This is a genomic window from Jidongwangia harbinensis (assembly GCF_020216025.1).
GTDB classification, from domain to species: Bacteria; Actinomycetota; Actinomycetes; order Mycobacteriales; family Micromonosporaceae; genus Actinoplanes; species Actinoplanes harbinensis.
The window spans coordinates 115,344-171,862 of sequence record NZ_JAIWNC010000002.1; the positions used below are offsets into that span (position 1 = coordinate 115,344).

Here is a 56,519-nt window from a genome sequence, read left to right on the forward strand (position 1 = left end):
TCGTACTCGTACCGGCAGGAACAGATCCTGCCCGCCGACAAGATCCGCGCCCTGCCGAAGGGTACGGCCCTGTTGCTGGCCACCGGTGTCCGCCCGGCGCTGATCCGCCTGCGGCCCTGGTACAAGGAGCCGAACGCCGGGCCCATCTCGGCGGCGGCGAAGGCCGAGGTGGAGGCCATCACCAAGCGGGCCGCCGCCCGGCTCACCCGCAAGCCGTCGTACCGGAGCCGGACCGGCGGCCCGTCCGGATACGCCGACGTCGCCGACATCGGACAACGCTGACCGGGTCGCACCATCGACCCCGGTGGGCAGGCACCGCCGGACCGGCGGTCGACAAATGAAGGAGGGTGTCCGCGGTGCGGCGACGTGCAGAGCAGACCGAGCCGACGCCGGCGCAACGCTGGGTGCAACAGAGCTACCAGACCGACGCCGACCGCGCGCCGAAGCCGCGCCGGGCGCACCGGTTCGCGATCGCCGCGCTGGGCGGCGCGGTGCTGCTCGCCGGCACCGGCGTCACGGTGGTCCGCGGCTGGCCCGGCCGGACCCTCACGGCGGCGTCCGGACCGTCCGGCGAGGTGGTGTCCGGCCCCCGGATCACGTCCGACGACCCGACCCTGTGCCTGGCCGCCGTCGCCGACCGCGACGGCGCCACGCTGACGCTGCTCGGCTGCGACGGATCCCCGGCCCAGCAGTGGCGGCCCGGGCCCGGCTCCTCCCTCCGGATCGGCGACCGGTGCATGGAGGTGACCGGCGCCGGCCAGCCGGCACGGCTGGCCCGCTGCAGCGGAGCCCGGTCCCAGCGGTTCCTGGCCGACGGTGGCAGGCTGGTCGGCGAACCCGCCACGTGCCTCGACGTGACGGGACCGCGGGTCGCTGCGGGCGCGGGCATCGTCGGCCGGGCCTGTGACCGGACCACCGCCCGCAACTGGTGGCGGGCGGACGGCTGACCGGCACACCGAGCGGAAGGGGGAAGGCGTGACCGAGGCCCTCACCAGACCGGACCAGGGCGGCCCCGGCAACACGATCTCCGAGCGGCGGATCGGCAGCGCGCTGGTCCTGCACCTGAACGAGCCGGTGACGGAGGAGGCGCAGCAGCTCGCGCTGTCGGTGCCGCAGGACGACGACAACGACATCGTGGTGCTCGACCTGCCGGCCCGGGTGCCGTTCGCGCGGTGGCAGGCGCTGACCGAGACCTGGCCGCGGCGGCGCCGGCGCGGCCTGCGGCTCCTGCCGGCCGGCGAGTCCGACGGCACCGCGCCGCTGGTCGCGCACTGGCTGGCACAGCGGTTGCGGTGCACCGTGTACGCACCGGACGGCCGGCTCGTCCGGACCGGGGCTGGCCACCTGTTCGTCGGGTCCGACCCGGACGGCGGCTGGCTCCGGTTCGTGCCCGGCAAGGCGCCGGTGCCGGCCGGCCGGCGGTACCCCACGCCGCCGTGGGACGCGGCCGTCGCCGCGAGCCGCACCCTGCGGGACACGGTGGCCGCCGAACCGCTGCCCGGCGGGGTGTGGATCCGGGACGGCCGGGACGCCGCGCTGCTCGACCGGCACCGCGACCTGCTCCACCGGGCGTCACCGTGCGACCCCGGCACCATCGGCGTGATCCTCGGCTGCCCCGGTGGTGCGGCGGTGCGTCCCGAGGACGTGGTCCGGTTCTGCGCGACCCTGCCGGACACCGACCGGATGCGGTTGCGGTTCGCCGGATACGGGCCGGTCGAGCTGCCCGACGGCGACCGGCTCGGACAGGCCCTCGCCGACGCGCTGGACGTCAACGTCGTCTGTTACGCCGGCCTGCCGCTGACGTCGCCCTATCTGGACGCCACCTACACCGTCCGGGCGGACGGTTCGACCGGCTGGCCGACGTTCGCCCGGGAACTGGGCTTCGCGCCGCGGGTCCTGCCGTTCTCCCTGCCCAAGCCGCCCGTGATACTCAGCCACCGTCCGCCACCCGGCACGTCCGAGGAGATCGAACCCCGGATCTTCCGGTACGAGTCCGACGTGATCGTGGAGGTGGTCGAGGCCGGGCTCTGGGTCCGCCCCGCGCAACAGCCGGCGCACGCCGACACGATCCGCGCCGTGGCCGCCGAGCCGGACCGGTGCGCGGTCATCGTCGACGACACCGCGCCCGCGGCCGGGCCGGCGCTGCGGGAGGCCGCGCTGCGGGAGGCCGCGCTGCGGCTGGCGGAGCGGCTGACCGCGGTGGACGTGCGGAGCGAGCTGCGCGCGGCGTCGGAACTCGTCCAGGAGCCGCCGGACGCCCTGTTCGACCAGCCGGTGCCGCCCGCGCCGCCGGAGGTCCGGTGGAACGAGCCGACGCCGCTGCCGACGACGCCTAGGACACCGGTGCGGCCGTCTCCGGAACCCGCCACCCAACCCGCGCCGCCTCAACCCGCGCCGCCTCAACCCGCGCCGGTCGAGTCGGTCGTGGTCGAGCCTGCGCCGGACCAGCCTGCGCCGGCCGAGTCGGTCGTAGTCGAGCCCGTCCCGGACCAGCCTGCGCCGGCCGAGTCGGTCGTAGTTGAGCCCGTCCCGGTCGAGCCCGTCCCGGTCGAGCCCGTCCCGGTCGAGCCCGTCCCGGTCGAGCCCGTCCCGGTCGAGCCCGTCCCGGCCGCGCCCGTCCCGGCCGAATCCGTCCCGGTTGAGCCGGTCGTGGTCGAGCCCGTCCCGGTTCAGCCGGTCGTGGTTGAGCCGGTCGTGGTCGAGCCCGTCCCGGCCGGCCCGGATCTGGTTGCGCCGTCGCCTCCGCAGCCGGTCCCGCCTCCGGAACCCCCGGTCGCCGGGCCGCCGCTCCCCGCCGGCCCGCCGCCGCTTCCCGTCGACCCGCCGCCGCTCCCCGTCGACCCGCCGCAACCGGACGTCGCCGGTGGGTCCGCGGGCCGGCTGCGTGCGCTGGTCGCCGACTTCGATCCGGCGGCGGACCTCGCCGCCGTGGCGGACCGCATCACTCCGGGGCTCAACGGGTGGGTCGCCAGCGAAGAGGAGTTCGTGGAGGCGACCGCGCTGGCCTGGTACCTGTCGCCGAACGGCGCACACGTCGACGTGGGCCTGCGCCGCGGCGCCGACGGCTCACCGGGGGAACTCGCCACGTACGTCGAGGCCGCGTTGGAGCGGCTGCCGGTGCACCGCGGCGTCACCACGTTCGCGCTGTCGCCGTCACCGCGGCACTGGGAGATGTACGGCACCCGGGAGGTGATCGCGGACTGGGGATTCCTGCACGCTCTCGCCGCGCCGTGCACCGCGCTGCCGGGCGACACCGACGTGCTGCTCTGGTCGTTGACCGCCCGCCGTACCGACCTGTGCGAGCCGGACGACGACGTGGCGGTGGACAGCCGGGTGCTGTTCCTGCCGGGTACCCACTTCAAGCTTCTCGATCTGCGCCCGCCGGGGGAGGGCCGCCGCCGGGGCCGGGTCGTGCTGCGGGAACTGGCGGCGGACGAGGTGAGCGCGGACGGCACGGTGGACTCGCGGCACGTGGCGCGGGACGGGGAGACGCTCGACGCGATCCGCCGGACCTGGCTGGAATGGCGCCGTACCCCGCAGCGCCGCCGGGTCGGTCCGTCCGCGACCGGCCGGTTCGACCACCTGCCGGGCCTGGTCTGAAGGTCCGGGTGTGGGTGAACCGGCCCGGTCGCGGTTCTCCGGGTCAGGGAGCGAGCGGCGTGATGGGTGGCGGCTGCTTGTCGCGGTGCGCCGTGGCCTTGCACCCGGCGAACGGCCCGGCGGGGTCGCGCAGCGACGCCATCACCGGGCCCAGGTAGTCCCGGTGCCAGGTCGCCGGGCCGGTGAGCGGGCTCTTCGGCCCGGTCAGCTCCTGCCAGGCCATGGAGAGCCCGTGCAGCTGGGCGAGCGCCTCCGGATGCTTCCACCACTGCGCGCACCACGGCGCGTTCGAGGTGACCTCCCGGCCGTACACCGGGATCAGGAGGTTGTGCACCCAGAATGCCAGCCGCTCCAAGGTCTCGCCATAGACCGGACCGTCGAGATACAGGATGAACGACGGCTGCGCCTCCGCCTCGGACTCCGGGCCGTTCGGCGACGGTGGTCCGGGCGGGGGCGGTGGTCCGGGCTGGGTCGGTGAGCCGGGCGGGGGCGGTGGGCCGGCAGCCGGGTCCGTGGTCGGGTGCAGCACGTCGGTCATGGCGGGTCCTCCTCGATGAAACGGTCACCCGCACGACGGAGCACGACCCGCACCGGTTCAGTGGATCGGACATCGCGGCCGCCCGTCGTGAACCGGCCGGGTCCGCCGCCCGTTGGGTGATCGACCAATGCCGTGAACGATCGGAGGTGCCACTGTGGCTCCAGATTCGCCACCGGAATCCATGGCGTCCGCCTATGGCGTCACCGCACGCGATCTCCTCCGAGCGAATCGGACGCTGCTCAAGGACCTGGACTACCGCATCCGCGCCAACCGGCAGCAGCGGAGCAACGGCAAGGGTGCCGGGGGCACTCGCCACGCGAACGAGTTCAACCTGCTTCGCCGGGCGAAGCGGGAGGTCACGCAGACGGCGCTCCGGACGGTGCTGGAGAAGCGGGGAGAGCCCGGAGCCAAGTGGCGGCGCGCCGCCGTCGCCCTCGGCTTCCGTCTCGCCGCGCAGTACCTCAGTCGCATCGTGCCCGGCCGGATGGCACGCCCGTTCACCGGGAACCGGAGCCGGAAGTCCGGGTACGACGAGGGCGGCGTCCAGGAACGCGAACAGCAGTGGCAGAACGGGCCGGCGAACGGTGGCGGGTATGCGGCCGGTCGACAAGGTCCGGCCGGATCCGGTGGTTGGGCGGAGGCTCAGGCGGCACCCGGTACGAATGCCACGTTCGCCGCGGGCCGGCCGGCACCCGGTCCGGGAACCGGCTGGCGGCCGGGCGACCTGCCGCCGGCGGCCTGGATCCCGGCCGGCGCCCTACCTCAGCCGGAGCGGGAGGGCCGGGTAGCGGTCGCCGTGGCTCTGCTGATGAAGGACAACGATTACGTCCAGAAGCTGTACGGGCAGGAACCGGGCCACATGAACCGGACCCGGGAACTCCTGACGGTGGCCGAGCAACGGGCGACCGAATCACCGACGTGGGCGTCCGGGTACGGCGAGGTGCAGGGCCACGGGCAGTTCGCCGGGACCTTCGCCGGCTACACCCCGGGCCAGGAGAACTATCCGACGGTGACGCCGGAGTCCCATTCCTACGTCCAGGCGCAGGGCAACGGGCAGTTCGCTGCGACCTTCGCCGGCTACACCCCCGGCCAGGAGTACGGCCCGATGGCGACGCTGGATTACGATCCCGCCATCCACTCCGCTGCCTCCGGCTATTACTGGGCTCAGCAGCAGCCGACCGTGACTCAGCAACAGCCGAACGTGCAGCCGGCGGCGGTGCCGGACCTGTCCAACCCCTTCCGTTCGACTGTGCAGCCTCACCAGTTCGTGCCCGGCCAGCAGGCGGGTTACGGGCAGGACCAGCAGTTCGTGCCGAGTCAGCAGCAGGTCTACGAGTTCGTGCCGGTCCAGCAGCAGGGTTACGCGCCGCCCGGGCCGGCCGGGGGTGGGCAATGGCAGCCCTACGGCCCGTCCGTGGCCTCCGCGCAGTTCGGCAATCAGCAGCCGAGCAGCCAGCAGCCGAGCAGCCAGCAGCCGAGCAGCCAGCAGCCGAGCAGCCAGCAGCCGAGCAGCCAGCAGCCGAGCAGCCAGCAGGCCTACCACCAGAACCGGTTCGCCCATTCGGCGGGAACCCCGGTCTCGCCGTACCGACCGCCGTCGGTGTCTCCGCCCTCCACCCCGGCGCCGGGGGCGGCCGCGCAGGTGGGGCAGCGTAAGGCTACCCCGCGAGGGGTACGGTGAGCCCGTGCCGGCCGGCCGGGGCACCGGGTCGCGAAATCCTTTCCCCAAAGTCGCGGAAACCGTGAACCGAAGGGCCGGTCCATCCGTCGTTGGGGTGACGACGGGCCGAAGATCGAGGGTTGGTACAGGTGGCTGAGGACCTTTCAGACGGGCCGCACGTCGCCGACCTGCTCGGGTTGTACTACCTCGACTCGTTGGACTACGCGCAGGGTGACCGCATCGAACGTCATCTCGAGGCGTGCGCGCAGTGCCGCGCACAGGCCGAGGAGACGGTGGAGACGGTGGCCGCGCTGGCGCTGCTGATGGACGACGACCGGACCGGCCAGCCGGGCCGGTCGTCGGCACCGGTGAAGCGGGACCGCGCGCCCGGCGGGACGAGCCGTACCGGCTCGGACCGCCCGGGCGGCGGGCGAGGGGTACGTCCGGGACGGGCGGAGACGTCACGACCGGGACCGTCGGCACCGGACCGGCGGCCTCCGGTCCGGCGCCGACGCGTCAAGGGGGTCGCCCGGCTCGGAGTTCTGCTGGCCCTGGCCCTGGTGGTCGGCGGCCTCGCCGTCGGGGCACTGGTGCGCGGAGCCGGCAGCGGCGGCGGACCGGTCATGACCGCGGCGGCCACCGCCGAGGACAGCGCGACCGGAGTGTCGATGTCCGTCGTCGCCACGCAGCAGACCGGCGGAGTGCAGGTCCGCGCCTCCGTCGACGGCCTCCGGGGCGGCACGCCGTACCGGTTGTACGCGGTGAGTGCCGACGGCCAGGTGTGGCCGGTGGCCGACTGGACCGCCGACGGGCGGGTGCAGGAGGTGACCGGGAACGTGCCGGTGGACCTCTCGTCGCTCGTCTTCCTCTCGGTCAGCCTGTCCGGCGACTCACCCGTCGTCTCGGTCTACCTCTCCCGCTCGGACGGGCCGACGCCGCCACCGCGCTGACCGGCCGCGTGCCCGGCCGTACCCATCCTGACCACCACCTCATTCTGGGAGCCCGCATGCCCACTCGACGGACGTTTCTCAGTCTGGCGGCCGCCGGAACGGCGGCCGGTGTCCCGCTGATCGCCTCCGCCTTCTACGCCAGGGCCGACGCGGGCGACGGTCTCCCGCTGGTCGTCGAGAACAACACCGGCCGGTTCGAGAACCAGGCCATCACGATGTACGTGCTGGGCACCGCCGGGGGACAGCAGGGCTTCGTGAAGGAGAGCGGCGTCTTCACCCCGGTGTCGTCCGCGGCCGGCGGCGCGGACGGGTCGGTGGACATCGGCGTACCGCTGGCCGGGTCCGGCAGCACGTCGTTCGTGCTGCCGACGATGGAGTCCGGCCGGATCTACTTCGCCATCGACGGCAAGCTGACGTTCCGGGTGGTGACCGACGGCGCCGGCAAGGCGGCACTGCAGTATCCGGTGGCCTGGGTGGAGAGCGACCCGAACTTCGCGGTGCTGCACGACTGCTGCGAGTTCACCTACGACGGCACGACGGTGAACCTCAACACCACCATGGTCGACATGTTCAGCATCCCGATGTCCATCCGGGTCGAGGGCGGCGACGGCCAGGCCGTCGCCGGGGTGCCGACGGCCGGCGGCCGGGACGCCATCTTCGCGGAGATGGAGCGCCAGCCCGACTTCAAGGGACTGGTGGTCGGCGACCGGCTGCGCATCCTGGCACCGAGTTACGGCATCGAGACGAAGCGTTTCCGGGCCGACTACTTCGACGGCTACATCGGCGAGATCTGGGAACGCTACGCCACCACCGACCTGCGGGTGAAGACCGTGGCCGGGTCGTTCACCGGGCGCGTGGTGGACGGGAAGCTGACGTTCGACGGCGGGGTCCGGGCGTTCGACCGCCCCTCGACCATCGACGTGCTGAAATGCAACGGCGCGCTGGACGCCCCGAACGACGGGCGCAGCGGTCCGGTGGCGGCGGTGCTGGCCGCCGGGTTCAACCGGTCGGTGCTGGGCCAGGCCGACCAGCCGGTGGCCGACCGGGCGGCGCACTACCAGCATCCCGTCACCAACCACTACTCGCGCATCCTGCACGCGCACAGCGGCGACGGCCTGGCCTACGGGTTCCCGTTCGACGACGTGGCGGACCAGGCGCCGTTCGTCCGGAACACGGCTCCGACGCAGATGCGGATCACCCTGGCGCCGTTCGGTGACGGCCCGGTGCCGGCGCCCGCCGGTGGGCCGTCCCAGGCGCCGCCGGCTCCTCCCGAGGCGCTGGCGGCCGGCGCGGTCGTCGCGGCCGGCGGTGCGCGGGGCGGCAAGGGCCGCATCGCGGCGGACAGCTTCACCGCGCAGAGCGGCATCAAGACCGAGGACTGCGCCGAGGGCGGCAAGAACATCGGGTACATCGCGCACGGCGACCGGGCGTCGTACGGAAAAGTGGACTTCGGCGGGGAGGCGGCGACGCAGTTCCGGATGCGCGTGGCGTCCGGCGCCGCCGGGGGCGTGTCCGGCCTGATCGAGGTCCGGATCGGCGATCCGGGGTCGACGCCGGTGGGCGCGATCGCGGTGGCGAGCACCGGCGGCTGGCAGTCCTGGCAGACCGTGCCGGGCAGCATGGCGCCGGTGACCGGGGTGCACGACGTGCACCTGACGTTCACCAGCGGCCAGCCGCAGGAGTTCGTGAACGTGAGCTGGTTCGAGTTCTCCTAGGCGGGGTCCGGGCCGGTGTCCCGGGGGCGGCGCGGTCAGTCGTCCTCGGCGAACACCAGCTTCCGCGGCTCCTCCTCCGGCCGCCGGCCGCGCAGCCGGGCCACCACCCGCGGCAGGTACGGCACCGCCAGCGCCAGCACCGCGAGCGCCAGCAGGCCCGCGGTCAGCGGCCGGCTCACGAACGTGGTCAGGTCGCCGTTGGACACCAGCAGGGCCCGCCGGAACTGCAACTCCAGCATCGGCCCGAGGATCAGGCCCAGGATGACCGGCGCGATCGGGAAGTCGAAGTGCCGCATGCCGAACCCGACCACCCCGATGGCGTACGCCAGGAAGACCTGGTTGACGCTGCCGGTGGCGGCGTACACGCCGAGCGTGGCGAACACCAGGATGCCCGCGTACAGCACGGGTCGGGGGATCTGCAGGACCTTGACCCACACCCGGATCAGCGGGAGGTTCAGCACCAGCAGCAGCACGTTGCCGACGTACAGCGAGGCGATCAGCGCCCAGACCAGCTCCGGCGAGTTGTCGAACAGCTGCGGGCCGGGCTGCAGGTTGAAGATCTGGAACGCGGCCAGCATCACCGCGGCGGTCGCGGAGGTGGGGATGCCGAGGGTCAGCAGGGGTACGAGCACGCCGGAGAACGCCGCGTTGTTCGCCGCCTCCGGACCGGCCACGCCCTCGATGGCGCCCTTGCCGAACTCGTCGCGGTTCTTCGCCCGGTGCTTCTCGTAGGTGTAGGACAGGAACGTCGGTACGTCCGCACCGCCGGACGGCAGCGCGCCGAACGGGAACCCGACCGCGGTCCCGCGCAGCCACGGCCGCCACGACCGGCGCCAGTCGTCGCGGGTCATCCAGCCGTCCCGGGCCGAGCCGGGTTCCAGCGGCCGGACGTGTTCGGGCAGGTGCCCCAGCCGGGCGGCCACGTACAGCGTCTCGCCGATGGCGAACAGCCCGACGATCACCACGACCACGTCGACGCCCTCGAGCAGCTCCATGGTGCCGAACGTGAAGCGCGCCTGCCCGGTCAGCCCGTCGATGCCCACCAACGCCAGGAACAGGCCGAAGACCAGGGACATCAGCCCGCGTACCAGCGACCGCCCGACCAGTGCGGTGACCGCCACCATGGCGAGCAGCGCCAGCGCGAAGTAGTCGGCCGCGCGGAACGTGGTGGCCAGCCGCGCCACCGGCTGGGCGAACAGGCTCAGCAGCAGCGTGGAGATGGTGCCGGCGACGAACGAGCCGACCGCGGCCGTGGCCAGGGCGGCTTTCGCGCGGCCCCGGCGGGCCATCTGATGACCCTCGATCGCGGTGGCCACGGACGCCGACTCGCCCGGCGTGTTCAGCAGGATGGACGTGGTGGAGCCGCCGTACATGGCGCCGTAGTAGATGCCGGCGAACATGATGAACGTGCCGATCGGGTCGTCCAGGCTGAACGTGACCGGCAGCAGCAGCGCGATGGTCAGCGCCGGTCCGATGCCCGGGAGCACGCCGACGAACGTGCCGAGCGTGACGCCGATGGCGGCGTACAGCAGGTACTCCGGGCTGAGCACGGTGCCGAAGCCGCCGAGCAGGTCACCGAACACGTTCACAGCGGCAGCACCCCGGCCGGCAGGAAGATGTCGAGCAGGCGGGTGAAGCACAGGTAGACGGCGAGCGGCAGCACCACCGCGACCACCAGGTCGCGGACCAGGTGGCGGCTGCCGAGCACGCGGGCCACGGCGACCACGAACACGGCCGCGGAGACGACGAACCCGGCGTACTCCAGCGCGACGGCGAAGCCGGCCAGGCAGGCCGCCACCCCGGCCGGGGTGGACACCCGGATCGGCTCCGGTTGCTCGGTGGCCGGCCGCAGCTGGATCACCAGGTACGCGGCGGCGACGACCACCCACGCGGCCGTGACCAGCACCGGCGCCAGCCTCGGCCCGGCCAGGCCCAGGTCGCCGCCGGAGGCCCGGATCGCGGTCCACAGCAGCGCGATCCCGGCGGTGAGCAGGACGGCGCCCAGGATCACCGGTCCCGGGCGCCGTACCGGTTCGGTCGCGGTGGACATCTAGCCGAGCCCGATGTCGGTGAGCACCGCGGTGATCCGCTGGTTCTCCGCGGCGAAGTACGCGGCGGCGTCGTCCCCGCTTCGGTAGAAGTCCTCCCAGCCCTGCTGCTGCAGCACCGCCCGCCAGGCGTCCGAGGAGTGCAACCGGTCGACCAGGCCGGTCACCGCCTGCCGGGTCGGCTCGTCCAGCCCGGGCGGCGCCACCACGCCGCGCCAGTTCATCAGCTCGACGTCGTACCCCTGCTGTTTGATGGTGGGTGCCGGGGAGCCGCCGCCGACGTCGATGCCGGTGGCGCCGGAGACTGCGAGCGCGCGCACCTTGCCGGACGCGACCAGGTCGGCGAACTCGCTCTGCCCGGACACGGCCGCGGTGAGGTCGCCGGAGAGCAGCGCGGCCTTCGACTCGCCGCCGCCGGAGTACGCCACGTACTTCATCGCCTTCGGGTCCGCGCCGGCCGCCTTGGCGAGCAGTCCGACCAGGATCTGGTCGGTGCCGCCGGCCGAACCGCCGCCCCAGTTGACCGACGCCGGGTCGGCCTTGGCGTCGTCCATCAGCTGTTTCAGCGTGCGGTACTTCGAGGCGGCCGGCACCACGATCACCTCCTGCTCCGCGGTCAGCGTGGCGATCGGGGTGACCTGGTCGAGCTTCACCGGCGACTTGTTGGCCACCACGCCACCGACCATGACCAGCCCCATCACCATCAGGTGGTGCGGGTCGCCGGAGTTCTTCGAGACCAGTTGGGCCAGGCCCACCGTGCCGGCCGCGCCGGTCACGTTGTAGACCTCGACCGGCTGCTCGACCAGCTTGCCGTCGGTCATCGCCTTCTGCATCGTGCGCGCGGTCAGGTCCCAGCCACCGCCGGGCGCCGCCGGCACCATGAGCTGCACGGTCTTCGTCGGATACCGCACCTCGCCGCCCGCGTTCCGGCCGGCGGCGGTGTCCTTCTCACATCCGGCCACGGCGGCCGCCAGCAGCGCCGCCGACACCACGGCGGCCGGCACCCGGCCCGGGCGCCGTGCAACAGTTCCGGTCACGACCGCTCCTCAGTGTTGCGAGTTCGTTTCGGGAATGCTGCATCGCGGGGCCGGCGGCGGTCATCGTTACGGTCGCGGTGGTCGTTGTGGTCTTTTCGGTCCCGCCCGGCGGCCCGTGAACCGGCCCGGTGCGGCATCCGTTGTAGACGCAGACCCGGCGCCCGCGCCGCCGGGCCGACGAAACGGGAACCGTTCATGACGTGGCAGGACATTCGCCGGAGCAAGCGCGCTCGCGGTATCGCGATCGTGGCCTCCCTGGTCGCCGTGGGCGCCGCCGGCCTGGCCGCGATGCCCACGGCCCGGGCCGGCACCGGTGCGCCCATCCGCGGAGTCGGCGGCATGTGTGTCGACGTGACCTGGGCCCAGACCGCGAACGGCACCCCGGTGCAGATCGCCGACTGCAACGGCAACGACGCGCAGAACTGGGCGGTGGACGGGGACCAGGGGCAGATCCGGGCCCTGGGCAAGTGCCTGGACGTGGCCGGCGCGTCGCACGCGGACGGCACCCCGGTGCAGCTGTTCGACTGCAACGGCACGGACGCCCAGCGGTGGTGGTCCACCAACGGCTGGCTGATCAACGCCGGTTCCGGCAAGTGTCTGGACGCGCACGGCGGCTCCGCCGCCGGCACCCGCCTGCAGATCCGGGGCTGTGCCGGGACGCCCCACCAGGCGTGGACGCTGCCGGAAGGCCCGCCCCCCGGCCCGGTCGATCCGCCCGCGGTGCCGGCCCCGGCCGGCAAGAAGGGCGTCAGCGCGTGGGCGTTCCCGCGGCTGGACGACAGTATGCGTGACGTCGGCGCCGGCTGGTACTACGACTGGTCCACGTCGAACCACGACGTCCCGGCCGCGGCCGATTTCGTGCCGATGGTGTGGGGCGCCGACTTCGTCACCGACGCCGAGCTGGCCGCGGCCCGGCGCTCGGGCACCACGCTGCTCGGCTTCAACGAGCCCGACATGCTCAAGCAGGCCAACATGTCCGTGGACCAGGCGCTGGACCTGTGGCCGAGGCTGCAGGAGACCGGGATGCGCCTGGGCAGTCCGGCCGTGGCGGGCAACGCGCACCATCCGGACAAGTGGCTGAACCAGTTCATGACCGGCGCCCGGGAACGCGGGCTGCGGGTCGACTTCATCACGCTGCACTGGTACGGCCAGGACTTCAGCGAGGCCGCGGTGACCCACTTCATGGATTACGTCAGGGCCGTGCACGAGCACTACGGCCTGCCCATCTGGGTCACCGAGTTCGGCCTGATCGACTTCCGGGTCGAGCCGCCGCGGTACCCGACCGCGGAGGAGGTCACCAGGTTCATCCGCGACGCGACGGACGCCCTGGAGCAGACCTCGTACGTCGAGCGGTACGCCTGGTTCGCGCTGCCGGCCGCCGGGGACACCGAGCCGTACGGGCTGTACCGCGAGGACTCCACGCCCACCGCCGCCGGGGCGGCGTACCGGGACGCGGGGCGTAGGTGAGCAGAGGGTCCTGGTGCTCAGATGATGCCGGCGCGGATCGCGTACGCCACCGCGTGTGAGCGGTTGCGCAGCTGGAGCCGCTGCGTCATGCCGTAGACCACGTTCTTCACGGTGCGCTGGGAGTAGCAGAGCTTGGTGGCGATCTCATGGGTGTCCAGTCCTTCGGCCATCAACCGCAGCACGTCGATCTCCCGCGCGGTCAGCCCGGAGCGGTTCGCGCTGTACGGGCCGGACATCGTGCGCTGCAGCCGTTCGATGTGCTTGAGCAGCTCCCCGACCAGGTGGGGCGGCATGATGGCGCCGCCGCCGGCCGCGGCCGTCACGCTGTGGGCGAGGCGTTCGCCGGTCACCGCCGCCCGGGGCAGGATCGCGACGACCCGGCAGTCCACCGCGGTCAGCAGTTCCGCCTCGGTGATCTCCTCGGTGATCAGCACGATCGGCGCGCCGGTCTCGGTCGCCGCGCGGCGCAGTGCCGCCACCGCCCCCGCGCTGAGCCGCTGCACCGAGACGACCAGGACGTCGACCGTGCGCTGGTCGGCGCCGAGCAGGGTCAGCTCGGGACGGCTCTGCAACAGGCCGGCCAGCCCGGCCCGGCTGAGCGGGTCCGTCGCCTGCAGCGCCACTCGAACCTTGTCCACGGAACCTCCGGTTGCTTGTCGCGACCGGGCCAGTGTCCGAGGGGCATCTTCAGAAAACCTTCGGGTTCTCTTCAGGGCGTTCGCCGGGCAGCGCCGGGCGCCTGGCCCGGCGCAGCGCCTCGATGTATTTCGGTATCTCGATCGCCGCGGCCTCCAGCCGGCCGGGGGCGAGCTGCTCGCCGAAGAGCGCCTGGACCACGTCCGGCGCCATCTCCTCCGGCACGTCGTCCAGCCGGCGGTCCGGCGCGGCCTCCCAGACCGCCATGATGCGCAGGCGGCGGCGGATCACGGCCAGGGTGCTCTCCAGCTCCGCGATGGTCTCGTCCGCCCGGACCGCCTCGATGACCAACCGGCCCTCGGCGGCCAGAGTCAGGAAGAGTTCACCGGCGAAATAGGGAGGGGATGCTTCCGTGTTCATCGACCCGCTCCTCCTCGGCGGCGGGCCGGTGCCGGACCGGGCTGCCGCCTCACGCCGAGTTCACCTCACCGGCCACGCCCCCGGAAGGATTCCGGAGCCACGGTGCCCGCGCGGGCACCGGGTTTGCCCCGCCATGGCACAAGAGGGAACGGATCCCGAGGACACACGGGTGCGTACTGCGCGAACTGTTTGCACCCCTTGCGCGTCTGTCCTAGAACTGGTTACGGAACGGGGCAACACACGACGAGGACGTTGGTCTGCCATGGAGACGAAACCGTACGTTCCGGCCATTCGTGCTCGGGAGCGCTTCCACGACCATGGGGTGGACCACTGATGACGGCGCAGCCTGAGGACATCGACCTCCGCCTGCTCGGCCCGGTGCGGGCCTGGCGGGCCGGCGACGAGCTGGATCTGGGCTCGGCCCGCCGCACCGCGGTGCTGACCGTGCTCGCGCTGAACGCGGGCCGCCCGGTCTCCCGGGAGCACGTGCTCGCGGCGGTCTGGGGCGACGACCCACCGGCCAGTGCCACCGGCAACGTCTACACGTACGTCTCCGGCCTGCGTCACCTCCTGGAGCCGGGGCGCGGCCGGTGGCGCAGCGGGCAGGTGCTCAGCTCCGGTGGCGGCGGCTACTGCCTGCACGTGGCGGAGACCCAGGTGGACGTGTTCCGCTTCGAGGCGCTCCGTGAGGAGAGCCGGCGGCACCGCTCGGCCGGTGACCACCCGGCCGAGCTGGCGGCGCTGACCGCGGCGCTCCGGCTGTGGCACGGCGACGCGCTCGCCGGCGTGCCCGGGCCGTACGCGGCGGCCCAGCGGGTCCGGCTGGCGGAGCTGGCGCTGGCCACCGCGGAGCGCCAGGCCACTCTCCTGATCGACCTGGACCGGCACAACGAGGCGATCCGGACCCTGCGTCCCCTGGTGCAGGCGCACCCGCACCGGGCAGACCTGCAGGAGATGCTGATGACAGCGCTGGAGGGCAAGGGCCTGCGTCGCGATGCGGTGACCCTGCGCGACCGGCTGGGACCGCCGGTGCCCGTCCCGGCGCCGAGCGGAACCGGCCCGCGGTTCGTCGGCCGGGTCGCCGAACTGCGCCGGCTGCGCGAGGCGATCGCCGGCGCGGCGGCCGGCCGGGGCGGTGCCCTCCGGATCGTCGGCACCGCCGGGATGGGCAAGACCGCGCTGCTGGACGCGGCGCTGCGGGACGTACCCCCGGACGGGTGCCGGATCGGCCGCGCGGTCGGTGACGAACTCGCCCGCCGTACCCCCTTCGGGGTCCTGCTGGAATGCGTGGAGTCCGCGCTGTCCGGCGATCCGACCCGGCACCTGGCCCAGCGGATGTTCGCCGCGGCCGGCGACGCGCTCTCCGGCGACCTGCCGGGCGCGGTGGCGCGGGCGATCGAGGTGATCCGGGACGCGGCCACCGCCACCCCGCTGGTCCTCGTCGTGGACGACCTGGAGTGCGCGGACGACGCCACCCTGCGCGCCTGGGCCGGCCTGCACCGGCTGACCGCCGACCTGCCGCTGCTGCTGATCGGGGCCGGCGCCCCGCCGTCCGGCGACCGCCTCGGCGACCCCGGCTCGCTGCCGGCCGAGACGATCGTCCTGCCCCGGCTGGATCCGGCCGAGTCGACCGCCCTGGTCCGGGCCCTGTCGGCCGGCCTCGCCGAGCCGCCCGAGCTGCACGACGTGCTGCGTGACGCCGGCGGCAACCCGTACTACCTGCGGCACCTCACGCTCGCCGCCCGGCCCGCCGGGGACGGCACGACGCCGCCGCCGGCCGTGGTCGCCGCGGTGACCGCGCACCTGGATCCGTTCCCGGACGACACCCGGCAGGCGCTGCGGGCGGTCGCGTTCCTCTGCGCCGAACACGCCGGGTCCGGCGACGAGCCCGAGTGCACCGTCAGCGACGTCACGGCCGTCACCGAACAACCGGAGGCGGAGGTACGCCGGGCGCTGGCCGTGGCCCGCGCGGCCGGTGTGCTCGGCGGCTCCGGCACCGGGCTGCGGTTCCGGCACCGGATCGTGGGCCGGGTCCTGCGCGACGGCACCCCGACGGCACTGCGGATCATGGTGCACCGCTCGTTCGCGGAACGCCTCGCGGTCACCGGCGCGCCACCGGAGCGGGTGGCCGGGCAGTTGCTGGCCGGGCCCGTGCCGCTGGACAACTGGGCCAGCCGCTGGTTGACCACGCACGTCGAGGACCTGGCCGCCCGCGCGCCCGAGCCGGCGATCGCGGTGCTGCATCTCGCCCGCGGTCAGCACACGGTCGACGACGAGTGCCGGCTCGTGGTCACCGCGTGGCTGGCCCGGCTGCTGTTCCGCCAGGAGCGCAACGCCACCGCGGAGGGGTGCTGGGTGGCGGCCCGGACCACCGACCCCGAACTCGAGGCGGAGATGCGCTGGATCGTGGCGGCCGCCCAGGGCCGGCAGCGGGACTACGCGGCGGCCGCCGAGACGGTACGCACCGTCCTCAGCGAACGCCGCCTGCCCGAACACTGGCTGGACCGGTTCCGCATCCTGCTCGCCTGGCTGCGCCCGCACCTGCCCGGCGACCCGACCTCGCCCCGCATGTCCCGTTCGCTGCTCGCCGAGGAATCGGTGTCTGTTGGCCGCTGACCGGGGCCGGACCGGCACGGTCGAGCCCGTACGCCCGCGGACCGCGGCCGGCCGGCCGGCCGCCGCCGACCGGCTCCGGGTGGCCCTGCTGGGCCCGGTGCGCGCCTGGGTCGGCGACCGTCAGGTGCACCTCGGCGCGGCCCGGCAGCGCGCGGTCTTCGCGGTCCTCGCGGTGAACGCGAACCGGCTGGTCACCCGCGACGCCATCATCGACGCGGTGTGGGGCCCGTCGCCGCCGGCCACCGCGGCCGGCAACATCTACACCTACGTGTCCGGCCTGCGCCGGAGCCTGGCGCCCGGGCGGGCCCGCCGGGCGGCGGACGACGTGCTCAGCTCCGGCCCGTCCGGCTACACCCTGCGACTGGCGCCGGACGCTCTGGACAGTGAGCTGTTCCAGGACCTCTGCGCCGAGGCGGCCGCGCGGCAGGACGACGGGGACCTGGCCGGCGCCGCGGCCCGGCTGGACCGGGCGCTGGGTCTCTGGCAGGGCGACGCGCTGGACGGCATCGCGGGACACATGCTGGCGGCGGAACGCACCCATCTGGCCGCCCGGCGACTGGCCGCGGTGGAACGGCGCGCCCGGATCGCCATGGAACTCGGTGACGACGGCCTGGTCGCCGAACTGACCGCGCTGGTCGAGGCGCATCCGCTGCACGAACCGCTGCACGAGCTGCTGATGCTGGCCCTGCACCGGACCGGCCGGAGCACCGAGGCACTCGAGGTGTTCCGGGCGGCCCGGCGCACCCTGGACGCCGAGCTGGGGGTGGAGCCGGGGCCGGCGCTGATCGCCGCGCACCGGGAGATCCTGGCCGCCCCGGCACCGGCGTCGCCGCGGCGGCCGGCCCGGGCGGTGGTACCCACCCACGTGGCCCGCGCGATCCGGGACGGCTCGGCACCCCACCTGTACGGCCGCGCCGCCGAACTGGAGCGGTTGCGCGCGCTGGTCGCGTCGGCCACCGGCGGGCAGGGCTCCACGGTGTGGATCGAGGGCGAACCGGGCATCGGCAAGACGGCGCTGCTCACCGCGGCGTTCCGCGAGGTGACCGGGCTCGGCTGCCAGCTCGCCTGGGCCGTCGCGGACGAGTTCGACCGGCACGTACCGCTGCAGGTCGTGATGCGCGCGCTGGGCGTGGAGCAGGCGTTCAAGCCGGCCACCGGGCCGCACCTGGACGACACCGGCCCGACGCCCCCGGCCGACCGCGTCTTCTCCCACGTCCGCGCGCTCTGTGCGGACGCGCCGCTGATCCTCGTCCTGGACGACCTGCAGTGGGCCGACAACGCGAGCCTGCTGCTCTGGGAGCGGCTGGTCGAGGCGTCCCGGCAGATGCCGCTGCTGCTCGTCTCCGCCGCCCGCCCGGAGCCGAACGGCCGCGAACTGGCCCAGATGCGCCGCGGCGTGCAGGCCGCGGAGGGACACGTCCTGCAACTGGCGCCGCTGCCGCCGGACGACGTCGCGGAGCTGGTCCGTACGCTCGTCGGCGCGCCGATCGGCCCGCACCTGCAGCGCATCGTGCCGCGGGCCGGCGGCAACCCGATGTGCGCCATCGAGATGACCGCGACCCTGCTGCGCCGCGGCGTGGTGCAGGTGGTCGACGGTCAGGCCGACGTCGACGCCTCGGTCCCGGTGGAGACACCGGGATCGGTGCTGTCGGTGGTCCGCGCCACGGTGGACTTCCTCAGCCCGGAGACCCAGGACATGCTGCGCCTGGCCGCGATGCTGGGCACCGAGTTCGCGGTGGACGACGTCGTCGCGGTCACCGGGCGTTCGCCGCTGGAGCTGATGTCCAACCTGGAGGAGGCGCTCAGCGTCAACGTGCTCGTCGACGCGGGCAGCGACCTGGCGTTCCGGCACCCGATCCTGCGGCAGGCACTCTACGAGAGCATTCCCCGAGCGGTCCGCGGCACCCTGCACCGGCACACCGCCGAGGTGCTGGCCCGGGGCGGCAGCCCGGCGACCCGGGTCGCGAAGCAGCTGGTCGCGGAGACGCCGGTGGTGGACGGTTGGGTGGTGGAGTGGCTGGTGACCCACCACGCCACGGTGGCCCGGCGTACCCCGGAGATCGCCGGGGAGCTGCTCCGGCACGTCCTGGGTGCGCACGTCGCGACCGCCGCGCAGCGCGAGACGCTGCTCGTCGCGCTGGTGAAACTGGAGTTCCGGTACGGGCGCCGCCCGCACGCCGAGGCGACCGAGGCGATCGCGGTCGCCGCCCAGCCGGCCCACCGCGCCGAGATGCGTCAGCTGCTCGCCATGATGCACCTGCGGGACGGTGACGTGGCGTGTGCCGTGGAGGTGCTGGGCGCGGCGGCGCTGGACCCGGACGTACCGGAGCTGTGGGGCATCCGGCACCGGGTCATGCTGGCCGACATCCGCCGCGGCGACCTCACCGACCTGGACGCCGCCGACCGCAACGCCCGCCGGGTGCACGCCGAGGCGATGGCCGCCGGCCTGCGGTACGAGGCCGCGTTCGCGCTGCAGACCATCTGGCGTACCAACTCCGTGCGCCGCGACCACGAGCGGGCCCTGAGCTTCGCCGACCAGGCCCTCGATCTGGTGCGGAACCATCCCGGCTTCCCCGGCATGTACCTCTCCCTGCTGGACAACCGCGTCTTCACGCTGCAGAACCTGGACCGTCTGGACCAGGCCGGACGGACGCTGCACGAGGCGGCCCGGTTCGCGATCCGGCACCGGCTGCCGTCCAGCCTGCAGGTCACGGCCGCGGTGCACCACTACTGGGAGGGCCGCTGGGACGACGCCGCCGCGGAGCTGAGCGCGGTCACCGAGGACGCACCCAGCATCACGTTCCTGGGCATGCGGGAGGCCGGAGCGGGCGCCATGCTGCGGCACGGCGTGGCCGCCCTGATCGCCGGCCGCCGGGACGACGCCACCCTGGCCGGCGCCCACCTGGACGCGGCCGACATGCTGCCGGCCACCGAGGCGGAACGGGAGAACGTCGACTTCCTGCTCGTCGCCCGCGCGCTCGACGCGGAACGCAAGGGCCGTCCGGACCGGGCGCTGGAACTGCTGGCGCCGTTGCTGGACCCCGGGTACGCCGCGATGATGCTGCGTCACCAGTGGCTGCCGGACGTGGTGCGGCTGGCCCTCGCCACCGACTCCGCGGACGTGGCCCGCGAGGCCGCGGCCATCTGCCGCGCCGAGGCGGAGAAGGAGGTCACGCCGGCCCGGGCGTGGGCCGCCGACGCCCGCTGCTACGCGCTGCTCTCCGGCGACCCGGCGCCCGCCCTGCAGGCGGCGGCGCACTACCGCCGGGTGGGACGGACACCGGAACTGGCCGCCGCCTGCGAGGAGGCCGCCGTGCTGCTGGCCGCGCGGCGGCGGCCGCACGAGGCGGCCGAGGCCGGCGACGAGGCGGCCCGGCTCTATCGGCGGCTGGGCGCGCGGTGGGACCTGCGCCGGGTCCGGCAACGCCTCGCCGAATACGGCGTCGATCTGGCGTGAATCGGCCCACCGGGCAATCCGTGAACCGCTGCAGAAAGCTGTCCGTCCTATGGGTAACCTCGAAGGGAGTGCCATGGCACGGAACAAAGGGCATCTGTACCTGCCCTACGACGAGCAGCGCAGCATCCAGGTCGAATACGTACACAGCAGCAGGGACAGCGCCAAGACCACGGTGCTGATGCCGTTCGCCGTCAACGACAACTGGCGCCGGGAAATCGTGGCGGCCATGCAGGCGAAGGATCCAGGACGGACCACGATCCAGATCAGCAACGCTACCTCCAACGCGATCAAGCTCTCGAGCAGGCGGCCGACCGCGTCGACTCCGTCCCCGGAGCCGGAGATGGTGGTGGAGCCGACGGCGGCGGACAACAACCGGCGCGCCCAGAACATCGTCGGCAACTACCTCACCCAGTCCGGGATGTACACCGACCAGCATCGGTCCGTGCTGTCCGATGACAGCCATGTCCACCGCCCGGATTACAGCGGCTTCGTCTCCCAGGTGGCGGCCAACGGCGCCGGGGCTCCCGCGCAGGCGTTCGCGCAGGCTCAGCACGTCGAGGCGATCACCACCCCCGGCCCGGTCGGTGATCGTGACGTCTACCTGAACCCGAACAACCACAACGTGTTCACGCTGGCGCACGAGGACCTCCATCGGATCGAACACCCGAGTCTCCAGGCGCCCGGCAGCCGTCTCACGCCGGGCACCGTCGAGGGGATGACGGAGTACATGACGCAGGACGCGTCGGGCCTCGACTTCCGTACCGGAGGTGTGCCGGGGCAGCGCGGCTTCACCTACCGCAACGAGACCGAAGCCGTGCGCAACTCCATCAGCAGTGGTCAGTACACGTCCCAGGATGTTCAGCGCACGTACCTCCGCGGCAGCCAGAGCCCGACGGACCGGATCGTCGGGGCGCAGAACTCGCAGGCGACCGGGAACCAGGGGAACGTGACGTCGGGACAGAGTTACGTCAGCCACGGCAACTCCGTCCAGGGTTACGGCCAGCCGTGGAACCCGTCGGCGGCCACCTCGGCCTTCACCGTCTCGATTTCGCCCGGTCGCCAGGCGTATCAGGACATGGGCAGCGGTCCTGCCTACCAGCCCGCCCGCCCCGCTCGGCCGCCGTCGCGATGAGTCGCCTTCCCGAGCTGCTACGGGCGGCGGGCGTAGCCGAACGCTGATCCGCGTGCCACCGGCGCGGTCACACCCACCACGTTCGTCCGGGGTGTCGCCGCTCCGGTGCGCCGGATCAGCGGCCGGCCGGGGCCGCCGTCAGGACTTCCAGCGGTACCGGCGCTGCGGGCGGCCCGCCGAGCCGTACCGCAGGCGCACCTCCGCCTTGCCCGCGGCGACGAAGTGCTCGAGGTAACGCCGCGTGCTGACCCGGGACAGCCCGATCCGCTCGGCGCACTCCTCGGCCGACAGGTCGCCGTCGGTGTCCCGCATCGCGTTCGCGATCAACCGGGAGGTGTCCGCGGTCAGCCCCTTCGGCAGCGCCGCGGCGCCGGTCCGCAGCGCCACGAACACGGCGTCCACATCGGACTGCGCGACGTCGTCCGCGGTGGCGGCCAGGCGCCGGTACGCGGCGGCGTACCGTTCCAGCCGGTCGCGCAGCACGTCGAAGCCGAACGGCTTGAGCACGTAGTGCACCACCCCGCCGCGCAGCGCCGACCGGACCGTCTCCACGTCCCGGGCCGCGGTCACCGCCAGTACGTCCGGGCCACCTCCGCCGGCGGCCCGTAACCGGCGCAGCACCTCCAGGCCGGACAGGTCGGGCAGGTAGATGTCCAGCAACACCAGGTCCGGCCGCAGTTCCGCCACCCGGGCCAGGGCGTCCGTACCGGTGTGCGCGACACCGACCGTGGTGAAGCCCGCGACCCGGTCCACGAAGCCGCGGTGCACCTTCGCCACCATGAAGTCGTCGTCCACCACCAGCACCCGGATCACGCGACCGCCTCCATCGCGTACGGCAGGCGGGCGGTGAACGTGGAGCCGTCCACGCTGACCCCGCCGCCGCGGTGCACGCAGATCAGCCGGATCATCGCCAGGCCCAGGCCGTGGTGCCCGGCCGCCTCCGTCTTGGTGCTGTACCCCTGCTGGAACACCCGCTCGGCGAGGGCCGGCTCGACACCGGGCCCGGAGTCGGTCACGGTCACCCGTACCTCGCCGGGGTAGGCGCGGACCGTGACCTCGATCCGCCCGCCCGGACCGGCCGCGTCGAACGCGTTGTCCACCAGGTTGCCCACGACGGTGACCAGGTCGGCGGCCAGCCGGTCGTCCACCGGCGGCAGGTCGGTGCCCTCGGCGAGGGTGAGCGACACCCCCTGCTCGGCGGCCAGGCTGGCCTTCGCGATCAGCAGGGCCGCCAGCGACGGGTCCCGGACCACCCGGGTGACCTCCCGGTTCAGGCTTTCATGCAGTTCGCTGGTGCGGGTGATGTAGCGGACCACCTCGTCGTGCTCGCCCAGCTCGACCAGGCCGGCGATGGTGTGCAGCCGGTTCACGAACTCGTGCGCCTGCGCCCGCAGCGTGTCGGTGGTGTGCCGGCTGACGGTCAGTTCCCGCCGCAGCGAGGTCAGCTCGGTCCGGTCCCGCAGGGTGGTCACCGATCCGACGGCCCGGCCGCGCATCACCACCGGCTGCCGGTTCAGCACCACCACCCGGTCGTCGCTGAGCACCACCTGGTCCGCGCCCGCCGACCGGCCGGTGAGCACGTCCAGCAGCGGCGGTTCCAGACCCTGGTCCAGCAGCGACCGGCCGACCGCGTCCGGGCGCAGCCCGAGCAGCCGGATCGCCTCGTCGTTGACGAGCGTCACCCGGTGTGCCGAATCGGTGCCGATGACGCCCTCCCGGATGCCGTGCAGCATCGCCTCGCGGTGCTCCACCAGGCCGCTGATCTCCCGCGGTTCCATGCCCAGCGTCTGCCGCTTCACCCGCCGGGCCAGCAGCAGCGAACCGCCGACGCCGAGCGCCGCGCCCAGCACCAGATAGGTGAGCAGGTTGGCCAGCGCGCTGCCGAGCTGGTCGGCCAGCGTCGGGTACGCCCGCCCCACGATGATCAGCCCGAGGAAGCGGCCGTCCTGCTCGTCCAGCACCGGCACGTGCGCCACCAGCGCCTTGCCGTCCGTCTCCACCACGCCGACCCAGGACCGCCCGGACAGCGCCGAGCTGCCGCCCATCGGCGCGGCCCGGCCCGCCTCCGGGCCGGTCAGCACGGTGCCGGCCGCGTCCGTCACCACCACGTACGACGCCCCGGACACCGCCCGGGCACTCTCCGCCACCGTCTCCAGCGCCTCCCGGCCGAGCGGGTTGCCCAGCCCCAGCCGGACCGTGCGGTTGATCGCCGCGTTCTCGCCCACCGAACGCAGCCGCTCACCCTCGACCCGGCGGAACGACGCGTCCGCCTCGGCGATCGACACGGCCGCCACCGCGACCACGACCAGCAGGACGACGGCGAGCTGGGCCAGCAGGAGCTGACCGGCGAGGGAGAGCCGCTGTCTCATGAGACTGCATCCTGCGCCGATCCGCCGCGCTGCGCCAGACTGTCCGCATGCAGCGGCGCGCGTTCCTCGCCGGCGCCCTGGCGCTGGGCCTGGCCGGCTGCGCCGAGCCGGCCGACGATCTGCGCATCATGGTGCCCAATCCGCCCGGCAGCGGGTACGACATCACCGCCCGGGTACTGGCCGGCGCGCTGGACGCCGACGGGATCGCCCGCGGCGTGGAGGTCTTCAACCTGCCCGGCGCCGGGGGAGTGGTGGGGTTGCGCCGGCTGGCCCTGGAACGGGGCAACGGCCGTCTGCTCATGCTGATGGGCCTGGGTCTGGTCGGCGCGGAGATCGCCGCCGCGGTACCGGCCGGCCTGCGGGACATCACCGCGATCGCCCGGCTGGTGCAGGAACCGGCGGTGCTGGTGGTGCGCCGGGACTCGGCGTACCGCTCGCTCGACGACCTGATCGCGGCCTGGCGGGCCGATCCGGCCGGGGTCGCGGCCGGCGGCGGCTCGTCCGTCGGCGGCCCGGACCATCTGGCCACCATGCTGCTGGCCGAGGCGGCCGGGCTGGCACCGGCCCGGGTGGCGTACCGCCGGCACGACGGCGGGGGCGACCTGCTCGCCGCGATCCTGAGCCGCGAGGTGGCGTTCGCGATGTCCGGCCTCAGCGAGTACGCCGACCAGATCACCTCCGGCACGCTGCGCGCCCTGGCCGTCACCAGTACGCAGCCGGTGGACCAGGTGCCGGCCCCGACGGTACGCGGGGCCGGCCTCGACGTGGTGTTCAACAACTGGCGTGGCCTGGTCGCCCCGCCCGGACTCACCGCCGCCGACGCCGCCGCGATCCGGTCGATCGCGACGGCGCTGGCCGGTTCCGCCTCCTGGGCGGCGGCCCGGGACCGGTTCGGCTGGACCGGCGCCTACCTCGCCGGCGAGCCGTTCGCGGCGTTCCTGGCCGAGGAGCACGACCGGGTGGCGAGGGTGCTGCGCCGGCTGGGCCTGACCGTGGCCGGGTGAGCCGGCCACGGTCCGGGCGGGTCAGCCCACCGTGAAGGTGTACGACCCGGAGGGCAGCGCGTACGACGCCACGCCGCCGGTGTAGCCCTGCGGCACCGCCTCGGCCGGTGCGGTGACCGCGCCCGCCGAGGACGCCGGCACCTGGACCGTGGCGGTGGTGTTGGGCGGCACCACCACGGTCAGGGTCAGTGCCGGGCCGGCCCTCCGCCATTCGGTGCGGGTGGGCCCGTACCCCGTGGTCAGCGACGTGGTCGCGGACGTGAGCGAGCCGCCGGGCTTCGGCGCGATCAGCAGTCGCTGGTAGCCGGGTGCCGCCGGGCCGAGGCCGCCGACCGTGCGGTACAGCCAGTCGCCGACCGAGCCGAGACCGTAGTGGTTGAACGAGTTCATGCCCACGTCCTGCAGGCTGCCGTCGGTCCGGATGCCGTCCCAGCGTTCCCAGATGGTGGTGGCGCCGCGGGAGTTCATGTAGCCCCAGCCGGGATAGTCGGGCTGCTGCAGGATCTGATACGCGGTGTCCAGGTGCCCGTGCTCGGCCAGCACCGGCAGCAGGTTCTCCACGCCCATGAAGCCCACCGACAGGTGCCCGTTGCGGGACGCCACCTTGGCGGCCAGCCGGTCGGCGACCGCCTGCTCGCGGTTCCCGGGGACCAGGCCGAACGCCAGCGCGAGGACGTACCCGGTCTGGCTGTTGGTCGCGACCGTGCCGTCCGCCCGGACGAACCGGGCGGTGAACGCGGCCCCGATCCGGTCGGCCAGGTCGCCGTACGCGGTCGCCTGCGCGGTACGCCCGGTCGCCGCGGCCATCCGCGACACCAGCCGCGCCGACCAGCCGAAGAACGCGGTGCTGGTGACGTCGTTCGGGGTGGGATCGTCGACGTGCAGCCAGTCGCCGTACGTGTCCTGGTCGCGGATCAGGTCGGCACCGGCCGTGCCGCGCAGGTAGTCGACCCACTTCGCCATCGCGTCGAAGTGCCGGTCCGCGGCGGACAGGTCGCCGTAGCGCTGCCACAGCACGTACGGCACGATCACGCCGGCGTCGCCCCAGCCGGCCTTGCCGGCCCAGCCGAACACGTCCGGTGCGACGTCCGGGAACGCGCCGTCGGCGCGCTGGCCGTCGACCAGGTCGTCGGCGAACTTGGCCAGCAGGCCGTGGGTGTCGAAGTTGAACGTCGCGGTGGCACCAAACGCCGCGATGTCGCCGGTCCAGCCGAGGCGCTCGTCACGCTGCGGGCAGTCGGTGGGTATGGACAGCATGTTGGAGCGGGCACCCCAGAGGATGTTGTGCTGCAACTGGTTCACCAGCGGGTCCGACGTGGTGAACGTGCCCGTCTCGGCGCCGGTGGTCCAGGCCGCGAGCCCGGTGAGGCTGTCCGCGGTCGGGGTGCCCGGGAAGCCGGTGAGTTCGACGTACCGGTACCCGTGCACGGTGAAGTGCGGTTCGAACGTCTCGGTGCCGCGGCCGGCCAGGGTGAACGTGTCGGTCTGCTGCGCGGCCCGCAGGTTCGCGGTGTACAGCGTGCCGTCCGCGTTCAGCAGTTCGCCGTGGCGCAGGGTCACCGTGGTGCCGGCCGGGCCGTTGACCCGCAGCCGGTTCCAGCCGGCGAAGTTCTGGCCCAGGTCGGCGATCCACACGCCCGGCTTCGGCTGGGTGAGCCGCACCGGGCGCAGTTCCTGCTGCACCGTGACGCCGGGATCGACCTGGGCGACCAGGTTCGGCCGGGCGCCGGTCCGGACCGTCACCGGCCGGCCGGTGCCGCCCGCGATGCGGGCGTCCTGATCCTCGCCGTGGTACAGGTCGTCGGCGACGACCGGGCTGGTCGTCGCGGACCACGATCCATCGGTACGGATCTCCGCGCGGGTCCCGTCGGCGTACTCGACGACGAGCTGCGCGGAGTACCAGGGCGAGGTCCCGTACCGGCGGCTGCCGGCCATGCCGAGGCTGCCCGAGTACCACCCGTTGCCGACCAGCGCGGAGAGCGTGTTGTCACCCTGCCGGAGGGCGGCGGTGACGTCGTACCCGCGGTACTGGAGCCGTTTGGTGTAGTCGGTCCATCCGGGCGCGAGCCGCTCCTCGCTCACCTTCGCGCCGTTGAGGTACGTCTCGTGCAGGCCGAGGGCGGTGGCGAAGAGCCGGGCCCGGGCCACCGGCTTGGCCACGGTGAACGTCTTGCCGAGCACCGGCGCCGGGTTCGGCACGACCACCCGGTCGCCCCACGGTCCACCCGGATGGGCGGCGGCGACCCGCGCGGCCGGCCAGGCGCCGTCGTCGAACCCCGGCCGCTGCCACCCGTCGGGCGCCGTCTGCGCGGCCGTCCAGGCGGCGTCGGTGCCGAGCGTGACGGCGCCGCGCAGGGTGGCGAGAACGCCGGCCGGGCTCGCCGACGTGTTCCGCGCCGCGACCGCGAGGACGTTCACACCGGTACGCAGGTGCGCGGTCACGTCGATCGTGGTGGCCCGCTGCCACGAGTCGGCGACCCGCCGCGACGTCACCACCCTGGTCCCGTTGAGCCAGACGTCGGCCGTGTCGTCGCCGGTCACCACGAGTGTGGTGGCCCCCGGTGCGGCGAGGTCGAAGGTACGCCGGAAGAACCGTTCCGCCGCGGGCGCCTCCACGGCCGGGTCACCCTCCGGGTACCAGATCCAGGACGCGCCGGTGAGGCTCGCGGTGCCGGGTGCGCCGATGAAGTCCGCGTCCCATCCGGCGGGCGCGGTGTCGAAGCGCGCCGGCGCGCTCCACGGGCTCGGGCGGCCCTGGCCGTCCCACACCCGCACCCGCCAGTGGTAGGTGCGGTCGGCGGCGAGCGCCGGTCCGCCGTACCCGACGTCCACGGACTGCTGGGACGCCACCGTGCCGCTGTCCCAGACGTCCGCCGCGCCCGGCGTGGTGCCGACGGTGACCTGGTAGCGGCCCTGCAGCTGGCCCTTCGCGGCGGTGCTCAGCCGCCAGCCGAACCGGGGTTTCGCCGTGTCGACGCCGACCGGGTCGGTGCGGCGTTCGGTGGTGAGCCCGCCGACGGTGACCGGCGACGCCCCCACCGGCGGCACGGCCACGTCGGTACGCCACGGCCCGCTGCCGTACGGGCCGAGGTCGCGGGCGCCGACCCAGGACTGCGGCACCGTGTCGGCCGCCTGCCAGCTCCCGTCGGTGACCAGGTCCACGCCGCCGCCGGAGCCGACCACCCGCACCCGCCCGAGGACGCCGGCCGGCCCGGTGGCGGCGTTGCGGGCGGCAAAGGTGAGCGTGTTCGAGCCGGGCCGGAGGGCGGCGGCGAGGTCGACGTGCAGGGCCGTCCGCCAGGAGTGGGCGGCGCGCGGGGATCCGGCGAGCCAGGTGCCGTTGAGCCAGACGTCGATCGTGTCGTCGCCGGTGACGAGCAGCTCGGCGGACGGGTAGGGGCCGGCCGGCGCGGTGAAGGTGCGCTGCAGGTAGCGGGTGGCGGCCGGCGCGGAGGCGACCGGGTCGGAGTCCGGGAACCAGATCCAGTGCGCGTTGGCAAACGTTTCAATTCGGGGCGTCGGCGCGGCCGCCGTGGCGGTCGATGGGAGCGGGGCGGCGGTCGTGGCCAGCAATGCGGCCGCGAAGAGACGGAGGCGATGGGCCATGCTCTTCTCCTCGGTGGGTGAGAAGCCATCGATAAACCGTCATGAATTTAAACGTTTCAAATTCATGACCCTCTGAGACTAGGCGGAACCGCGGTGGTTTCTCAAGACCGGATCCGGCCGTCCACCTAGGATGGTGCGGGCCGGTCCCCGGTGCGCTCCCGGCCCGCAGTGCTCCACGGCGAACACGGCGAGCGTCGACGCCGCCGCGTCCGGCCGGCGCACGGTCTCCACCATGCGCGGCTCGGCGTGCAGAGCGGCGCCGTCCACCTGCACTTCACCCAGCCCCGGCGGTCGCCGTCGAAGAACCGGATGTGCGGAGTGTGCCGCAGCGTCGCCGCCGGCCGGTCGCGGGCCGGACGTCACGTGTGGGCGCACCCGCCTGAGCCGACTCGCAGGGGATCCGGAGGGTCGCCACAGGTTCCTGACAGGTCCACAGCTCACTGTCAGCCAGGCAACGACCCGTCACCAACCGGAGGTTCTGATGGCACGACCGACCAAGCGCACGACCGTCCTCGCCGGGCTCGCGACGGCCGGTGCGGCCGGCGCGCTGGGGCTGGCGCTCGCCGCTCCCGCGCTGGCCGAGGCGCCCGCCCCGGCGCCGTCGGGCTCGGCCGCACCGTCGGGGGAGACCGACCGGGCAGCCGCGCGGACCCAGCATCAGCAGGAGCTGGCCGCGGCCCTCGCCAAGGAACTGGGCGTCGACCAGGCCAAGGTCGCGGCCGCACTGGAGAAGGTGCACGCGGCCCGCCAGGCCGAGGCGAAGACCGAACGGACCGCCGCGCTGAAGACCCGCCTGGACGAGGCGGTGGCCGCCGGCAAGCTCACCGCCGAGGAGGCGGCCGCGATCCTCAAGGCCGCCGAGGCGAACGTCCTGCCGGGCGGCCCGGGCGGCCCGGGTGGCGCCTTCGGGCGCGGCCACGGCGGCTTCGGCCGCTGACCGGGCCGGCGGTCGGTCGCGTCTCGGCGGCGCGCCACGGGGTTTCCCTGACGACGTACGGTGTCCGGGGAAGCGCCCGCCCGCGAGAGGACCAGTGATGCCGGAACGTCCCGGACGCGACCGACCCCGCGCCACCCTCGCCCACGTGCACCGCGTGGAACGGATCACGCCCGGCATGGTCCGGATCGTGCTGACCGGCCCGGAACTGGCCGGGTTCCCGGCCGGCGAGTACACCGACCACTACGTCAAGCTGCTGTTCCCGCCCGCCGGCGTGGACTACCCGGAGCCGTTCGACCTGCAGCGGATCCGGGCCGAGCTGCCGCGTGACCAGTGGCCGCGGACCCGCACGTACACGGTCCGCCGGTGGGACGCCGCCCGCGGGGAGCTGACCATCGACGTGGTGCACCACGGCGACGCCGGGCTGGCCGGGCCGTGGGCCGGGCGGGCCCGGCCGGGCGACCGGATCCGGTTCCTGGGACCGGGCGGCGGGTACGCGCCGGACCCGCACGCCGACTGGCACCTGCTGGCCGGCGACGAGAGCGCGTTGCCGGCCATCGCGGCCGCCCTCGAGCGGTTGCCGGCCGGTGCCCGGGCGGACGTGTTCGTGGAGGTCGCTGGCCCGGCCGAGGAGCAGCCGCTGCACTCCGACGGCCGGGTCCGGGTCAGCTGGCTGCACCGCGGCGACGGCCGGGTCGGCGCCGCGCTGGTCGGTGCGGTCACCGCGTGGGAGCCGCCGCCCGGCTCCGGACAGGCGTTCGTGCACGGCGAGGCCGGCTTCGTGAAGCAGCTGCGCCGCCTGCTGCAGATCGACCGCGGCATGCCGCGGGACCGGCTGTCCATCTCCGGGTACTGGCGGACCGGCCAGGACGAGGACGGCTGGCAGGCCACCAAGCGGGACTGGAACCGCGAGGTCGAGGCGGACCTGGAGACCCGCCCGGTCGCCGGGTGACCGGGGGCAGGTGGGTCTGCCCGGGCGCCCGCACCCGGGTCGCGGGACATGCCGGGCTGGTGCCGAGCCGCTAGGGTGCCGTCCGTGAGATCGAAGCGGACGTGGTGCGTGGCCGTCGCGGTCGCGCTGCTGGCGGCCGGATGCGCCCGGTCCGGCGAGCGGCCGTCCTGGCAGCCGGCGGCGGCCTCCGCGCCGGCCAGTCCGGCGGCGGCGAAGCCCAAGCCGAAGCTGGAGTCGGCCAACGGGATGAAGGGCCCCCTCGGCGACGTGATCGAAACCGGCCTCAAGGACGCCTCCGGCGACCCGTACGTGATCTTCGGGGTGACCGGCCCGATGGTGAACGACAGCAGCGACTTCGGCTTCGCCATCGGCACCCGCATGCCCGGCAACGTGATCATCGAGGATCTCACGATCAGCGAGTACAAGGGTTCGGCCATCGCGCCGGGCTTCCATCCCATGGCCGGCCAGCAGACCCTCTCGGACGATTCCCAGCAGCCCGCGTTCGGCTACTACGTCGGCGCCCCGGCGAAGATCACCGTGCGTGAGCTGGACCGGGTGGTCGGGGCCCAGCTCGCCCGGTGGAGCCACAACCCGGCCATCACGATCTTCTGGTTCGACCCGGCCGACGTCCGCGACGACAGCGACTGGACCGACCTGGGCGCGTACGACGGAGCCGGCAACCGCCTGCCCGAGGGCCACATCGAACGGCAGACCCTGTGACCATGTCGCGCCGGCTGCTCTGCGCCGTGCTCCTGCTTCCCGTGGCCGCCTGCGGGACGTCCGGCGACGGCCGGGCGGCCACCCCGCAGCCGACCGTCAGCGCGGCGGCCACCACGTCGCCGTCGCCGTCCGCGTCCGCGGCGCCGGGGTTCGTCGAGCTGACCGGCGACGCGAGCACCTCGGTCCGGGTGGTGAAGCTGGACTTCCGGAACCGTTCCGCGGTGGTCGAGCCCATCGTCTTCATGCACGGCCCCGACTACTGCAAGGCGATGAAGATCTCGCCGATTGAGCAGCGGTGCAGCCAGGAAGTGGTCATCGAGGGCAACAAGACGAAGGTGACGCTGCCCATCGCGGCCGACGTCGACCTGCGGACCATCGGTCACGGCGAGGAGTGCATCGGCACGATGACCGGCGGTGCGACGTGCCGGGCGTCGCTGGCCGAGTTCACCCGGAACGTCGGCGAGGGCGTCCCGGTGTGGATCACGCTGGACGACGGCACCATCGCCAAGATCGCCGAGCTGTACACGCCCTGACCGGCTACGGCGTGACGACGGCGCCGTCCGGGCCGAGGTGGACCACCGCACCGCGTACCCGGGCCTGCTCGGCGGCCCACACCACCCGGTGGGTGGCCAGGCTCTCGGCGCCGCCGGACGACAGCAGCGCCGCGTCGCCGGCGGCGACCGCGGCGACGAACGCCGCGACGAGGCCGGCATCCCCACCGCCGTGCCCGCCGGCGGCCGACGGACCGCCCTCGTCCGCGGCGTCGAAGACCCGCTCCGCGCCGGTCCGGAAGTCGACGTGGCGCACCGTCCGCCCGTCCCCCTCGAGGTATCCGTGGCTGCCGAACAGCCGGGTCTGCCGGTCCGCCATTCCGGTGAACGCCGTCATGGTGAACGCGCAGGTAGCGCCGTCCGGGAACTCCATCGCGACCACCTGATGGTCGACCACGTCGTTGTCGGCGGCGTACACGCAGCGGCCGTACGGCCCGGTCCGCAACGCCGCCCGGACGGCCGCCTCGGTGGCCTCCGCGGTGACCGCGCCGAGCGGCCAGAAGTGCTGGTCCGGGTCGGCGAGCGCGCCCAGGTAGAGCCGCGGGGCCGAGTACGGGCAGGACGGCTCGACCGGGCAGTCGAGGCACCGGTCCGTGGCCCCGGCGGGGCGCGCCTCGGGACGGAAGTGGGTGCGGCTGCCGAACGACGCCACCCGGGACGGCGACTGCCCGAACAGGTGCACCAGCCAGTCGATGTCATGGCAGCTCTTGGTGAGCAGCATCGGCCCGGACTCGTCGGCCCGGCGCCAGTTGCCCCGGACGAACGAGTGGGCGTGGTGCCACCAGCCGACCGGCTCCAGGTGCTGGACGCTGATCAGCCGGCCGATCCGGTCCTCGGCGAGCAGCCGCCGCAGCAGCCGGGTGTACGGCGTGTACCGCAGCACGTGGCACACCGCCAGCAGCACCCCGTGCCTCCGGGCCGCGTCGGCGATGGCCGCCGCCTCCGGTTCGGTGGGCGCCATCGGCTTCTCCAGCAGCAGGTGGTACCCGAGGGCGGCCAGGCGCACGGCCGGGTCGTGGTGCATCCGGTCCTGGGTGGCGACGATCGCGGCATCGGCCAGCCGGGGCGCCGCGGCGAGGCCGGCCCAGTCCGCGAAGACCCGGTCATCGGGTACGCCGAACTCCGCGGCCGCCGCGGCCCGGCGTACCCGATCGGGTTCGGCGACGGCGACCACCCGGGCGCCGCCGGCGTCCACCGCGAGCCGGGCGTACGTCTGCCCGCGCAGCCCCGCCCCGACCAGCGCGAGCGTCACCTCCGACATGGCGTCCCCCTCCGGCGGTCAGGTGGCGGCGGTGACGTGCGGGGCCAGCAGCCGCAGCGAGCCGGCCACCGTGTCGGCCATCGCCGAGCGGGCGGTGGCCAGGTAGCGCCGCGGATCGACCAACGTGGCGTCGTCTCCCAGGGTGGACCGCACCGCGCCGGTGAACGCGCTGTTCAGCGCCGTGCCGATGTTCACCTTGGCCATTCCGGCGTGCACTGCGCGGACCAGTTCGTCGTCCGGTACGCCGGAAGAACCGTGCAGCACCAGCGGCACCGGCACGGCGACGTGCAACCGGGCGATGAGCCGGTGGTCGAGCCGCGCGGTACGGGCCTGCATGGCGTGCGACGAGCCGACCGCGACGGCCAGCGCGTCCACCCCGGTGGCGGCCACGTACGCCGCGGCCTCCTCCGGATCGGTACGTACCCCCGGCGCGTGCGCACCGTCCTTGCCGCCGATCTCACCCAGCTCGCTCTCCACCCACAGCCCGTGCGCGTGAGCCCGCCGCACGGCCGCCGCGGTGGCCGCCACGTTCTCCTGGTACGGCCGCGTCGAGGCGTCGTACATGGCCGAGCCGAACCCGTGCGCCGCGGCCTGGTCGAACAACTCGTCGCTGGTCACATGGTCGAGGTGGAGACCGACCGGCACGGTGGCCGACTCGGCGATGCTGCGCGCGGCCGCCGCGATCGGCGCCAGCCGGCCGTGGTGGAACCGCACCGCGTTCTCGCTGATCTGCAGGACCACCGGCAGCCCCGCGGCCTCGGCCCCGGTGACGATGGCCTCGGCGTGCTCGACGGTGATGAGGTTGAAGGCGCCTACCGCACCGCCGGCGGCACGGGCCTCGGCGACCATCGCGCCGGTCGGACTGAACATGCGAAACTCCCTCTTCAGGCGGCGGTGACGGTCACGGTGCCGCGCAGGCGCCGGTAGGTGGGCGGATCGAAGCTGCCGGCGACGGGCGCCGCGACGGCCGCTCCGGACAGCGCGACCGCGTCGGCGAGCAGGTCCGGCCAGGCCGTGGCGTCGCGCAGCCCGCGGGCCAGCGCGGCCACGCAGGCGTCGCCGGCTCCGGTGGGGTTGCCGGTGAGCCGCTCCGGCGGCCGCGCCCGCCAGGCCCCGCCGGCGGTGAGGCCGACCAGACCGTCCGGCCCGTGCGACACGACGGCGGCGCGGGCGCCGCGGTCGAGCCGGTCGTCTTCGACGGGCCGATCATTGCGGGCGGACCGGCCGTTTCCGGTGGCCCGGGCGCCGGGGTCGAGCAGGCGGGCCGGGTCCGCGTCGGCCGAGCCGAGCAGCGCGGCGAGTTCGGCGGCGTTCGGCTTGACCAGGTCCGGCCCGGCGGCCAGGCCGTACCGCAGCGCGTCGCCGCTGGTGTCCAGCACCGTCGGCACCTGCCGGGCGGCGGCGAGCCGGATCAGGGTGGCGTACCCGTCGGCCGGGGCCCCGGGCGGCAGCGAGCCGCACAGGGCCACCACGTCGGCGTCGCCGAGCAGGTCCCGGAACCGGTCCACGAACGCCGCCCACTCGGTGTCCGTGACGCACGGCCCGGGTTCCCAGAAACCGGTGGCGTCCGCCCGGTCGGCGACCGCCACGGTCCGCCGGGTCTCGGCCCGGATCGGCACGAACGCCTCGGCCACCCCGGCCGCCGCCAGCAGGCCGGCGACCCGGGTGCCGGTGCCGCCGCCCAGCAGGCCGGTGGCCAGCACCGGCTCGCCGAGCGCCTGCAGGACGGCGGCCACGTTGAGCCCTTTGCCGCCGGCCCGTTCCGTGACCGTGGTGACCCGGTGGGTGCCGTGCGGCACCAGCGCATCCACCGTGTACGTGAGGTCGAGCGCCGGGTTCGGCGTCACCGTGACGATCATCGGGGTCAGCAGGCCTGGTACGGACCGCCCGGGGTGACATCGGTGTCTCGGCGTACCACCGAGACGTGGGCGCCGACCGTGTTGCACGCCGTGCGGTAGCCACGGGTCGTGTACTCGATGACGATGACGTTGTTGCCGTACAGGTCGCGGTAGTCCTGGCACTCGTTGTACTCGCCGCACTGCTCGGCGACGGCGAAGTCCAGCCCGGCGGCCTTGCCGGCGCTGCCGATGCTGCCGTCCTCCTCGCTGCCGATGGTGTTCTTCTGCGCGATCGCCAGGCCCTCGCTGTGCGCGTGCTTGGCCAGCAGCTTCACGAACTCGATCGCGTGGGCCGGGGTGAGCAGGCCCTCGGAGCGGCTGAACGAATCCAGGTTGTCCGGCTCCACGGCCTGGAATCCGGACTTCCTGCAGCCGGTGATCCACTCGTTGACCTTGGCGGCGACGGCCTTGCGCTTGGCGTCGGTACGCAGGTCGAGCAGGACCTCGTCCCACCCGCCGTCCACCACCTCGGCGCCGGACGCGTCCTTGAGCACCAGGTTGTTCTTGCGCCAGTACGCGAGTTCCGACGCGATCGGCTGGGACTGGAAAGCGTTGACGTAACAGATGTTGTACAGGTTGGCTACCGGCGGGTCCTGACGGTCCCGGCTCACCACCCGCACGCCCTTCGGCGGGGTGTAATCGCCGCCGATCTGGTAGTCGAACTGCGCGTTCGCCGGCGGCAGCGTGACGCCGGCGCGCTTGGCCGAGACGAGCGCCCCCGCGTGCGGCGCGGTGATGACGGCGAGCGTCACACCGGCCAGAGCAACGGCGGCGGCGAACATACGGCTACGGCTGACCACGGTGGAGACCTCCACAGGCTCTCGTGGATCTGCCCCGCCTCGGGTGCGGAAGAGCACCCTGGCGACCTGACTGCCGGACTGGGGGATTACCGGCTGGGCTGGATCGTTGCCTGCGATTCAACTGTTCGAACGAACACGTGTCAACAGCCGTTTGTGCGCGTATCGTGCTTCCGGCGCGCCCTCAGGCCGGTGTTCAGCCCATGTGCGCACTCCGTGTTGTTCGTTTGGACATTTCTTGAGGAGCCGCAAAATGGACGTCCTGGTCGTCGGTGACGCCAATCCGGACCTGGTGCTGCGCGGTGACGTACGCCCGCGTTTCGGTCAGGCCGAGCAGCTGCTCGCCGCGGCGGACCTGGTCCTCGGCGGCTCGGCCGCGATCACCGCCGCCGGCTGCGCCCGGCTCGGCCTGCGGACCAGACTGCTCACCGCCCTCGGTGACGACGTCTTCGGCGCCGTCACCCGGCAGCACCTCGGCGAACGCGACGTCGACGTCGTCCTGGCCCGCCCGGCGAACGGCGTGCCCACCGGCCTCAGTGTCATCCTCACCCCGGACGACGACGACCGCGCGATCCTCACCCTGCCCGGCACCATCCCGACGCTCCGGCCCGCCGACGTCACCGACGCCCTGCTGGCCGAGACCCGGCACCTGCACGTGGCATCGCTGTACCTGCAGCCCGGCCTCGCCGCCGGCCTCCCCGACGTGTTCGCCCGAGCCCGTGCCCGGGGCGTCACCACGTCCCTGGACACCAACTGGGACCCGGCGGAGAAGTGGGAGTCGATCGCCGGCATCCTGGCGCACACCGACGTGTTCCTGCCCAACGCGGCCGAGTTGCGCGCGGTCACCGGCGTACCCGACCTGGACGAGGCCGCCGCCACCCTGGTCGGGGCCGGCACCACGGTGGTCCTGAAGAACGGCGCGGCCGGTGCCCGCGCCTGGTGGCCGGGCGGCACGTGCGCGGCGCCGGGCCTGGCGGTGCAGGTGGTCGACACCACCGGGGCGGGGGACAGCTTCAACGCCGGTTTCCTCGCTGCCAGGCTGGGCGGCCGGCCGACCGAGGACGCCGTGCGGTGGGCGGCCGCGGCGGGTTCGCTGAGCACCCGCGCCGCCGGCGGCACCGCCGCCCAGGCAACCCCCCACGACCTACCCTGACCCACCTCCGGTACCGGTCATTGGATGGTCACGGAGATGCTGCCTTCCACTTCCAGGCCGCTGAGGTGGAACAGCTCCAGGTAGTACTCCCCGGCCGGCAGGCCCGGCCAGCTGGTCTCACTCGCTTTCCCGACGACCACGCCCTGCGGCGCCTGATGGTCCTCGTCGCGTCCCCAGTCGACGACGCGGTGCAGGATGACGCTGATCTCGGCGCCCTGCATCGCCGGGTATTCGCTGGACGCCTCGATCGTCACGGTGACCGAGCCGTTCTCCGGCACCGGGAACTTCCTCGTCTCCGGTAGCCGGGCGGTCATCCGGAACACGCTCGTCCAGTCCCCGGCGGACCGGGCGGGCGCGGTCAGGACCTTCTCCGGCGTCCGGCCGCGGGCCTGGCTGAGCACCTCGGTCAGGTCGATGGAATTGAGGCCGCCGGGCTTGATCTGTGAACCGACCACATCACCGGTGCCCTTGTTGACCAGCCGGTACGAGGTGCGTCCGGTCCACGCGGTGACGGGCCGCTCGGTGGCGTCGGCCACCTCACCGGCGAGGCCCCGTCCGGACTCGCGCAAGCCCGGGCTCAGCACGGTGGCCGTGTTGCAGGAGTCGAACGTGATGGCGGCCTGCGGGTGGAACGCCTCCGGTGTCAGCGTGCGGGCCTCGCTGATGGACAGGCCGTAGTCCTCCTTGCCGGGCCAGTCGTACCGCAGGGCGAGCTGCTCGGGCACACCGTGGCTGAAGACGTGCAGGCCGACGATGGACTTCGGCGGGAACTGCCGCAGCAGCGCGGCCATCGAGGTGCCCGGGGTGATCCAGTAGATCGGGGCACCCTTGGCCCGCGACTCGATCCCGCTCGTGCCCACCCCGGCCAACTCGTAACCGGTCCGCTCGACCAGCCACACCGGTGAGGTGCCACCCACGCGCGCCGCAGCGTCCGCGAATTGGAAGGCATGCCGCACCTTCACCTCACCGGGCCCCGGCGAACCCACCACGATGACGGTGTACTCACCGGCGGGCAGCCCGGCCGGGCTCAGCGCGGCCAGGGCGCCCTGCTGCGCGGCCTGGGCGAGCACACTGTTGGGCAGGAGTGGGCCGAGGCTGGAGAGCAACGCCGCCGCGATCGGGTTGCCGCCGTCCGCGGCGAGCCTGGCCAGCGCGGCATTGCCGGTGGCGACGGCGGGGACGGCCGGCTGACGCCTCGCCTCGACCGGGGACGCGCCGGTCGGCTGCTCGCCCTCGTGTAATCGCTCTCCCGCCATCCGGTCATCGTCGGACATCTATGCCATTCGGGCGCCGCCGAACGGGCAGTCTTTCGGTCATCCCGTCTCCGGTATTCAGTGTTGCTAGCTACCGGTACCTAGTGTTACTGTCTACCGGTAGCTAGCGACGCTGAGTACCGAGGGGATGAGGCAGTGGGCAATCAGATGACAGAGATGCTGAAGGGCACTCTCGAAGGCATCGTCCTGGCGATCCTGGCCCGCAGATCCGCGTACGGCTACGAGATCACCGCGTCGCTGCGCGACCGCGGTTTCTCGGACATCGTGGAAGGCACCATCTACGCGGTACTCGTCCGCGTCGAGCAGCGCGGGTTCGTGGACGTGGAGAAGGTTCCCTCCGAAAAAGGCCCCCCGCGCAAGGTGTTCACGCTGAACGCCAAGGGGCGGGACCAACTCGCCGAGTTCTGGAGGACGTGGAGCGTCCTCGCCGAACGCATCGAGGAACTTCGGAACACCGACAACCAGCACGGCGAAGGAGCATGAGCATGGCCGCGAAATGGATCGAGACGCTCGTCGGGTCGCTCGAGCAGAAGAAGCAGTACAAGCACCACTCGGCCCGGGTCGAGGCCCTGCCGGAGCCCTATCGCAGCGCGGCCAAGGCGCTTCAGCGGTACTTCATGTACCAGGGCGGGATCGTCGACGGCGACACGCTCATCACGATGCTCGGCGACTTCGCCGACCTCTGGGAACGGGCGGTCGCCGACGGCACGCCGGTCCGTGCGATCGTCGGCGACGACCCGGTCGAGTTCGCCGAGACGTTTCTCCGCGCGTACTCCGGCAAGCAGTGGATGGACAAGGAACGCGAGCGCCTCCGGAAGGCGGTCGCCGTCGCCGCCGGCGACGACGGCGAGGAGAAGGGCGCATGACCAGCACGACGCGCGACCCTGCGATCAGGGTGCGGGGCATCACGAAGTCCTACCAGGACCTGCAGGTGCTGCGGGGCGTCGACTTCGACGTGGCAGCCGGAAGCATCTTCGCTCTGCTCGGCTCGAACGGCGCCGGAAAGACCACGCTGGTGCGGATCCTGTCGACGTTGCTGAAGGCGAACACCGGCACCGCGTCCGTGCACGGCTTCGACGTCTTCTCGGCCCCGGGCGACGTACGCAGGTCGATCAGCCTCACCGGCCAGTTCGCCGCGGTCGACGAAGTGCTGACCGGCCGGGAGAACCTGGTACTGGTCGCGAAGCTGCGCCACCTGAGGAATCCGGGCACAATCGCCGACGAGATGCTCGCCCGCTTCTCGCTCACCGATGCCGGGAGCCGCCGGGCGGCGACGTACTCGGGCGGCATGCGCCGGCGGCTCGACATCGCGATGAGCCTGGTCGGCAACCCGCCGGTCGTCTTCCTCGACGAGCCGACCACCGGGCTCGATCCGCAGGCCCGGATCGAGGTGTGGCAGACGGTGAAGCAGCTTGCCGAGCAGGGCACGACCATTCTGCTGACCACGCAGTACCTCGACGAAGCCGAGCAACTCGCCGACCGGATCGCGATCCTGCACAAGGGCACGATCATTCAGAACGGCACCCTGGCCGAGCTGAAGAAGCTTCTCCCGTCCGTCAAGGTCGAGTACGTCGAGAAGCAACCGACCCTCGAGGACGTCTTCCTCGCCCTCGTCAACGACGCCGGTGACACCGCAGGCGAAGCCACGACGTCCGCAGGAAGGGAACCCCGATGACCACCCACGTGCTCAGCGACACCAGAACCCTCACCGGCCGCTCCCTGCGTCACATTCTCCGCAGCCCGGACACCATCATCACCACGGCGGTCACCCCGGTCGCACTCATGCTGCTGTTCGTGTACGTGCTGGGCGGCGCCATCAACACCGGATCCGGCGAGTCCTACATCAACTACATGCTCCCCGGCATCCTGCTCATCACGATCGCGTCCGGTATCGCCTACACGGCGTACCGCCTGTTCCTCGACATGCAGGGCGGCATCTTCGAGCGTTTCCAGTCGATGCCGATCCCGCGGCCCTCCGTGCTCTGGGCGCATGTCCTCACCTCGCTCGTCGCCAACATGGCCTCGATCGCCATCGTCACCGGCGTCGCGCTGATCATGGGGTTCCGTACCGGCGCCTCGGTGGCCGACTGGCTGGCCGTCAGCGGCATCCTGATCCTGTTCACCGTGGCGCTGACCTGGATCGCCGTGATCGCGGGACTGTCCGCCAAGACCGTGGACGGCGCGAGCGCCTTCAGCTATCCGCTGATCTTCCTGCCGTTCATCAGCTCGGCCTTCGTCCCCACCGACTCGATGCCCGCCCCGGTCGCCTGGTTCGCCGAGAACCAGCCGGTGACGTCCATCGTGGACGCCATCCGCCTGCTGTTCGCACAGCAACCCGTCGGCAACGACATCTGGATCGCTCTCGGCTGGTGCGCCGGCATCCTGGTGGTCGCCTACGCCTCCGCGACGGCGATCTATCGCAAGAAGATCAGCTAGGGCGACAGCGCCGCATCCGTCCGGATGCGGCGCATCGTCATGGCTTCGGCCGTCATCGTCGGGAACTCAGCCCTTGAGCCCGGTGAACGTCATCGTCGCGATGAACCGCCTCTGCGCCACCAGGAAGGCCACGATCAACGGCAACGTCGCGATCACGTTGCCCGCCATCAGCTGGGACCATTCGGTACGCCGGGTGCCCTGGAAACTGGCCAGCCCGACCTGCAGCGTGAACCGGGTGTCGTCGGTGATCGCCACCAGGGGCCAGAGCAGGTCGTTCCAACTGGACAGCAGGGTGAACACGGCCAGGGTGGCCAGCGCCGGCCGGGCCAGCGGCAGCACCACTTTCACGAAGGTGCGCAGCGTCCCGCAGCCGTCGAGGCGGGCCGCCTCCTCGAGTTCCACCGGCAGGGACAGGAAGAACTGCCGCATCAGGAAGATCCCGAAGGCGGACGCCAGCCAGGGTACGAACGCGGCGGCGAGGGTGTCCACGATGCCGGCGCGGGCGAACATCAGATACGTCGGGATCATCAGCAGCTGGATCGGGATCATCACGGTGGCCACGATGGCCAGGAACGCCAGCCCGCTGCCGGCGAACTTGAGCCGGGCGAAGCCGTATCCGGCCAGCGAGCACAGGATCAGGTGGGACAGGACCGCGATCGCGGACACCAGCACGGTGTTGCCGAACCAGAGCAGGATGCGCGACTCGGTCAGCAGCGCCCGGTAGCCCTCCAGGTGCAGGCTGGTCGGGATCAGTTTGGGCGGGAACTGGTTGATCTCGCTGGTCGTCATGAACGAGGTGAGCACCATCTGCACCAGGGGCAGGACGAAGATCAGCGCCAGCGGCATGAGCAGCAGGTGCCAGGGGCTGAAGGGCAGGCGCCGTCGCATCAGAAGGCCTCCGATCCGCGTCGCCGGCTGTACCAGATGACCGTGACGGTGAGCAGCATGGTGAACGCGAACAGCAGGTACGCCACCGCGGCGCCGTAGCCGAGCCGCTGGGTCTGGAACGCGAGTTCGTACACGTAGTAGACGACCGTCTGGGTGCTGTTCATCGGGCCGCCGCGGGTGGTGGTGTAGATCAGGTCGAACAGTTGCATCGCGGTGATGGTCTGCCAGACCGCGGTGAACACGGTGACCGGGCGCAGCTGCGGCAGGATCACGTGGAGGAACACCCGCCAGCCGCTGGCACCGTCGACCCGGGCCGCCTCGACCAGTTCGCGCGGGATGTCCTGCAGCGCGGCCAGGTAGATGACGGCGCAGAAGCCGACCTCGCCCCAGAGCGCGATGACGCAGACCACGAGCAGGGCCTGGACCGGGCTCTCCAGGAACTGCTGGGCCGGCAACCCGAGCCGGCGCAGCGCCTCGTTGGCGGCGCCGAACTGCGGGTTGAACACGAAGCTGGCCAGGATGCCGGTGGCCGCGGCGGAGGCCACGTACGGCACGAAGATGCAGGTGCGGTAGAAGCCGATCAGCCGGATCCGCTTGTTCAGCGCGATCGCGATGAGCATGCCGAGCAGGATCGACGCGGGTACGAACAGGGCGGTGAGCACCAGCGTGTGCTGCGCCGCCGCGGCCATGCCCGGGTCCTCGGCGATCCGCTGGTAGTTGCGCCAGCCGACGTCGGTGGCCGGCGCGATGCCGTTCCACTTGGTGCGCGAGATGAAGAACGCCCACACCGCGGGGAACAGTGACAGGCCCACCACGAGCAGGGTGGCCGGCCCGGCGAACGCCCATCCGGTCAGGTTGCGCCGCAGCGCCCGCCCGCGGCGACCGCGCGCCGCGGGCGGGACGGAGCGCGGCGACCCGGCGCGGGGCGACGCGGCGAACGTGATCGCCATCAGTCCTCCAGGACGCCGGCCGACTTGCGGGCCGCCTCGTCGAGGGCGTCCTTGGGCTGGGCGGCACCCTGCAGCACCTTGGCGACGGCGTCGCCGACGTTGCGGCTCATCACCTCGTAGCCGGCGACCGTGGGCCGGGCCTTCTTGGCGTTGGCCAGGTTGTCGAAGAACTTCTGTCCGCCCGGGTACTCCTTGACGTACGCGGCGAACTGGGGGGTGTCCTTCTCGGACGAGCGCAGCGGCAGGTTGCCCAGCGCCAGGTTCCACTTGGCGTCGATCTCGGCGCTGGTCAGCCACTTGATGAAGTCCCGGGCGGCACCGGCGCGGTTGGCGTCGTCGTGGTCGAAGAGCACCCACAGGTCGGGTCCGGACACGGTCTGGTGGTCGCCGTTCACGCCGGGCAGCGCGGTGACGCCGTACTTCAGGCCGGCCTCCTTGATGTCCAGCAGCGACCACGGTCCGGAGATCATCATGCCGACGTGTCCGCTGTTGAACAGCGGGCCGTACTTCTCGTCGGTCTGGTCCAGGTACATCGACTTGTCGTCGACCGCCATGGCCCGCAGCGTCTCCAGGGCCTTGACCCCGGCCTCGGAGTTGAACGCCGGCTTGGTGCCGTCCAGGATCTCGCCGCCGTTCTGCCAGAGCAGCGGCCACAGGTGCCAGGTGGTGTCCTCGCTGCCGGAGACCGAGTACGCGGTCCCGTAGGTGCCGGTCTTCGCGTCGGTCAGCTTCTTCGCGGCGGCCCGGAAGTCGTCCCAGCTCCACTGGTCGGTGGGGTGGGGGAGGCCGGCGTCGTCGAACAGCTTGGTGTTGTAGATCAGGGCCAGGTTGTCCACCAGCGCCGGCACGCCGATCACCTTGCCGTCCACGGTGGCGACGGTCCGGGCCGCCTCCGGGATCTCGGACCAGCCGAACGACGGATCGTTGACGAACGCGGTCAGATCCTGGGTACGCCCGCTGGCGCCGAGGTCGCCGGCCCAGTTGCCGTACGCGTACGAGATGTCGGGGTAGCTTTTTCCGGCGAAGCCGGCGGACAGCTTGGTGAGCAGTTCGTCGGTGGTCGGTGCGCCGGTGGACACCTTGATCGTGACGTTCGGGTGCGCGGTCTGGTATTCGGTCGCCAGCTTCTCGGCGACCTGCTGCGCGTCCGAGGTCTGACCGGTCCACCAGGTCAGCGTCACCGGGGCGGCCGGATCGTAACCCTGCGCCGCGTCCTTGCCGTCGTCGTCGCTGCCGCCGCCGGTGCAGGCGGTCAGGAGCAGGGCCGCGCCGGTGGCGGCCAGCAGCCGCCGGCGGCGGCCGTGCCAGAAGGTGGTCATCTGCGGAACCTCGATCTCTGCCGGAGGGGGGTGGACTGGTCGGGCGGTCCGTCAGGCCGCGTCGGTGAGGACCACCGAGCGGGTGAGCAGGCGGGGATGGTCGGGATCGAGGCCGCGGTGGGCGGCCAGGGCGATGGCGAAGCGCTGGGCCAGGACCAGCTGAGCGAGGGGATCCCGCTCGTCGCGGTAGGTGGTGGCGCCGGCGGAGCGGGCCACCTCGTCCAGATCGGCGGGTACGGCGCCGAACGAGAAGACCAGGCTGCGCGGTCCGGCGACGGCGACCGGCCCGTGCCGGAAATCCATCGCCGGGTACGACTCGGAGTACGCCTGCGCCGCCTCGCGCACCTTCAGTGCCGCCTCGTGGGCCAGCCCGACGGTCCAGCCGGTGCCGAGGAACACCAGGTGTTCGATGGTCGCCGGGTCGGCCGGCAGCGGTGCGGTCAGCGCCGCGGCGCCGTCCGCGAGCAGTGTGGACAGGTCGGCGCCGTACGCCGCCCGGGCCGCCACCAGCACGGTGGTGGGGAAGCGGGTCTGCACCACGCTGGTCTCGTCGGCGAAGTCCAGCAGCAGCCGCTCGTCGGTGAGCGCGTCGACCGGCATGCCGGGGACGGCGGTGATGGCCACCCGGCGGGTGCCGGTGGGTGCCTGCCGCAGCGCCTCCAGGACTTCGGTGGAGGTGCCGGACCGGGTGATCGCGATGATGCGGTCGTACCGCCGCCGGGGAACGTACTCGGAGGCGCAGACCGCGTCGGTCTCGCCGAGGCCGGCGCTCTCGCGCAGTTCGGCGATGCTCTGGGCGACGAACCAGGAGGTGCCGCACCCGAGCACCAGCACGCGTTCGCCGGGCGCGGTGAGTGCCCGCCGGGCCTCGTCGGTGTGGGCGAGGGCCCGGTGCCAGACGGTGGGCTGGCTGCTGATTTCCGCGGACGTGTCGTTCATGTTCGAGGATTATGCTCGTTTGTTTTCGCTTAACAAGATGTCGTCACCAAACGAGCATTCCACGATGCGCGTTCAGGCCGAGACCGGCGCGCGGAGCGACTCGGGAAGCAGCTCGCCGTGTGCCTCGACGAGTTCGTCGCACAGTGCCCAGATGGCCTCCACGCCCAGCGTGGCGGCCGTGTTCGGGTCCACCATGGCGGCCTGCCGGATCATCCGCGGATCGCCCGTGACGGCCGCCCGCACGGTCAGCTCGCCGACGCTCACGAACGCGCGGTTCAGCGCCGCGCACTGCACCGGCAGGTCGCCCACCCGCTCCGGCCGCACGCCGAGCCGGTCCACCACGCACGGCACCTCCACGGCGTACCCCTGCGGCAGGTTCGTGATCAGCCCGGCGTTGGCCACGTTGGCGTGGATCCGGCGCATGGTGCCGGTGGTGACGCTGTGGATGATCTGCGGCGCGTACTCGGTGGCGTCCCGGCTCACGTCCAGCGGCTCGCCGGCCAGCACGGAGGCACGGGTGGCGTGGTACTCGGCGACGTTCTCCGCGCTGATCCGCAGGTAGTCGCCGACCGGGATGCGCAGCCGCTCGATCTCCGCGTCGTCGTGCAGGTACCACGGCACGTACTCGCTGGAGTGCTCGCTGGTCTCGGTGGGGAAGTAGCCGAGCCGCCGGTACATGTCCATCCGCACCCGGCGGCGCAGCTGCGGGTCGAACTCCAGCAGCGCGTCCAGCCGCGGGTACAGCGACTCGCCCCGGTGTTCGAGACGCAGCAGCCAGGACTGGTGGTTCACGCCGGCACCGGTGTAGTCCACCTCGTCGACCGGCACGCCGAGCAGGGCACTGAGGTCGTGCACGGTCCAGTACACCGAATGGCACAGGCCGACCACGTTGAGGTCCGGCGCGATCGCCGCCAGATAGCCGACGTTCATCGCCATCGGATTCGTGTAGTTGAGCAGCCAGGCGTCCGGGCACAGCTCGCGCATGTCCGCGGCGATGCCGGCCAGCACCGGGAACGTGCGCAGCGCCCGGAAGATGCCGCCGACGCCGAGCGTGTCGCCGATGGTCTGGCGCAGGCCGTACTTCGCCGGTATCCGGAAGTCGCGCACGGTGGCCTCGTGCATGCCCACCTGGATCGCGTTGATCACGAAGTCCGCGCCGTCCAGCACGGTCCGCCGCTCCAGGCTGGTACGGATCACCGGATCGGCGCCGAGTTGCTCGGCGGTACGCCGGGCGATGGCGGCGGCCGTCTCCAGCCGCTCGTCGTCGATGTCGTGCAGGGCGAGCGTGACGCCCCGCAACTCGTCGAACGAAAGGATGTCGGCGAGCAGCTCACGGGTGAAGACGACGCTGCCCGCGCCGAGGAAGGCGATCACTGTCATGGCGGGATTGTTCGCGGTTGTGTCGCGAACGCGCAAGGAAAACTGGCCTATCGCTTGAAAACGAACTACAGTGACTGCGCGTTTGATCAAGCGCATCGATCGATCTTGTGAGAAGCCATGCCACCGAGTTCGTTACGCCGGGCCGACCGGGTGTCGGCGATCCTGGAGCGGGTCGCCAGCCACGGTTCGGTGGATGCCGGTCACCTTGCCGACGAGTTCGCGGTCTCGCCCGCCACCATCCGGCGCGACCTGCAGACCCTGGAAGATCAACGGCTGCTCTCCCGTACCCACGGCGGTGCGGTCGCGGTCGACGTGGCCTACGAGCTGCCGGTGCGCTACCGGGTCGGCCAGCACCGCGAGCAGAAGGCGCTGGTCGCCCAGAAGGTCGCCGAGCTGCTGCCCAAGGGCCCGCTCACGCTCGGGCTCACCGGCGGCACCACCACGCACCTGCTGGCCCGGCTGCTGGCCGAGCGGGTCGACCTGACCGTGGTCACCAACGCCCTCAACATCGCCGCCGAACTGGCGCTCCGGCCGCGGCTGAAGCTGATCATGACCGGCGGCGTCTCCCGTACCCAGTCGTACGAGCTGGTCGGGCCGATCGCCGACCAGGCCCTGGCCGGGCTGAACATGGCGGTGGCGGTGGTCGGCGTGGACGGCATCAGCGCCCGCGGCGGCCTCACCACGCACGACGAGATCGAGGCGAACACGAACGCCACGATGATCCGCCGCGCCGACCGGGTGATCGTGGTGGCCGACGGCTCCAAGGTGGGCAAGGTCTGCCTGGCCGGGATCTGCCCGATCACCGACGTGGCCCTGCTGGTGACCGACACCAGCGCGGACGCGGCCGGGGTGGACGCGATCCGGCGGGCCGGCACCGAGGTCGTGGTCGCCGGCGGGTGAGCCGGGCGGTCGGTGGCCGCCCCGGGACTTGAGGTCCCGCCGCCGGTCGCGCAGCATTGCGGCATCGACCCGGTGCGGCGGTGGGACGCACCGGAGGTGTCTCGTCCGGCGAGGAGTCGCATGGCCCACGACCCCGGCCGCGTCCCGGAGGACCCGCGCCGCCGCAACCTGGGTGCGCTGCTGCGGCACGTGCACCTGGCCGGCCCGACGTCCCGCACCGCACTGGCCGACCGGATGGGCGTCAACCGCAGCACCGTGCTGGCGCTGATCGCGGACCTGCGCTCGGCCGGCCTGGTGCACGAGGACCCACCCGCCGGAACCCGCGGGGCCGGCCGGCCGTCGCTGGTGGTCCGCCCGGCGCGTGAGCGGATCTACGTGCTGGCGTTCGACGTCGCGGTGGACCGGCTGGTGGCCGCCCGGGTGGCCCTCGGCGGCGCGGTGCTGGACCGGCGCGAGGCGGTCCGCCCGCGCAGCGGGCCCGACCTGGACACGGTGGTCGCGGTGCTGGGCGACCTGGGCCGCGCGCTGCACCGCGCGGCCCCCGCCGACGCGCTGTGCGCCGGGCTCGGTGCGTCGTACTGCGGCCTGATCCGCCCGGCCGACGGCACCGTGCGGTACGGCCCCGACCTGGGCTGGGTCGACCAGTCGTTCGGTACGGCCCTGGGTCGCGAACTGGCGCTCGGCCTGCCGGTGCGGGTCGGCAACGAGGCACACCTGGGGGCGCTGGCCGAACACCTGCGCGGGGCCGGCAGCGGGGTCCGCGACCTGATCTACCTGCACGGCGACGTCGGCGTGGGCGGCGGCGTCATCGCCGGCGGCGAGCTGGTCCGGGGCGACGGCGGGTACGGCGCCGAGCTGGGCCACATGGTGGTCAACCCGTACGACGGGCGGCTGTGTCTGTGCGGGTCGCACGGCTGCCTGGAGGCCGAGGTGGGGGAGCGGGCCCTGCTGGACGCGGCCGGCCGTCCGCCGGAGCTGACCGGCCGGGAGGCGGTGCGGGCCGTGGTGGACGCCGCGGCGGCGGGCGAGCCGGCGGCGCGGCGGGCGGTGGAGCGGATCGGGGACTGGCTCGGCATCGGCGTGGCGAACCTGATCAACCTGTTCAACCCCGGCATGGTGGTCTTCGGCGGCATGCTCCGCGACGTCTACCGCGGGTCCGCCGAGCAGGTCGGCCGCCGGATCGCCACGAACGTGCTCCCGGTCTCCCGGGAGCGGGTGCGGCTGCGTACCGCCGGGCTGGGCGACGACAGCACGCTGGTGGGCGCCGCCGAGCTGGGATTCGCCGCGTTGCTCGAGACGCCGCTGGAAACCCGCGACGCCGCAGCCGCCGCCCGGCGTGTCGCGCTTGCCGGAAAATAGGGCTTCACCTGCGAAAATGCCGGTTCGGCGGGGCATCATCGGGGCCACCGGACAATCCGATTGAGTCTCGCTTTCCGCCGTATCGGGTTGGTAGCATGCCGCGATCATGGCTTGGTGGCCCGGCCGCTTACGGGTCTCGACGGAGGTCTCCCGTGACCGACAATCGGATGAAGGATCGCGTCAAAGTGATGTTTGCAGGGACCACCCCGGAAAGTGAGACGTCGGAGCACGCAATGGTCATGCCGAACGCCGGCGGTCTGCCGAACCAGGCCCTGCACGTCCTGACCCTGGCGCAGCGCACCGCCGAGGAGCACGTCGCCACCGCACACCAGCAGGCCGACAAGATCCGTACCGACGCCCTCGCGGCGGCCGAGCAGATCGCCCGGGACGCGCAGGTGCACGCGCACGACGTCCGCCGCGAGGCCGACAAGGTGCTGTTCGAGGCGCGGGCCGCGGCGGAGCAGGCCGCCCGGGAGGAACGCGCCCGGGCGGAGGACGCACGGCGCAACGCCGACAAGATCGTCGCCGACGCCCGCGCCCAGGCCGAGGCCATCGCGGCCGAGGCCCGGGCCAACGCGGAGCACCTGCGGCTGCAGGCCCAGCAGCGGTACGACGACGTGGTCGGCAGCCTCGGCACCAAGCGGGAGGGCCTGCAGCAGCAGATCGAGGCGCTCGAGCGGTTCGACCACGAGTACCGTGCCCGGCTCACCGCCTTCATGCAGGGCCAGATGCGTGCGCTGTGGGTGGACCAGCCCCAGGTGGCGGCGGACCTGCCCGGCCAGGAGGCGGACGAGGAGCCGGCCCCGCCGCGGGAACTGGTCGCCGCGCAGGGGCCGGTGCAGGGTCCGGAACCCGCTCAGGACGACGACGACGAGAACGCGGAGCGGCCCGCCGTCCCGGCGCAGCGGCAGGGCTCCGACACCGAGGCGGTACCGGTCGGAGCACACGCCGCCCGCGACGAGTAACCGGCTACCTGTCCACGCCCACCCACCCATCCGCGAGCGCCGGGTCGCCGAAGACGGTCACCCCGGCGATGCCGTCGTGGCGGACGTCGAGCACCGCGATGCCATACGGTTGCCCGTACAGATGGGCGGTGACCCCGGGCTGGCCGTTGACGATCACGCGGTCCATCCGCCAGTCGCCGGGGCGGCCGACCGCCATGGCGAATACCGGGGAACAATCAGCCACGCCGGCGAACCACTGCCGGTTCGGCAGCAGTTCCAGCGTGACATCCACCCGGACGACCGCCATCAGGGCTTCGACGTCCGCCGTCTCGAACGCGGTCACGTACGCGTCGAGCAGCCGCCGCGCCTGCGGGGAACGGGGCTCGACGACGTCGTCCGGACCCTGATCGACCTCGGCCAGCCGGGTCCGGGCGCGTTGCAGGCTGCTCTTCACGGCGCCGACCGACATGTCCATGATCTCGGCCACCTCGGCGGCGGGGAACGCCAGCACGTCGCGGAGCAGGAACACGGCCCGCTGGACGGGCGGCAGCGTCTGCATCGCGGCGACCAATGCCAGCCGCAGGTCGGCGCGGTCCCCGGGGAACGGCTCGATCCACGTCTGCGGCGGTAGCACGTCCGGTGGCCCGTCCCCGTCGCCGGTGGGCGCGCCGAGGCCCGACGGCAGGGCGCGCCGGCCCCGATCCCGGGCCACGTTGAGGCACACGTTGGTCGCGATGCGGTGCAGCCACGTCCGCACCGACGACCGCTGCTCGAAGGCGTCCCAGGCGCGCCAGCCGCGCAGGTAGGTCTCCTGGACCGCGTCCTCGGCCTCGTGCCAGGACCCGAGCATCCGGTAACTGTGCGCCAGCAACTCGCCGCGCAGATGGGCCGCCCCCCGCTCGAAATCGCTCACCGGACCAGTGTCGACCGCAGCCATGATCCCGCCTCCCGGACCGCCTCATCGGCCACGCTCGTGCGACCGGCCGCCATCTGGAAGGTGTGGACCTGGCCGGGGAACTCGTCGAGCCGGACCTCGACACCGGCGGCCCGCATCCGCCGAGCCAGCCGTCTGCTGTCGTCCAGCAGCGCCTCCTCCGCACCGACCTGAAGGTACGCCGGCGGCAACCCGCGCGGATCGGCGTGGATCGGCGCCGCCAGCGGGTCGTGCGGGTCCGCCCCGGCCAGGTAGTCGGCCGCCAGCCCACGGACCAGTTCCCGGGTGAAGAACGGATCGCTGCCCGTGTCGTACGAGGTGCCGTCGGCCTCGAGATCGGTCCATGCCGACAGCAGCAACAAGGACGCCGGCATCGGCAGATCCTCCGCCCTGAGGCGTACCGCGAGGCCGATCGCCAGCGTCGCACCACAGGAGTCGCCGGCCACGGCGATCGGACCGGCTCCGCGGCCGAGCAGCCACCGGTAGGCCGCCGTCACGGTGTCGAGCTGACCGGGGAACACGTGCTCCGGCACCAGGCCGTACTCGACGGCGAACGTCTCCACCCCGGCGGCCCGTGCCAGGTGACCGAACATCCGGCGATGAGTCGCCGCCGACCCGCTGACGAAACCGCCGCCGTGGATTGCCATGATCACCGGCCCGGCCGGGGCGTCCGGCGGACGCAGCCACAGTCCGGCCGGCGTCTCCACCCGCACCGTCGCTACGCCGTCCGGGTCGGTGGCCAGTGTCTCCCAGGCCGGGGTCTGCGGTTCGTCCCGGGCCAGCGCCGCCCACCGTGCGCGGTTCGGGTCGCTCGTCGTCGTGGTCATGATGGGTAGACCCCGGCCGGGCCGCAAAGGAATCGGTCCCGGCAGCACGGGCCGCCGTGCTCAGAATCGCCGGAAGACCGCCAGCGCGGGCAGCGCATACCCGCGGTAGTCGAACAGCGCCTGGTTCTCCCACCCGTCCCCGGACGCCGGGTCGGCCGGATCCCAACCGGCACCTGGCACCGCGGTCCAGGTCGGCTCCCAGTAGAAGACCCCCAGCGCCCCCGGCACCCCGGCCACCACGGTCAGGATGTCCCGCAGCGCGTCGGCCTGCCCGCGTGGTGTCGCCGGATGTCCGCCGGCCTCGGCCAGGCCGGCGTTGAAGATGTTCGCCTGGTGGTCGTTCTCGGCGGTGGTGAAGCCGTACGCGGTCTCGGCCACCAGCACCGGCCGGCCGTACCGGGTGGACAGGTCGATCAGGTTGGCCTGCAACGCGCCCAGCGACCCGTGCCAGTAGACGTAGTGCGAGACCGCGATGACGTCGAACGGCACGCCGCGGGTGGTGGCCTGGTCGAACCACCACCGGTGGCCCGCGTTGTCGCCGCCTTCGGCCAGGTGCAGGACCACCCGGGTACGGGGCGACGCCGCCTTGACCGCGGTGCTGCCGGCGGTCAGCAGGGCGGCCAGCCCGTCCCAGTTGTCCCAGCGTCCGTCCGGCCAGAGCAGGCCGCCGTTGATCTCGTTGCCGATCTGCGCCAGGTCCGCGGGCGTGCCCTGGCGGCGCAGCGCGTGCAGGGTGGCGTACGTGTGGTCGTACAGGGCCTGCCGTAGTCCGGCGAAGTCCAGCCCGGCCCAGGCGGCCGGCTTGTTCTGCTTGCCGGGGTCGGCCCAGGCGTCGGAGTAGTGGAAGTCGATCAGCAGTTCCTGCCCGGCGGCGTGGGCGCGGCGCGCCTTGGCCAGTACGTCGTCCAGGTCGGAGTAGCCGTCCGGCGGGTCGACCCACACCTTGAGCCGGATGTGGTCCACGTGGTTCGCGGCGAGCAGCCGGAACGGGTCGCGGCGGGCGCCGCCGGGGCCGCGGTACACCGCGCCGTAGGCCTCGTTCTTGCTGACGTGGGAGACGTCGGCTCCGGTGATCGCGAGCGGGGTGCCGGGTGCGCTCCCGGTCGCCGCGAGCCGCACGTCGTCGAAGTTGGTCCACTGGCCGGCCTCGGCGTCGGAGTGCAGCGTCACGGTGCACCGGCCGCCGGCGCCGACCCGGGCGGTGACCGCGAGCCGGACCCATTCCGCGCCGGTGCGGGGAACGGCCGCCCGCTGGTCGGCGCCGCCGCAGTCGCGCAGCCCGACGTACGCGTCCGGCTGGTTGCCCGCGGACCGGACCCGCACGCTGAGCGTGTGGTTGCCGCGGGCGAGGCCGGTCACGGTCTGGCTGGTGGTGATCCGGTACGCGGTGCCGGCGTAGTGGGTCAGGTGGGTCGTTCCGGTATGCCCGCCGGCCTCGGTGAACCCGGCCGTCCGGGCGCCGGTCTCGGTCCAGCCGGCGGGTTCCTGGTCGGCTCCGGACTCGAAACCCGGATTCGCCAGGGGTACGTCCAAAGCGGCGGCCGGCGCGGCTGCGGACAGGGCGACGGCGGCGGCGGTGAACAGGACGAGGACCGGTCGACGGTGCATGGTGGACTCCCTGATCCGTAGCGGGCGGTCACGACTCGTGCAGGACGCGCACCCCGCCGGCGGACACCCGGAACCCGCCCGCGACCGGTGCGCCGCTGATCAGTTCGACGCCGGAACCGGGGACCGTGGCGTCCGTGTCGCCGTGGTTGACCGCGATCAGGAACGTGCCGGCGTCCCCGCGGCGGCGCACCAGTTCCATGGTGTCCGGCAGGTCCACCGGCGCGGGCAACCCGGCCTCCCGTGCCGCCGTACCGGTCAGCGCGGCCAGGTCCGCACCGGTCAGGCGGGTGGATACGTAGTATGCCCGGCCCCGGCCGGAGGAGTGCCGGGTGATCGCCGGCTGTCCGGCCGCCGGGCCGTCGGCGTAGTCCGCCAGCGCCTGCGCCCCGCGGAGCACGAGGCGCTCGCTCCACACGTCCCCGGTGCGACCGTCGTCCAGCCGCACCCGGGCGCCGGCCGGCAGCGGCAGGAACTCGTCCACGGTGAGGCCCAGCAGGTCGCGCAGCGCGCCGGGATGCCCGCCGGGGTGCACCGCGTCGTGCTCGTCGACGATGCCGGAGAAGTACGACACCAGCAGCGTCCCGCCGCCGTCGACGTACCGGTGCAGGTGCTCCGCGGCCGTCGCGGTCAGCAGGTAGCTGGCCGGCGCCACGACCAGCGGGTACGACGCCAGCGGGGCCTCCGGGTGAACGAAGTCGACGGTGCGGTGGTCACGCCACAGTGCCTCGTAGAACGCCTCCTGCCGCTCCCGGAACGCCAGCTCCCGCGACGGCCGCCAGTCCAGTTCGAGGCCCCACCAGGACTCCCAGTCCCAGAGCAGGGCCACGTCCGCGGTGACCGTGGTGCCGCGCAGGACGCCCAGCCGGCCGAGTTCGGCGCCCAGCTCCACCACCTCGCGCCAGATCCGGGTCCCGGTGCCGCCGTGCGGCAGCATCGCGGAGTGGAACTTCTCCGCGCCGGACCGCGACGCCCGCCACTGGAAGAACATCACCCCGTCGGCGCCCCGGGCCAGGTGCGCGACGCTGTTGCGGCGTAGCTCGCCGGGTTCCTTGGCGACGTTGCGGGGCTGCCAGCTGACCGCGGACGTGGAGTGTTCCATCAGCAGCCAGGGCCGCCCGCCGGCCACCGATCGGGTGAGGTCGGCGCACAGGGCCAGCTCGATGTGGTTGTCGGCGCGCTCGGCCTGCAGGTAGTGGTCGTTGGCGACCAGGTCGACCTCGCCGGCCCAGCGCCAGTAGTCGATGTTCTTGCAGTTGGCCAGCATGAAGTTGGTGGTCACCGGCACGCCCGGGGCGAGCCGGTGCAGGAGGTCCCGCTCGCGGCGGAAGTTCGCCAGGTGCGCGTCCGAGGAGAAGCGGGCGTAGTCGAGCTGCTGGGCCGGGTTCACCGCGGTGGGCGCGAGGACCGGGGGCTGGATCTCGGCCCAGTCGCCGTACCGCTGGCTCCAGAACGCGGTGCCCCAGGCCGCGTTGAGCGCGTCCAGGTCGCGGTACCGCCCGCGCAGCCAGTCCCGGAACGCCGCCGCGGACACCGGGCACCAGCAGGTCGCGTTGGCCTGGCCGTACTCGTTGTGGGCGTGCCAGAGCACCACCGCGGGGTGGCCGGCGTAGCGGCGCGCGAGCTGTTCGGTGATCCCGGCCGCGGCCCGTGCGTACGCCGGGGAGCTGGGGCAGAAGCTCTGCCGGGCGGCGCCGCCCAGCCGGGTGCCGTCGTGGGTGACCGGGGCCGCGTCCGGGTGCCGGTGCAGGAACCACGGTGGTGGCGCGGCGGTCGGGGTGGCCAGGTCGACCGCGATGCCGGCCCGGTGCAGCAGGTCGAGGTTGCGGTCCAGCCAGCCGAAGTCGTACCGGCCGGGGGACGGCTCCAGCATCGACCAGGCGAACACGCCGACGCTGACCAGGTTGACCCCGGCCTCGCGCATCAGCTCGACGTCTTCTTTCCACACCTGCTCGGGCCACTGTTCGGGGTTGTAGTCGCCGCCGTAGGCGATCGCGTCAAGGCCGGGGATCAGCGCCATGTGGACTCCGAACTGTAAGCGCTCACAACGTCATCCATGGATGATTACACAGGACTGAGCTGCTGTGTTCGGCGAAAAACGCGGCCTTGACACGACCAAAGTGGACCACGAGGCTGGGAGCGCTCACAGTCGATACGGCAGAGGACTCCCCATGCAGCGTTCGAAACTCGGCGCCGGTCTCCTCGCGGCCCTGCTCGCCGCCGGACTCACCACCGCCTGCACCGGCGACTCCGGCGGCGGCGGCACCGCGGCCGATTCCACCGGCAAGGCCGAACTGTCGTTCTGGTCCTGGGCGCCGAACATCGAGAAGACGGTCGACGCCTGGAACGCCGCCAACCCGGACATCCACGTCACGCTGAGCAAGCAGGCCGGGGGCGGCGACATCGTCACCAAGCTGCTCACCGCGGCCCGGGCCGGCAACCCGCCCGACCTGGCCCAGGTCGAGTACCAGGCGCTGCCCACGCTGGTCAGCAACGACGTCCTGGCCGACATCGCGGAGCCGGCGCGCCCGGTGCGCGACAAGTTCGCCGACGGCGTCTGGCAGCAGGTCACGCTCGGCACCGACGCGGTGTACGCGATCCCCCAGGACTCCGGCCCGATGATGCTCTACTACCGCGCCGACCTGTTCAGCCGGTACGGCCTGACCGTGCCGCAGACCTGGGACGAGTTCGCGCAGACCGCCCGTACCCTCCGGCGGAAGGACCCGAAGAAGTTCCTGACCACGTTCTCGGCCAACGACCCGGGCTGGTTCGCCGGCCTGGCGCAGCAGGCCGGCGCGTCGTGGTGGGCGGTCGACGGCGAGTCCTGGAAGGTCACCGTCAACGACCCGGCCACCCGCAAGGTCGCCGACTACTGGCACGGCCTGGTACGCGACGGCGTCATCGACAACCGGCCGATGTACACCCCGGAGTGGAACAAGGCCCTCAACGACGGCACGCTGCTCGCCTGGCCCAGCGCGGTGTGGGCGCCCGGCGTCCTGACCCGGCCGCCACCGACCTGCTGATCGGTCAGAGCGGCATCTACCCGGCCGCCCGCGACGCCCAGTCCAGCAGGCTGCTGCAGCAGCCGCCGGCCTTCTTCGGTCAGCAGAAGGACTTCTACGCCACCGCCAAGGCCATCGCGGACACCGCCGGCGGCTTCACCTGGGGCCCGAACGTCAACGTCACCTACGACGTCTACAAGGACGCCTTCGGCAAGGCGATCACCGGGCGGACACCGTTCGCCGGGGCGCTCGACACCATGCAGACCGCCACCGTGGCCGACATGCGGAAGAACGGCTTCACGGTCACCAGCTGAGGAGAGAACCGATGACATCGGCCGTCCGCGGCCGGTCGCGCAGAGGTACGGCGTCCCGCGGGGTGCCGTACCTCTTCCTCGCACCGGCCGTGCTGCTCTTCACCCTGTTCCTGCTGCTGCCGATCGGATACGCGGTGTACCTGAGCCTCCGCCGGGTCAAGGTCAGCGGCCTCGGTCTGGGGCGCGGCTCCCGTACCGAGATCTTCGCCGGCCTGGCCAACTACCGCGCCGCACTGTCCGATCCGGAACTGTGGAGCAGCGCGGTCCGGGTGCTCGCCTACGGCGCGCTGCTACTGCCCACCATGCTCGGTCTCGCGCTGCTGTTCGCGCTGCTGCTGGACCGGCCCCGGGTCCGGCTGCGACGGTTCGCCCGGCTGGCCATCTTCCTGCCGTACGCGGTCCCGGGCGTCATCGCCAGCATGCTGTGGGGCTTCCTGTACCTGCCCGCGGTGAGCCCGTTCACCGACCTGGCCGGCCGGTTCGGGCTGCCCGCCGCCGACCCGCTGAGCGGCGACTCGGTGCTGTTCGCGATCGTCAACATCGGGGTCTGGGGCGGCGTCGGCTTCAACATGATCGTGCTCTACACCGCGCTGCGCGCCGTCCCGCCGGAGCTGTACGAGTCGGCCCGCCTGGACGGGTGCGGCGAATGGCAGCTGGCCTGGCGCATCAAGATTCCGCTGCTGGTGCCGGCGCTGATCATGACCACGGTGTTCTCGCTCATCGCCACGCTGCAGGTGTTCACCGAGCCGCTGACCGTGCGTTCGCTGACCAACTCGATCTCCTCCACCTGGACGCCGTTGATGAAGGTCTACCGGGACGCGTTCGCGCAGAACGACCTCTACTCCGCCGCCGCCAGTTCGGTGCTGATCGCGCTGGTCACCCTGGTCCTGTCGGTCGGCTTCCTGCGGCTGGCCGGGCGCCGCTCGT

Annotated in this window: 49 protein-coding genes (2 of these 49 cut by a window edge); 26 read left to right on the forward strand and 23 right to left on the reverse strand. The window is 72.9% G+C overall.

The genetic code is table 11. The features are described 5' to 3' along the window. The 3 genes from LDL48_RS03070 to LDL48_RS03080 all read left to right on the forward strand — a co-directional run. Positions 1 to 282, forward strand: partial view of a type IV secretory system conjugative DNA transfer family protein gene (locus LDL48_RS03070; RefSeq protein WP_225253418.1) — the 3' end only. 1,539 nt of this gene lie to the left of the window's left edge; 282 of the gene's 1,821 nt are visible here — the last part of the coding sequence; the start codon falls outside the window, past its left edge; its stop codon occupies positions 280 to 282. Positions 283 to 356: 74 nt separating this feature from the next. Then, positions 357 to 947 (forward strand): RICIN domain-containing protein, encoded by a 591-nt coding sequence (locus LDL48_RS03075; RefSeq protein ID WP_225253419.1) that lies wholly within the window; start codon positions 357 to 359, stop codon positions 945 to 947. 28 nt (positions 948 to 975) lie between these two features. Next, positions 976 to 3,600, forward strand: a complete 2,625-nt coding sequence (locus tag LDL48_RS03080; protein ID WP_225253420.1) for a hypothetical protein — start codon at positions 976 to 978, stop codon at positions 3,598 to 3,600. Positions 3,601 to 3,643: 43 nt separating this feature from the next. Here the strand turns inward: LDL48_RS03080 and LDL48_RS03085 are convergent, their stop codons facing one another. Beyond that, the gene (locus LDL48_RS03085; protein WP_225253421.1) at positions 3,644 to 4,138 is read right to left on the reverse strand and encodes a DUF4913 domain-containing protein; all 495 of its coding nucleotides are present in this window, start codon (positions 4,136 to 4,138) and stop codon (positions 3,644 to 3,646) included. A 181-nt stretch (positions 4,139 to 4,319) separates the two neighbouring features. On the opposite strand from LDL48_RS03085, the gene LDL48_RS03090 reads away from it, so the two are divergent. The 3 genes from LDL48_RS03090 (at position 4,320) to LDL48_RS03100 (ending at position 8,463) form a co-directional block, all read left to right on the forward strand. Further along, the gene (locus tag LDL48_RS03090) at positions 4,320 to 5,819 is read left to right on the forward strand and encodes a hypothetical protein (protein WP_225253422.1); all 1,500 of its coding nucleotides are present in this window, start codon (positions 4,320 to 4,322) and stop codon (positions 5,817 to 5,819) included. A 128-nt stretch (positions 5,820 to 5,947) separates the two neighbouring features. After that, positions 5,948 to 6,748, forward strand: coding sequence for a zf-HC2 domain-containing protein (locus tag LDL48_RS03095; RefSeq protein WP_225253423.1), 801 nt, complete (start codon positions 5,948 to 5,950; stop codon positions 6,746 to 6,748). Between the two features lie 56 nt (positions 6,749 to 6,804). After that, positions 6,805 to 8,463, forward strand: a complete 1,659-nt coding sequence (locus LDL48_RS03100) for a beta-1,3-glucanase family protein (RefSeq protein WP_225253424.1) — start codon at positions 6,805 to 6,807, stop codon at positions 8,461 to 8,463. Positions 8,464 to 8,498: 35 nt separating this feature from the next. Here the strand turns inward: LDL48_RS03100 and LDL48_RS03105 are convergent, their stop codons facing one another. Genes LDL48_RS03105 through LDL48_RS03115 form a run of 3 tightly spaced genes read right to left on the reverse strand, consistent with a single transcriptional unit; the run spans position 8,499 to position 11,548 of the window. Further along, complete coding sequence (locus LDL48_RS03105; protein WP_225253425.1) at positions 8,499 to 10,052, reverse strand: tripartite tricarboxylate transporter permease; 1,554 nt, start codon at positions 10,050 to 10,052, stop codon at positions 8,499 to 8,501. Beyond that, positions 10,049 to 10,513 carry a tripartite tricarboxylate transporter TctB family protein gene (locus tag LDL48_RS03110; protein ID WP_225253426.1) on the reverse strand — a complete coding sequence of 155 codons (465 nt, stop codon included), beginning with the start codon at positions 10,511 to 10,513 and terminating at the stop codon, positions 10,049 to 10,051. The genes LDL48_RS03105 and LDL48_RS03110 overlap by 4 nt, the downstream gene beginning before the upstream one ends. Further along, positions 10,514 to 11,548, reverse strand: coding sequence for a Bug family tripartite tricarboxylate transporter substrate binding protein (locus LDL48_RS03115; protein ID WP_225253427.1), 1,035 nt, complete (start codon positions 11,546 to 11,548; stop codon positions 10,514 to 10,516). A gap of 195 nt (positions 11,549 to 11,743) precedes the next feature. Here LDL48_RS03115 and LDL48_RS03120 point away from each other — a divergent pair, with 195 nt between their 5' ends. After that, the gene (locus LDL48_RS03120; protein ID WP_225253428.1) at positions 11,744 to 13,015 is read left to right on the forward strand and encodes a glycoside hydrolase family protein; all 1,272 of its coding nucleotides are present in this window, start codon (positions 11,744 to 11,746) and stop codon (positions 13,013 to 13,015) included. A 17-nt stretch (positions 13,016 to 13,032) separates the two neighbouring features. On the opposite strand, the gene LDL48_RS03125 is transcribed toward LDL48_RS03120, so the two are convergent. Beyond that, complete coding sequence (locus LDL48_RS03125; RefSeq protein WP_225253429.1) at positions 13,033 to 13,653, reverse strand: helix-turn-helix transcriptional regulator; 621 nt, start codon at positions 13,651 to 13,653, stop codon at positions 13,033 to 13,035. A gap of 49 nt (positions 13,654 to 13,702) precedes the next feature. Next, on the reverse strand, positions 13,703 to 14,071 hold the full coding sequence (locus LDL48_RS03130; RefSeq protein WP_225253430.1) for a hypothetical protein: 369 nt from the start codon (positions 14,069 to 14,071) through the stop codon (positions 13,703 to 13,705). Positions 14,072 to 14,404: 333 nt separating this feature from the next. On the opposite strand from LDL48_RS03130, the gene LDL48_RS03135 reads away from it, so the two are divergent. The 3 genes from LDL48_RS03135 to LDL48_RS03145 all read left to right on the forward strand — a co-directional run bounded on the left by LDL48_RS03135 (position 14,405) and on the right by LDL48_RS03145 (position 21,276). Next, complete coding sequence (locus tag LDL48_RS03135) at positions 14,405 to 16,687, forward strand: ATP-binding protein (RefSeq protein WP_225253432.1); 2,283 nt, start codon at positions 14,405 to 14,407, stop codon at positions 16,685 to 16,687. Between the two features lie 79 nt (positions 16,688 to 16,766). Then, the gene (locus LDL48_RS03140) at positions 16,767 to 20,144 is read left to right on the forward strand and encodes an ATP-binding protein (protein ID WP_443667666.1); all 3,378 of its coding nucleotides are present in this window, start codon (positions 16,767 to 16,769) and stop codon (positions 20,142 to 20,144) included. A gap of 49 nt (positions 20,145 to 20,193) precedes the next feature. Beyond that, on the forward strand, positions 20,194 to 21,276 hold the full coding sequence (locus tag LDL48_RS03145) for a hypothetical protein (RefSeq protein ID WP_225253433.1): 1,083 nt from the start codon (positions 20,194 to 20,196) through the stop codon (positions 21,274 to 21,276). Positions 21,277 to 21,414: 138 nt separating this feature from the next. Here the strand turns inward: LDL48_RS03145 and LDL48_RS03150 are convergent, their stop codons facing one another. Both LDL48_RS03150 and LDL48_RS03155 read right to left on the reverse strand, forming a co-directional pair. After that, positions 21,415 to 22,089: a response regulator gene (locus LDL48_RS03150; RefSeq protein ID WP_225253434.1), complete on the reverse strand. Its 675-nt coding sequence runs from the start codon at positions 22,087 to 22,089 to the stop codon at positions 21,415 to 21,417. Then, a complete protein-coding gene (locus LDL48_RS03155) occupies positions 22,086 to 23,645 on the reverse strand; it encodes a sensor histidine kinase (protein WP_225253435.1) in 1,560 nt (519 codons plus the stop codon). Before LDL48_RS03155 ends, LDL48_RS03150 begins: the two co-directional genes overlap by 4 nt. A gap of 47 nt (positions 23,646 to 23,692) precedes the next feature. Here LDL48_RS03155 and LDL48_RS03160 point away from each other — a divergent pair, with 47 nt between their 5' ends. Then, entirely contained in the window at positions 23,693 to 24,649 is a 957-nt protein-coding gene (locus LDL48_RS03160; protein ID WP_225253436.1) for a tripartite tricarboxylate transporter substrate binding protein, read from the forward strand. A 21-nt stretch (positions 24,650 to 24,670) separates the two neighbouring features. Here the strand turns inward: LDL48_RS03160 and LDL48_RS03165 are convergent, their stop codons facing one another. Beyond that, positions 24,671 to 28,255, reverse strand: a complete 3,585-nt coding sequence (locus tag LDL48_RS03165) for a family 78 glycoside hydrolase catalytic domain (protein ID WP_225253437.1) — start codon at positions 28,253 to 28,255, stop codon at positions 24,671 to 24,673. Between the two features lie 481 nt (positions 28,256 to 28,736). Here LDL48_RS03165 and LDL48_RS03170 point away from each other — a divergent pair, with 481 nt between their 5' ends. The 4 genes from LDL48_RS03170 to LDL48_RS03185 all read left to right on the forward strand — a co-directional run bounded on the left by LDL48_RS03170 (position 28,737) and on the right by LDL48_RS03185 (position 31,394). Then, positions 28,737 to 29,192 carry a hypothetical protein gene (locus LDL48_RS03170; RefSeq protein ID WP_225253438.1) on the forward strand — a complete coding sequence of 152 codons (456 nt, stop codon included), beginning with the start codon at positions 28,737 to 28,739 and terminating at the stop codon, positions 29,190 to 29,192. A 97-nt stretch (positions 29,193 to 29,289) separates the two neighbouring features. Next, positions 29,290 to 30,141 (forward strand): siderophore-interacting protein, encoded by an 852-nt coding sequence (locus LDL48_RS03175; protein WP_225253439.1) that lies wholly within the window; start codon positions 29,290 to 29,292, stop codon positions 30,139 to 30,141. A gap of 84 nt (positions 30,142 to 30,225) precedes the next feature. Next, positions 30,226 to 30,861, forward strand: coding sequence for a hypothetical protein (locus LDL48_RS03180; RefSeq protein WP_225253440.1), 636 nt, complete (start codon positions 30,226 to 30,228; stop codon positions 30,859 to 30,861). A 2-nt stretch (positions 30,862 to 30,863) separates the two neighbouring features. Beyond that, on the forward strand, positions 30,864 to 31,394 hold the full coding sequence (locus LDL48_RS03185) for a hypothetical protein (protein ID WP_225253441.1): 531 nt from the start codon (positions 30,864 to 30,866) through the stop codon (positions 31,392 to 31,394). 4 nt (positions 31,395 to 31,398) lie between these two features. Here the strand turns inward: LDL48_RS03185 and LDL48_RS03190 are convergent, their stop codons facing one another. The 4 genes from LDL48_RS03190 to LDL48_RS03205 are packed head-to-tail and all read right to left on the reverse strand — an operon-like array spanning position 31,399 to position 35,323. Continuing rightward, positions 31,399 to 32,673 carry a Gfo/Idh/MocA family protein gene (locus tag LDL48_RS03190; protein WP_225253442.1) on the reverse strand — a complete coding sequence of 425 codons (1,275 nt, stop codon included), beginning with the start codon at positions 32,671 to 32,673 and terminating at the stop codon, positions 31,399 to 31,401. 18 nt (positions 32,674 to 32,691) lie between these two features. Next, positions 32,692 to 33,543, reverse strand: a complete 852-nt coding sequence (locus LDL48_RS03195) for a class II fructose-bisphosphate aldolase (RefSeq protein ID WP_225253443.1) — start codon at positions 33,541 to 33,543, stop codon at positions 32,692 to 32,694. A gap of 14 nt (positions 33,544 to 33,557) precedes the next feature. Then, complete coding sequence (locus LDL48_RS03200; RefSeq protein ID WP_225253445.1) at positions 33,558 to 34,532, reverse strand: 1-phosphofructokinase family hexose kinase; 975 nt, start codon at positions 34,530 to 34,532, stop codon at positions 33,558 to 33,560. Between the two features lie 5 nt (positions 34,533 to 34,537). After that, positions 34,538 to 35,323, reverse strand: coding sequence for an endo alpha-1,4 polygalactosaminidase (locus LDL48_RS03205; RefSeq protein ID WP_225253446.1), 786 nt, complete (start codon positions 35,321 to 35,323; stop codon positions 34,538 to 34,540). A 298-nt stretch (positions 35,324 to 35,621) separates the two neighbouring features. Here LDL48_RS03205 and LDL48_RS03210 point away from each other — a divergent pair, with 298 nt between their 5' ends. Next, positions 35,622 to 36,521, forward strand: coding sequence for a carbohydrate kinase family protein (locus tag LDL48_RS03210; RefSeq protein ID WP_225253447.1), 900 nt, complete (start codon positions 35,622 to 35,624; stop codon positions 36,519 to 36,521). Between the two features lie 17 nt (positions 36,522 to 36,538). On the opposite strand, the gene LDL48_RS03215 is transcribed toward LDL48_RS03210, so the two are convergent. Further along, entirely contained in the window at positions 36,539 to 37,795 is a 1,257-nt protein-coding gene (locus LDL48_RS03215) for a hypothetical protein (RefSeq protein WP_225253448.1), read from the reverse strand. 147 nt (positions 37,796 to 37,942) lie between these two features. Between LDL48_RS03215 and LDL48_RS03220 the strand changes: the two genes are divergently transcribed. Genes LDL48_RS03220 through LDL48_RS03235 form a run of 4 tightly spaced genes read left to right on the forward strand, consistent with a single transcriptional unit; the run spans position 37,943 to position 40,231 of the window. Further along, entirely contained in the window at positions 37,943 to 38,278 is a 336-nt protein-coding gene (locus LDL48_RS03220) for a PadR family transcriptional regulator (protein ID WP_225253449.1), read from the forward strand. Positions 38,279 to 38,280: 2 nt separating this feature from the next. After that, complete coding sequence (locus LDL48_RS03225) at positions 38,281 to 38,661, forward strand: DUF1048 domain-containing protein (RefSeq protein ID WP_225253450.1); 381 nt, start codon at positions 38,281 to 38,283, stop codon at positions 38,659 to 38,661. After that, positions 38,658 to 39,470, forward strand: coding sequence for an ABC transporter ATP-binding protein (locus LDL48_RS03230; RefSeq protein ID WP_225253451.1), 813 nt, complete (start codon positions 38,658 to 38,660; stop codon positions 39,468 to 39,470). The genes LDL48_RS03225 and LDL48_RS03230 overlap by 4 nt, the downstream gene beginning before the upstream one ends. Next, positions 39,467 to 40,231 (forward strand): ABC transporter permease, encoded by a 765-nt coding sequence (locus LDL48_RS03235; protein ID WP_225253452.1) that lies wholly within the window; start codon positions 39,467 to 39,469, stop codon positions 40,229 to 40,231. Before LDL48_RS03230 ends, LDL48_RS03235 begins: the two co-directional genes overlap by 4 nt. Positions 40,232 to 40,297: 66 nt before the next feature. On the opposite strand, the gene LDL48_RS03240 is transcribed toward LDL48_RS03235, so the two are convergent. From LDL48_RS03240 to LDL48_RS03260, 5 genes are all read right to left on the reverse strand, one after another. Next, on the reverse strand, positions 40,298 to 41,119 hold the full coding sequence (locus tag LDL48_RS03240; protein WP_225253453.1) for a carbohydrate ABC transporter permease: 822 nt from the start codon (positions 41,117 to 41,119) through the stop codon (positions 40,298 to 40,300). Beyond that, on the reverse strand, positions 41,119 to 42,069 hold the full coding sequence (locus LDL48_RS03245) for a carbohydrate ABC transporter permease (protein ID WP_225253454.1): 951 nt from the start codon (positions 42,067 to 42,069) through the stop codon (positions 41,119 to 41,121). The genes LDL48_RS03240 and LDL48_RS03245 overlap by 1 nt, the downstream gene beginning before the upstream one ends. Next, positions 42,069 to 43,388 (reverse strand): ABC transporter substrate-binding protein, encoded by a 1,320-nt coding sequence (locus LDL48_RS03250; protein WP_225253455.1) that lies wholly within the window; start codon positions 43,386 to 43,388, stop codon positions 42,069 to 42,071. Before LDL48_RS03250 ends, LDL48_RS03245 begins: the two co-directional genes overlap by 1 nt. A gap of 51 nt (positions 43,389 to 43,439) precedes the next feature. Continuing rightward, complete coding sequence (locus LDL48_RS03255; protein ID WP_225253456.1) at positions 43,440 to 44,327, reverse strand: SIS domain-containing protein; 888 nt, start codon at positions 44,325 to 44,327, stop codon at positions 43,440 to 43,442. Between the two features lie 72 nt (positions 44,328 to 44,399). Beyond that, positions 44,400 to 45,707, reverse strand: coding sequence for an alpha-glucosidase/alpha-galactosidase (locus tag LDL48_RS03260; RefSeq protein ID WP_225253457.1), 1,308 nt, complete (start codon positions 45,705 to 45,707; stop codon positions 44,400 to 44,402). A gap of 117 nt (positions 45,708 to 45,824) precedes the next feature. Between LDL48_RS03260 and LDL48_RS03265 the strand changes: the two genes are divergently transcribed. From LDL48_RS03265 to LDL48_RS03275, 3 genes are all read left to right on the forward strand, one after another. Further along, positions 45,825 to 46,607: a DeoR/GlpR family DNA-binding transcription regulator gene (locus LDL48_RS03265; protein ID WP_225253459.1), complete on the forward strand. Its 783-nt coding sequence runs from the start codon at positions 45,825 to 45,827 to the stop codon at positions 46,605 to 46,607. Positions 46,608 to 46,727: 120 nt separating this feature from the next. After that, entirely contained in the window at positions 46,728 to 47,966 is a 1,239-nt protein-coding gene (locus LDL48_RS03270; protein ID WP_225253460.1) for an ROK family protein, read from the forward strand. 233 nt (positions 47,967 to 48,199) lie between these two features. Beyond that, positions 48,200 to 48,931, forward strand: a complete 732-nt coding sequence (locus LDL48_RS03275; RefSeq protein ID WP_225253461.1) for a hypothetical protein — start codon at positions 48,200 to 48,202, stop codon at positions 48,929 to 48,931. Between the two features lie 4 nt (positions 48,932 to 48,935). Here LDL48_RS03275 and LDL48_RS03280 read toward each other — a convergent pair whose 3' ends face one another. From LDL48_RS03280 to LDL48_RS03295, 4 genes are read right to left on the reverse strand one after another with little or no spacing between them, the layout of a single operon-like run. Continuing rightward, positions 48,936 to 49,823, reverse strand: a complete 888-nt coding sequence (locus LDL48_RS03280) for an RNA polymerase subunit sigma-70 (protein ID WP_225253463.1) — start codon at positions 49,821 to 49,823, stop codon at positions 48,936 to 48,938. Beyond that, positions 49,820 to 50,671: an alpha/beta hydrolase gene (locus LDL48_RS03285; protein WP_225253465.1), complete on the reverse strand. Its 852-nt coding sequence runs from the start codon at positions 50,669 to 50,671 to the stop codon at positions 49,820 to 49,822. Before LDL48_RS03285 ends, LDL48_RS03280 begins: the two co-directional genes overlap by 4 nt. A gap of 60 nt (positions 50,672 to 50,731) precedes the next feature. Next, positions 50,732 to 52,279 carry a glycoside hydrolase family 53 protein gene (locus LDL48_RS03290; RefSeq protein ID WP_225253466.1) on the reverse strand — a complete coding sequence of 516 codons (1,548 nt, stop codon included), beginning with the start codon at positions 52,277 to 52,279 and terminating at the stop codon, positions 50,732 to 50,734. A gap of 28 nt (positions 52,280 to 52,307) precedes the next feature. Then, positions 52,308 to 54,296 (reverse strand): beta-galactosidase, encoded by a 1,989-nt coding sequence (locus tag LDL48_RS03295; protein WP_225253467.1) that lies wholly within the window; start codon positions 54,294 to 54,296, stop codon positions 52,308 to 52,310. Positions 54,297 to 54,447: 151 nt separating this feature from the next. Here LDL48_RS03295 and LDL48_RS03300 point away from each other — a divergent pair, with 151 nt between their 5' ends. The 3 genes in view from LDL48_RS03300 to LDL48_RS03310 are tightly spaced (at most 11 nt apart) and all read left to right on the forward strand, a layout consistent with a single transcriptional unit that may run on beyond the window. Further along, positions 54,448 to 55,299, forward strand: coding sequence for an ABC transporter substrate-binding protein (locus LDL48_RS03300; RefSeq protein ID WP_225253468.1), 852 nt, complete (start codon positions 54,448 to 54,450; stop codon positions 55,297 to 55,299). Next, positions 55,257 to 55,592 carry a hypothetical protein gene (locus tag LDL48_RS03305; protein ID WP_225253469.1) on the forward strand — a complete coding sequence of 112 codons (336 nt, stop codon included), beginning with the start codon at positions 55,257 to 55,259 and terminating at the stop codon, positions 55,590 to 55,592. Before LDL48_RS03300 ends, LDL48_RS03305 begins: the two co-directional genes overlap by 43 nt. Before the next feature lie 11 nt (positions 55,593 to 55,603). After that, positions 55,604 to 56,519, forward strand: the 5' portion of a protein-coding gene (locus tag LDL48_RS03310; RefSeq protein WP_225253470.1) for a carbohydrate ABC transporter permease. It continues 20 nt past the right edge of the window; only the first 916 of its 936 coding nucleotides appear in the window; the start codon lies at positions 55,604 to 55,606; the stop codon falls past the right edge of the window.

What these genes read in the sequence shown, in the direction of transcription:
- LDL48_RS03085 (WP_225253421.1), bottom strand. Translation starts at nt 4,138, where the DNA reads ATGACCGACGTGCTGCACCCGACCACGGACCCGGCTGCCGGCCCACCG.
- LDL48_RS03090 (WP_225253422.1), top strand. Translation starts at nt 4,320, where the DNA reads ATGGCGTCCGCCTATGGCGTCACCGCACGCGATCTCCTCCGAGCGAAT.
- LDL48_RS03100 (WP_225253424.1), top strand. Translation starts at nt 6,805, where the DNA reads ATGCCCACTCGACGGACGTTTCTCAGTCTGGCGGCCGCCGGAACGGCG.
- LDL48_RS03110 (WP_225253426.1), bottom strand. Translation starts at nt 10,513, where the DNA reads ATGTCCACCGCGACCGAACCGGTACGGCGCCCGGGACCGGTGATCCTG.
- LDL48_RS03120 (WP_225253428.1), top strand. Translation starts at nt 11,744, where the DNA reads ATGACGTGGCAGGACATTCGCCGGAGCAAGCGCGCTCGCGGTATCGCG.
- LDL48_RS03130 (WP_225253430.1), bottom strand. Translation starts at nt 14,071, where the DNA reads ATGAACACGGAAGCATCCCCTCCCTATTTCGCCGGTGAACTCTTCCTG.
- LDL48_RS03135 (WP_225253432.1), top strand. Translation starts at nt 14,405, where the DNA reads ATGACGGCGCAGCCTGAGGACATCGACCTCCGCCTGCTCGGCCCGGTG.
- LDL48_RS03145 (WP_225253433.1), top strand. Translation starts at nt 20,194, where the DNA reads ATGGGTAACCTCGAAGGGAGTGCCATGGCACGGAACAAAGGGCATCTG.
- LDL48_RS03155 (WP_225253435.1), bottom strand. Translation starts at nt 23,645, where the DNA reads ATGAGACAGCGGCTCTCCCTCGCCGGTCAGCTCCTGCTGGCCCAGCTC.
- LDL48_RS03160 (WP_225253436.1), top strand. Translation starts at nt 23,693, where the DNA reads ATGCAGCGGCGCGCGTTCCTCGCCGGCGCCCTGGCGCTGGGCCTGGCC.
- LDL48_RS03165 (WP_225253437.1), bottom strand. Translation starts at nt 28,255, where the DNA reads ATGGCCCATCGCCTCCGTCTCTTCGCGGCCGCATTGCTGGCCACGACC.
- LDL48_RS03170 (WP_225253438.1), top strand. Translation starts at nt 28,737, where the DNA reads ATGGCACGACCGACCAAGCGCACGACCGTCCTCGCCGGGCTCGCGACG.
- LDL48_RS03175 (WP_225253439.1), top strand. Translation starts at nt 29,290, where the DNA reads ATGCCGGAACGTCCCGGACGCGACCGACCCCGCGCCACCCTCGCCCAC.
- LDL48_RS03185 (WP_225253441.1), top strand. Translation starts at nt 30,864, where the DNA reads ATGTCGCGCCGGCTGCTCTGCGCCGTGCTCCTGCTTCCCGTGGCCGCC.
- LDL48_RS03190 (WP_225253442.1), bottom strand. Translation starts at nt 32,673, where the DNA reads ATGTCGGAGGTGACGCTCGCGCTGGTCGGGGCGGGGCTGCGCGGGCAG.
- LDL48_RS03195 (WP_225253443.1), bottom strand. Translation starts at nt 33,543, where the DNA reads ATGTTCAGTCCGACCGGCGCGATGGTCGCCGAGGCCCGTGCCGCCGGC.
- LDL48_RS03200 (WP_225253445.1), bottom strand. Translation starts at nt 34,532, where the DNA reads ATGATCGTCACGGTGACGCCGAACCCGGCGCTCGACCTCACGTACACG.
- LDL48_RS03210 (WP_225253447.1), top strand. Translation starts at nt 35,622, where the DNA reads ATGGACGTCCTGGTCGTCGGTGACGCCAATCCGGACCTGGTGCTGCGC.
- LDL48_RS03215 (WP_225253448.1), bottom strand. Translation starts at nt 37,795, where the DNA reads ATGTCCGACGATGACCGGATGGCGGGAGAGCGATTACACGAGGGCGAG.
- LDL48_RS03220 (WP_225253449.1), top strand. Translation starts at nt 37,943, where the DNA reads ATGACAGAGATGCTGAAGGGCACTCTCGAAGGCATCGTCCTGGCGATC.
- LDL48_RS03225 (WP_225253450.1), top strand. Translation starts at nt 38,281, where the DNA reads ATGGCCGCGAAATGGATCGAGACGCTCGTCGGGTCGCTCGAGCAGAAG.
- LDL48_RS03230 (WP_225253451.1), top strand. Translation starts at nt 38,658, where the DNA reads ATGACCAGCACGACGCGCGACCCTGCGATCAGGGTGCGGGGCATCACG.
- LDL48_RS03235 (WP_225253452.1), top strand. Translation starts at nt 39,467, where the DNA reads ATGACCACCCACGTGCTCAGCGACACCAGAACCCTCACCGGCCGCTCC.
- LDL48_RS03240 (WP_225253453.1), bottom strand. Translation starts at nt 41,119, where the DNA reads ATGCGACGGCGCCTGCCCTTCAGCCCCTGGCACCTGCTGCTCATGCCG.
- LDL48_RS03245 (WP_225253454.1), bottom strand. Translation starts at nt 42,069, where the DNA reads ATGGCGATCACGTTCGCCGCGTCGCCCCGCGCCGGGTCGCCGCGCTCC.
- LDL48_RS03250 (WP_225253455.1), bottom strand. Translation starts at nt 43,388, where the DNA reads ATGACCACCTTCTGGCACGGCCGCCGCCGGCGGCTGCTGGCCGCCACC.
- LDL48_RS03255 (WP_225253456.1), bottom strand. Translation starts at nt 44,327, where the DNA reads ATGAACGACACGTCCGCGGAAATCAGCAGCCAGCCCACCGTCTGGCAC.
- LDL48_RS03260 (WP_225253457.1), bottom strand. Translation starts at nt 45,707, where the DNA reads ATGACAGTGATCGCCTTCCTCGGCGCGGGCAGCGTCGTCTTCACCCGT.
- LDL48_RS03265 (WP_225253459.1), top strand. Translation starts at nt 45,825, where the DNA reads ATGCCACCGAGTTCGTTACGCCGGGCCGACCGGGTGTCGGCGATCCTG.
- LDL48_RS03270 (WP_225253460.1), top strand. Translation starts at nt 46,728, where the DNA reads ATGGCCCACGACCCCGGCCGCGTCCCGGAGGACCCGCGCCGCCGCAAC.
- LDL48_RS03275 (WP_225253461.1), top strand. Translation starts at nt 48,200, where the DNA reads ATGGTCATGCCGAACGCCGGCGGTCTGCCGAACCAGGCCCTGCACGTC.
- LDL48_RS03285 (WP_225253465.1), bottom strand. Translation starts at nt 50,671, where the DNA reads ATGACCACGACGACGAGCGACCCGAACCGCGCACGGTGGGCGGCGCTG.
- LDL48_RS03290 (WP_225253466.1), bottom strand. Translation starts at nt 52,279, where the DNA reads ATGCACCGTCGACCGGTCCTCGTCCTGTTCACCGCCGCCGCCGTCGCC.
- LDL48_RS03295 (WP_225253467.1), bottom strand. Translation starts at nt 54,296, where the DNA reads ATGGCGCTGATCCCCGGCCTTGACGCGATCGCCTACGGCGGCGACTAC.
- LDL48_RS03300 (WP_225253468.1), top strand. Translation starts at nt 54,448, where the DNA reads ATGCAGCGTTCGAAACTCGGCGCCGGTCTCCTCGCGGCCCTGCTCGCC.